This is a genomic window from Phaeocystidibacter marisrubri (assembly GCF_008933165.1).
In the GTDB taxonomy this organism is placed as follows: domain Bacteria; phylum Bacteroidota; class Bacteroidia; order Flavobacteriales; family Schleiferiaceae; genus Phaeocystidibacter; species Phaeocystidibacter marisrubri.
This window is the reverse complement of record NZ_WBVQ01000001.1, coordinates 576,714-634,384: the sequence shown is the minus strand read 5'-3', so window position 1 is coordinate 634,384 and position 57,671 is coordinate 576,714. Positions and strand designations below refer to the sequence as shown.

The 57,671-nt window shown below is 44.7% G+C and carries 56 protein-coding genes (2 of these 56 cut by a window edge); 29 read left to right on the top strand and 27 right to left on the bottom strand.

Annotated features, from left to right (window positions below; all coding sequences use genetic code 11):
• The 5 genes from F8C82_RS02795 to F8C82_RS02775 form a co-directional block, all read left to right on the top strand.
• Positions 1 to 146, top strand: the 3' portion of a protein-coding gene (locus F8C82_RS02795) for a hypothetical protein (RefSeq protein ID WP_151691908.1). The gene continues 253 nt to the left of window position 1, outside the view; 146 of the gene's 399 nt are visible here — the last part of the coding sequence; the start codon falls outside the window, past its left edge; the stop codon is at positions 144 to 146.
• Between the two features lie 106 nt (positions 147 to 252).
• On the top strand, positions 253 to 798 hold the full coding sequence (locus tag F8C82_RS02790) for an outer membrane beta-barrel protein (RefSeq protein ID WP_151691907.1): 546 nt from the start codon (positions 253 to 255) through the stop codon (positions 796 to 798).
• Between the two features lie 105 nt (positions 799 to 903).
• Positions 904 to 3,519 carry a PAS domain S-box protein gene (locus F8C82_RS02785; protein ID WP_151691906.1) on the top strand — a complete coding sequence of 872 codons (2,616 nt, stop codon included), beginning with the start codon at positions 904 to 906 and terminating at the stop codon, positions 3,517 to 3,519.
• 84 nt (positions 3,520 to 3,603) lie between these two features.
• Positions 3,604 to 3,882: a hypothetical protein gene (locus tag F8C82_RS02780; RefSeq protein WP_151691905.1), complete on the top strand. Its 279-nt coding sequence runs from the start codon at positions 3,604 to 3,606 to the stop codon at positions 3,880 to 3,882.
• Between the two features lie 38 nt (positions 3,883 to 3,920).
• Entirely contained in the window at positions 3,921 to 4,445 is a 525-nt protein-coding gene (locus F8C82_RS02775) for a DUF3347 domain-containing protein (RefSeq protein WP_151691904.1), read from the top strand.
• A gap of 72 nt (positions 4,446 to 4,517) precedes the next feature.
• Here F8C82_RS02775 and F8C82_RS02770 read toward each other — a convergent pair whose 3' ends face one another.
• The 7 genes from F8C82_RS02770 to F8C82_RS02740 form a co-directional block, all read right to left on the bottom strand.
• Positions 4,518 to 5,873: a UDP-N-acetylmuramate--L-alanine ligase gene (locus F8C82_RS02770; RefSeq protein WP_151691903.1), complete on the bottom strand. Its 1,356-nt coding sequence runs from the start codon at positions 5,871 to 5,873 to the stop codon at positions 4,518 to 4,520.
• A gap of 46 nt (positions 5,874 to 5,919) precedes the next feature.
• Positions 5,920 to 6,900: a cytochrome-c peroxidase gene (locus tag F8C82_RS02765; RefSeq protein WP_151691902.1), complete on the bottom strand. Its 981-nt coding sequence runs from the start codon at positions 6,898 to 6,900 to the stop codon at positions 5,920 to 5,922.
• Entirely contained in the window at positions 6,897 to 7,637 is a 741-nt protein-coding gene (locus tag F8C82_RS02760; protein ID WP_151691901.1) for an MbnP family protein, read from the bottom strand. The genes F8C82_RS02765 and F8C82_RS02760 overlap by 4 nt, the downstream gene beginning before the upstream one ends.
• Before the next feature lie 2 nt (positions 7,638 to 7,639).
• Positions 7,640 to 8,401 (bottom strand): hypothetical protein, encoded by a 762-nt coding sequence (locus tag F8C82_RS02755; protein ID WP_151691900.1) that lies wholly within the window; start codon positions 8,399 to 8,401, stop codon positions 7,640 to 7,642.
• A 110-nt stretch (positions 8,402 to 8,511) separates the two neighbouring features.
• The gene (locus tag F8C82_RS02750) at positions 8,512 to 9,288 is read right to left on the bottom strand and encodes a lysophospholipid acyltransferase family protein (protein ID WP_151691899.1); all 777 of its coding nucleotides are present in this window, start codon (positions 9,286 to 9,288) and stop codon (positions 8,512 to 8,514) included.
• 57 nt (positions 9,289 to 9,345) lie between these two features.
• Entirely contained in the window at positions 9,346 to 10,014 is a 669-nt protein-coding gene (locus F8C82_RS02745) for an NUDIX hydrolase (protein ID WP_151691898.1), read from the bottom strand.
• A complete protein-coding gene (locus tag F8C82_RS02740; RefSeq protein WP_151691897.1) occupies positions 10,015 to 10,503 on the bottom strand; it encodes a Dps family protein in 489 nt (162 codons plus the stop codon).
• A 90-nt stretch (positions 10,504 to 10,593) separates the two neighbouring features.
• On the opposite strand from F8C82_RS02740, the gene F8C82_RS02735 reads away from it, so the two are divergent.
• The 6 genes from F8C82_RS02735 to F8C82_RS02710 all read left to right on the top strand — a co-directional run bounded on the left by F8C82_RS02735 (position 10,594) and on the right by F8C82_RS02710 (position 14,496).
• Positions 10,594 to 11,151, top strand: a complete 558-nt coding sequence (locus tag F8C82_RS02735) for a 1-acyl-sn-glycerol-3-phosphate acyltransferase (RefSeq protein ID WP_151691896.1) — start codon at positions 10,594 to 10,596, stop codon at positions 11,149 to 11,151.
• Positions 11,148 to 11,603: a type I restriction enzyme HsdR N-terminal domain-containing protein gene (locus tag F8C82_RS02730; protein ID WP_151691895.1), complete on the top strand. Its 456-nt coding sequence runs from the start codon at positions 11,148 to 11,150 to the stop codon at positions 11,601 to 11,603. Before F8C82_RS02735 ends, F8C82_RS02730 begins: the two co-directional genes overlap by 4 nt.
• 79 nt (positions 11,604 to 11,682) lie before the next feature.
• The gene (locus tag F8C82_RS02725; RefSeq protein WP_151691894.1) at positions 11,683 to 12,075 is read left to right on the top strand and encodes a hypothetical protein; all 393 of its coding nucleotides are present in this window, start codon (positions 11,683 to 11,685) and stop codon (positions 12,073 to 12,075) included.
• Between the two features lie 31 nt (positions 12,076 to 12,106).
• Positions 12,107 to 13,015: a transporter gene (locus F8C82_RS02720; protein WP_151691893.1), complete on the top strand. Its 909-nt coding sequence runs from the start codon at positions 12,107 to 12,109 to the stop codon at positions 13,013 to 13,015.
• Between the two features lie 9 nt (positions 13,016 to 13,024).
• Positions 13,025 to 13,432, top strand: a complete 408-nt coding sequence (locus F8C82_RS02715; protein WP_151691892.1) for a hypothetical protein — start codon at positions 13,025 to 13,027, stop codon at positions 13,430 to 13,432.
• Between the two features lie 254 nt (positions 13,433 to 13,686).
• On the top strand, positions 13,687 to 14,496 hold the full coding sequence (locus F8C82_RS02710) for a hypothetical protein (RefSeq protein WP_151691891.1): 810 nt from the start codon (positions 13,687 to 13,689) through the stop codon (positions 14,494 to 14,496).
• Between the two features lie 62 nt (positions 14,497 to 14,558).
• On the opposite strand, the gene F8C82_RS02705 is transcribed toward F8C82_RS02710, so the two are convergent.
• Positions 14,559 to 15,200: a hypothetical protein gene (locus tag F8C82_RS02705; RefSeq protein ID WP_151691890.1), complete on the bottom strand. Its 642-nt coding sequence runs from the start codon at positions 15,198 to 15,200 to the stop codon at positions 14,559 to 14,561.
• A 22-nt stretch (positions 15,201 to 15,222) separates the two neighbouring features.
• Complete coding sequence (locus tag F8C82_RS02700) at positions 15,223 to 15,813, bottom strand: hypothetical protein (RefSeq protein WP_151691889.1); 591 nt, start codon at positions 15,811 to 15,813, stop codon at positions 15,223 to 15,225.
• Between the two features lie 140 nt (positions 15,814 to 15,953).
• On the opposite strand from F8C82_RS02700, the gene F8C82_RS02695 reads away from it, so the two are divergent.
• From F8C82_RS02695 to F8C82_RS02685, 3 genes are all read left to right on the top strand, one after another.
• Complete coding sequence (locus F8C82_RS02695; protein ID WP_151691888.1) at positions 15,954 to 16,883, top strand: lytic transglycosylase domain-containing protein; 930 nt, start codon at positions 15,954 to 15,956, stop codon at positions 16,881 to 16,883.
• Positions 16,884 to 16,958: 75 nt separating this feature from the next.
• On the top strand, positions 16,959 to 19,814 hold the full coding sequence (uvrA, locus tag F8C82_RS02690; protein WP_151691887.1) for an excinuclease ABC subunit UvrA: 2,856 nt from the start codon (positions 16,959 to 16,961) through the stop codon (positions 19,812 to 19,814).
• 81 nt (positions 19,815 to 19,895) lie between these two features.
• Positions 19,896 to 20,603, top strand: coding sequence for an LOG family protein (locus F8C82_RS02685; protein ID WP_151691886.1), 708 nt, complete (start codon positions 19,896 to 19,898; stop codon positions 20,601 to 20,603).
• Between the two features lie 67 nt (positions 20,604 to 20,670).
• On the opposite strand, the gene F8C82_RS02680 is transcribed toward F8C82_RS02685, so the two are convergent.
• The 5 genes from F8C82_RS02680 to ychF all read right to left on the bottom strand — a co-directional run bounded on the left by F8C82_RS02680 (position 20,671) and on the right by ychF (position 28,522).
• Positions 20,671 to 22,266 carry a choice-of-anchor B family protein gene (locus F8C82_RS02680; RefSeq protein ID WP_151691885.1) on the bottom strand — a complete coding sequence of 532 codons (1,596 nt, stop codon included), beginning with the start codon at positions 22,264 to 22,266 and terminating at the stop codon, positions 20,671 to 20,673.
• A gap of 2 nt (positions 22,267 to 22,268) precedes the next feature.
• Entirely contained in the window at positions 22,269 to 24,947 is a 2,679-nt protein-coding gene (locus F8C82_RS02675; RefSeq protein WP_151691884.1) for a DNA gyrase/topoisomerase IV subunit A, read from the bottom strand.
• Positions 24,937 to 25,425: a hypothetical protein gene (locus tag F8C82_RS02670; protein ID WP_151691883.1), complete on the bottom strand. Its 489-nt coding sequence runs from the start codon at positions 25,423 to 25,425 to the stop codon at positions 24,937 to 24,939. The genes F8C82_RS02675 and F8C82_RS02670 overlap by 11 nt, the downstream gene beginning before the upstream one ends.
• Before the next feature lie 2 nt (positions 25,426 to 25,427).
• Complete coding sequence (locus F8C82_RS02665; protein WP_151691882.1) at positions 25,428 to 27,278, bottom strand: DNA topoisomerase IV subunit B; 1,851 nt, start codon at positions 27,276 to 27,278, stop codon at positions 25,428 to 25,430.
• 152 nt (positions 27,279 to 27,430) lie between these two features.
• Positions 27,431 to 28,522, bottom strand: coding sequence for a redox-regulated ATPase YchF (gene ychF, locus F8C82_RS02660; protein ID WP_151691881.1), 1,092 nt, complete (start codon positions 28,520 to 28,522; stop codon positions 27,431 to 27,433).
• Between the two features lie 60 nt (positions 28,523 to 28,582).
• On the opposite strand from ychF, the gene F8C82_RS02655 reads away from it, so the two are divergent.
• From F8C82_RS02655 to F8C82_RS02605, 11 genes are all read left to right on the top strand, one after another.
• Positions 28,583 to 29,140, top strand: coding sequence for a YfiT family bacillithiol transferase (locus tag F8C82_RS02655; protein ID WP_223279421.1), 558 nt, complete (start codon positions 28,583 to 28,585; stop codon positions 29,138 to 29,140).
• A 27-nt stretch (positions 29,141 to 29,167) separates the two neighbouring features.
• Entirely contained in the window at positions 29,168 to 30,058 is an 891-nt protein-coding gene (locus tag F8C82_RS02650; protein WP_151691880.1) for a transketolase, read from the top strand.
• The gene (locus F8C82_RS02645) at positions 30,058 to 31,443 is read left to right on the top strand and encodes a vWA domain-containing protein (RefSeq protein WP_151691879.1); all 1,386 of its coding nucleotides are present in this window, start codon (positions 30,058 to 30,060) and stop codon (positions 31,441 to 31,443) included. Before F8C82_RS02650 ends, F8C82_RS02645 begins: the two co-directional genes overlap by 1 nt.
• Position 31,444: 1 nt before the next feature.
• Positions 31,445 to 32,395, top strand: a complete 951-nt coding sequence (locus F8C82_RS02640) for a transketolase family protein (protein ID WP_151691878.1) — start codon at positions 31,445 to 31,447, stop codon at positions 32,393 to 32,395.
• An 82-nt stretch (positions 32,396 to 32,477) separates the two neighbouring features.
• Positions 32,478 to 33,053, top strand: coding sequence for an RNA polymerase sigma factor (locus F8C82_RS02635; RefSeq protein WP_223279419.1), 576 nt, complete (start codon positions 32,478 to 32,480; stop codon positions 33,051 to 33,053).
• Positions 33,050 to 33,472: a hypothetical protein gene (locus F8C82_RS02630; protein WP_151691877.1), complete on the top strand. Its 423-nt coding sequence runs from the start codon at positions 33,050 to 33,052 to the stop codon at positions 33,470 to 33,472. Before F8C82_RS02635 ends, F8C82_RS02630 begins: the two co-directional genes overlap by 4 nt.
• Positions 33,469 to 33,963: a hypothetical protein gene (locus tag F8C82_RS02625; RefSeq protein WP_151691876.1), complete on the top strand. Its 495-nt coding sequence runs from the start codon at positions 33,469 to 33,471 to the stop codon at positions 33,961 to 33,963. Before F8C82_RS02630 ends, F8C82_RS02625 begins: the two co-directional genes overlap by 4 nt.
• A 27-nt stretch (positions 33,964 to 33,990) precedes the next feature.
• Positions 33,991 to 35,181, top strand: a complete 1,191-nt coding sequence (locus tag F8C82_RS02620; protein WP_151691875.1) for an aspartate aminotransferase family protein — start codon at positions 33,991 to 33,993, stop codon at positions 35,179 to 35,181.
• 120 nt (positions 35,182 to 35,301) lie between these two features.
• On the top strand, positions 35,302 to 35,964 hold the full coding sequence (locus F8C82_RS02615; protein ID WP_151691874.1) for a hypothetical protein: 663 nt from the start codon (positions 35,302 to 35,304) through the stop codon (positions 35,962 to 35,964).
• A 33-nt stretch (positions 35,965 to 35,997) separates the two neighbouring features.
• Positions 35,998 to 36,273, top strand: coding sequence for a DUF6095 family protein (locus F8C82_RS02610; protein WP_151691873.1), 276 nt, complete (start codon positions 35,998 to 36,000; stop codon positions 36,271 to 36,273).
• 90 nt (positions 36,274 to 36,363) lie between these two features.
• The gene (locus F8C82_RS02605) at positions 36,364 to 37,209 is read left to right on the top strand and encodes a hypothetical protein (protein ID WP_151691872.1); all 846 of its coding nucleotides are present in this window, start codon (positions 36,364 to 36,366) and stop codon (positions 37,207 to 37,209) included.
• Positions 37,210 to 37,312: 103 nt separating this feature from the next.
• Here the strand turns inward: F8C82_RS02605 and F8C82_RS02600 are convergent, their stop codons facing one another.
• From F8C82_RS02600 to fabG, 13 genes are all read right to left on the bottom strand, one after another.
• Complete coding sequence (locus F8C82_RS02600; RefSeq protein WP_151691871.1) at positions 37,313 to 39,583, bottom strand: aconitate hydratase; 2,271 nt, start codon at positions 39,581 to 39,583, stop codon at positions 37,313 to 37,315.
• Positions 39,584 to 39,704: 121 nt separating this feature from the next.
• Entirely contained in the window at positions 39,705 to 40,541 is an 837-nt protein-coding gene (locus F8C82_RS02595; RefSeq protein WP_170266128.1) for a T9SS type A sorting domain-containing protein, read from the bottom strand.
• A gap of 53 nt (positions 40,542 to 40,594) precedes the next feature.
• Entirely contained in the window at positions 40,595 to 43,090 is a 2,496-nt protein-coding gene (locus tag F8C82_RS02590; RefSeq protein WP_170266127.1) for an alkaline phosphatase family protein, read from the bottom strand.
• Positions 43,080 to 43,211, bottom strand: coding sequence for a hypothetical protein (locus F8C82_RS14935; RefSeq protein WP_262714038.1), 132 nt, complete (start codon positions 43,209 to 43,211; stop codon positions 43,080 to 43,082). Before F8C82_RS14935 ends, F8C82_RS02590 begins: the two co-directional genes overlap by 11 nt.
• A gap of 312 nt (positions 43,212 to 43,523) precedes the next feature.
• Positions 43,524 to 44,483 (bottom strand): alpha/beta fold hydrolase, encoded by a 960-nt coding sequence (locus tag F8C82_RS02585; protein WP_170266126.1) that lies wholly within the window; start codon positions 44,481 to 44,483, stop codon positions 43,524 to 43,526.
• A gap of 2 nt (positions 44,484 to 44,485) precedes the next feature.
• Positions 44,486 to 46,051: a hypothetical protein gene (locus F8C82_RS02580; protein WP_151691867.1), complete on the bottom strand. Its 1,566-nt coding sequence runs from the start codon at positions 46,049 to 46,051 to the stop codon at positions 44,486 to 44,488.
• A 105-nt stretch (positions 46,052 to 46,156) separates the two neighbouring features.
• Complete coding sequence (locus tag F8C82_RS02575; RefSeq protein ID WP_151691866.1) at positions 46,157 to 46,663, bottom strand: hypothetical protein; 507 nt, start codon at positions 46,661 to 46,663, stop codon at positions 46,157 to 46,159.
• 152 nt (positions 46,664 to 46,815) lie between these two features.
• Positions 46,816 to 48,252, bottom strand: coding sequence for a tetratricopeptide repeat protein (locus tag F8C82_RS02570; RefSeq protein ID WP_151691865.1), 1,437 nt, complete (start codon positions 48,250 to 48,252; stop codon positions 46,816 to 46,818).
• 57 nt (positions 48,253 to 48,309) lie between these two features.
• Complete coding sequence (locus F8C82_RS02565; RefSeq protein WP_151691864.1) at positions 48,310 to 49,788, bottom strand: AMP-binding protein; 1,479 nt, start codon at positions 49,786 to 49,788, stop codon at positions 48,310 to 48,312.
• Positions 49,781 to 51,301, bottom strand: a complete 1,521-nt coding sequence (locus F8C82_RS02560) for a sodium:solute symporter family transporter (RefSeq protein ID WP_151691863.1) — start codon at positions 51,299 to 51,301, stop codon at positions 49,781 to 49,783. The genes F8C82_RS02565 and F8C82_RS02560 overlap by 8 nt, the downstream gene beginning before the upstream one ends.
• A gap of 14 nt (positions 51,302 to 51,315) precedes the next feature.
• Positions 51,316 to 52,362 (bottom strand): alpha/beta hydrolase, encoded by a 1,047-nt coding sequence (locus F8C82_RS02555; RefSeq protein WP_151691862.1) that lies wholly within the window; start codon positions 52,360 to 52,362, stop codon positions 51,316 to 51,318.
• Positions 52,363 to 52,380: 18 nt separating this feature from the next.
• Positions 52,381 to 53,370 (bottom strand): 3-oxoacyl-ACP synthase III family protein, encoded by a 990-nt coding sequence (locus tag F8C82_RS02550; protein ID WP_151691861.1) that lies wholly within the window; start codon positions 53,368 to 53,370, stop codon positions 52,381 to 52,383.
• A gap of 9 nt (positions 53,371 to 53,379) precedes the next feature.
• Positions 53,380 to 54,114 carry a 3-oxoacyl-ACP reductase FabG gene (gene fabG, locus F8C82_RS02545; protein WP_151691860.1) on the bottom strand — a complete coding sequence of 245 codons (735 nt, stop codon included), beginning with the start codon at positions 54,112 to 54,114 and terminating at the stop codon, positions 53,380 to 53,382.
• A gap of 366 nt (positions 54,115 to 54,480) precedes the next feature.
• On the opposite strand from fabG, the gene F8C82_RS02540 reads away from it, so the two are divergent.
• From F8C82_RS02540 to F8C82_RS02525, 4 genes are all read left to right on the top strand, one after another.
• Positions 54,481 to 54,867, top strand: coding sequence for an SRPBCC domain-containing protein (locus F8C82_RS02540; RefSeq protein ID WP_151691859.1), 387 nt, complete (start codon positions 54,481 to 54,483; stop codon positions 54,865 to 54,867).
• Between the two features lie 18 nt (positions 54,868 to 54,885).
• Positions 54,886 to 55,998, top strand: coding sequence for a DUF6688 domain-containing protein (locus F8C82_RS02535; protein WP_151691858.1), 1,113 nt, complete (start codon positions 54,886 to 54,888; stop codon positions 55,996 to 55,998).
• Entirely contained in the window at positions 55,995 to 56,513 is a 519-nt protein-coding gene (locus F8C82_RS02530) for a M23 family metallopeptidase (RefSeq protein ID WP_223279416.1), read from the top strand. The genes F8C82_RS02535 and F8C82_RS02530 overlap by 4 nt, the downstream gene beginning before the upstream one ends.
• 558 nt (positions 56,514 to 57,071) lie before the next feature.
• On the top strand, positions 57,072 to 57,671 hold the start of the coding sequence (locus F8C82_RS02525) for an ABC transporter permease (RefSeq protein ID WP_151691857.1). Its footprint extends 645 nt past the window's final position; only the first 600 of its 1,245 coding nucleotides appear in the window; its start codon is at positions 57,072 to 57,074; its stop codon lies off the right edge, out of view.

The window sequence follows — 57,671 nt, the reverse complement described above, 5'->3', positions numbered from 1 at the left end:
CTGGTCAAGGTGGACACCTTACCCAAGCGTCAAAAGGAGGTAGAACGCACGAAACCATTCAAAAGGAAGTAGAAACAGAAACAGAGGCCCTTTCCACTGAAGGCACTCGTCAAATGCAAGAAACAGAGACGGCTGTACGAAAGTAAGTTGTCCTGCGTTCGTATATCTAGGCCTGATCATCCTTGATGGTTAGGCTTTTTTTTGGCATCAAAAAACGCGTTACTTTCGTCCCATCAATGAAACCCAAACATCATGCGTAAGTCAATTCTAATCGCACTTCTGTTCTCTTCTGTTCTTTCTTTTGCGCAGAACTACGAACCTTCTCGCCAAACGATTCGATTGGATATCGGTGGATTGATTTTTGGCGATATTGAAAACAAGTTTGGCCCCTACATGAACACCTCGTATGAATATGCGTTCATGGATAATTTTGCTGCGGAGGCCACCCTCAGTGCTTCTGCTCATCACGCCAATACATATGAAGGTTATCACGCTTCGCGATACGGCATAGGATTAAATTTGATCGGACGTCTATACGGATTAAAATCACCTTATGACGTAAAGGTTCTTGCTGGTGTTCGCTACGGTTCCAACATGTCCACGCACATTGAACCGGATGGCAACGGTGGCTTCACTGCAAACGATGGAACGTCTAGAAGTGGCTTCAGTCCTGTACTTGGACTCGGTTATGAACAACGGCTTGGAGATTGGCTTGTAACCTTCGAATTCAAGTCATCCATCGAGACGAACACGCAAACATTCAATTCTTTAGCCATCGGGTTCGGGTACCGATTCTAATCACCAGACACTTCCTTCACCTTCATACTTTTTGTAAGACAATTCTTAATCCCGCATAAAAAGGCGTACTTTTCTGTATCATTGGTCTACCTAGAGAACCCGTACATGAAACCCGCCGCTAAAACCGCTCTAATCACCTTGCTTATTGGTTGGGCTTGGATTTGGGGTAGTGATTACTACCTACACATTCAAAGTCACGCTGATAGGCCCTTTGAATGGGCTGCTTCATTGAAGGGTAGTTTTTTTATAGCTGTTATTTCTCTCGTTGTTTACCTACTCATTCGCAGAAGCGAAAGGAACTTATTACAAGCCGAAACAAGCTACAAGGCGCTGTACGTAGGTAATCCTGAAGCCATGTTGATCTGCGACCCCGCTACCCTTTCCATTCTAGATAGTAATTCAGCCGCAATAGACCAATATGGGTTTACACGAGAGTCGTTATTAAAAATGACGCTCAACGACCTGCGAATATCTCCTTTCGAGCACTTATCGGACCAAACAGAAGAACACCGAACAGCTAAGGATACAACCATTTTTGTGGATACCAAAGCAGGGCCAATTTCCTTCAAAGGAAGAAAAGCCACTCTCGTGAGTCTGCGCGACATCACAGAAAAAGAAGAGCTTCACAACGCCTTGCGACAAAGAGAACGACTTCTCGACGCTCTTACCATTTCAGATTCAACCTTTCTGATTCGGGTTACTTTTGATGGCATCTACGCTTTTACCAATAAGGCGTTCAACAAGCGATTTAGCCATATAGCCTCTAGTTTTGAAGGCGTTCACATTTCAAAAACCCTCCATCCAGAAGATATTGAAAAGTGTATCAAAGCGGTAGAATTTTGTATCGAACATCCCGGATCCATTAAGGCCATCGACCTACGCAGTCCGAGTTTAGTTGAAAACGAGTGGATTCACACTTCGTGGGAATTAATGACCACACTAGACGAAAAGGGTAACATTTCAGGAGTTCAAGGAGTGGGAATGGATAGCTCGGCCATTGAAAAATTCCGTGGTGAAGGACAAAAGAGTAGAGCACAATTGGAAGTAATCCTCGATTCGGTAATTGATGGCTTTTTTATGGTGGATCAAAACCTACATGTTGAGCTCGCCAATTCCGTGTTTGCAAAACTGGTGGGTAAAAAAATTGAGGATATCCAAAATCAGCACTTATCGGAAGTCCTTCCCAATTTCAATCATACGCGTTCTTCTGTGGAGCTACCTAAAGCTATTAAGGAACAAAGGAGTAACTCGTTTGAGGCCTATAATCCCTATTTTGACAAATGGTTCTTTGTCAGTGCGTATCCTTATCCAAATGGATTGACCGTCTTCTACAGAGATATCACTGAAAACAAAAAACAGGAACTAGAAATCAAAAAGAATGAAGCCAATCTTCGTTCTGTCATCAACACAACTCGAGATTTTATCTGGTCCATTGATAACCATTACAGAATTCTCGTTGCCAACAACTCCATCATAGATTTATTGGCTAAATACTTAGACCGACCTGGAAAAGCAGGAGATCATGCATTCCCCGAAAGTGTAGAACCTGAAATCAGGGAATTGTTCGCCCCTCTCTATGCTCGAGCGCTACGAGGTGAAAACATCCAGACAGTACTGGATCTTTCGAACTCAAACACCGTAGCCAACCGACTAGACATTCGCATGTCGCCCATTCGCGATGAAACGAATTCCATTCTAGGTGCAGCGTGCTTTGCTCGAGATATCTCCAAGTCTGAAGAACAACGTGTGGCTCTGGAAAAGGCCGTTGAACGCTATACCATTCTTTCTGAAGTCACTATGGATGCGATATGGGACTTAGACTTAAAAACCAATCAAATCGAATGGAGTGAGGGCATCCAGAAAACGTTTGGATACGATGTAACCACTACGGATCTCGACTGGTGGTCAGATCGAGTTCATAAGGATGACCGCACGAAGACGGTGAACAGTTTAGATGAGTCTATCAAGCGTGGAAATCGAAGCTGGCATTGTGAGTACCGCTTCAGACATGCTGAAGGTCATTATCTACGGGTGATTGATCGAGGGATCGTTAATCGAGATGAAAACAATGCTCCAACGCGAATGCTAGGTTCCCTTCAAGATATCAACTTGTTAAAAGAGACCCGAGACGAAATTGAAAATCTCTCACACATTGCCAAGCACACCTCTACAGGAGTGATCGTTACAAATGTAGAGGGCAGAGTTGAATGGTGTAATGAAGCTTTCGAGAAGCTTTCGGGTTACAAGCTTGATGAAATGGAAGGTAAAAAGCCTGGAACCATTCTTCAAGGCCCTGAATCTGATCCCGCAACCATTAGCCGACTGTCAGAAGCCATTAAAGCACATAAAGACATTACGGTTGAATTGATCAATTATCATAAAAACGGCAAGAAGTACTGGGTTCGGATGACCATTTCCCCAATTTGGGAAGGAGATCAAGTGAAGCGTTTTATCGCCATTGAAACAGACATCACAAAGGATAAGCAAGTTGCGAATCGCCTCCAATTACAAAACGAAAACCTCAGAAAGATCGCCTTCATCCTGTCACACGACCTTCGCAAACCGGTTAGTTCTATATTAGGACTACTCGCTTTGTACGACAAAGACAATCCTGAGTCGACCATGAACGGGGACATCATTAAATACCTTCATACAGCCACAAGTGAGTTGGACGACATGATCCACGAAATTATCAAGCAATCGTCCCTCATCGACGAATAACCACCTCATCGCTTTTACACATTTTAACAGGGTTTTAAATATTCTATAACACCTTGACTCACAAGCAATCATTAAACTTGTGACATGCAATCTCAAACCATCCGCTACCCGATCTTGGCTTTCTTCCTTCTAGCGATTGTTTTCGGAATATGGAATTTCAATCGTGCGGAAGATGACTATAGCCCAACCAACTTCCAACCACCTTCCATTGACTCAAATGGAAGTGAATGTGTAGAAATCCCAACCCCTTCTCAAGACTCTACCCCTGAACTGCACGAGAGCTTTCCCAGTGTAAGTCCTGCTTCAGGTCACCGACTGGTATATGTGGGAGGATTACAGTCAACTTCACCTCGTGGCGTGTAATCTGATCTTTCACCTTATATTTGATTAAAATATTCGCCATGAAACCCTATATCACCCTTTCCATTGCTTCTTTAATCATGTTCGCTTGTACGCCATCTGGAGAGGATACCTCTACAGAATCAACAACTGAGGTAACCAGCACGGAATCGGTAAACTCGCAGGATAATCACGCTACTGCAGGTGCAGTGGATGCCTATCTAAGCTTAAAAGACGCTCTGTTCAATTCCAATGCTGAACAAAGCGCACAAGCTGCCAGTAAGCTCAAGGAAGAATTATCTGGATTAGAAGAAACCGACACTCTACTTTCAGTGATTATAGTGGCCTCTGATTCGCTTTCAGCATCAAAGAATCTAGATCTTCAGCGCTCTGCTTTTGAAGTTATTTCTGATAACATGTACTTGTACCTCAAGCAAAGTGGAACGGGAAGAAGCCTTTATCGCCAATTCTGTCCAATGGCCTTTGATTTTAAAGGAGCCTATTGGATTTCAGATCAAGAAGCGATTGCAAATCCTTATTTCGGCGATGAAATGCCAACCTGTGGCGCCGTGAAAGAAACGCTGTAAGCATACGTTTATCTTCATAAAAGAAAAGCCTGACGAAATCGTCAGGCTTTTCTTTTATAGGTCGGATTCAACTTACACAAGCGCGTTGGCCCACTCCTGTAAATCTGCTCCATCGAAATTACCCGAACTCATAATCAAGTAAACGGTCTTATCGGATTTTTCAGATTTAAGTGTATCTAACATCAGTTCAGTTTGTGTAATCACACGCAGATCAGATCTGCCAAAGGAGTTTGCTACAATATCCTCATCCAATGGTGGTAGCTTCTTATGGGCTACCGCTTTTGGACTGAAGTAAACGATAGCTTCATCCGCATCTTCCATTGCTCCGCTATAGGCTGGCAAAAAGTCTGGATTCAAACTGGAAAACGTGTGGAGTTCCAAACAAGCTACCACCTTATAATCAGGGTAAGTTTCCTTCACTGCAGAAACCGTTGCTTTCACCTTACTAGGCGCATGAGCAAAGTCTTTATAGACTACAGTATTATCAGATTCGGACAATCTTTCCAGGCGCTTACTAGCCCCAGAGAATGAAGCAATGGCTTCGTAGAACTCATCTTCTTGAATGCCCATTTCAAGACAAATCCATCGAGCTCCTTCCAAATTTAGAAGGTTGTGCTCTCCGATTATTTGAAGTGGAACCTCACCATAAGGAGTCAAGAGAATAGTTCTTCCTCCCTCTACTCTATACTCTGGCTTGTGATATGGGAATTTCTTAATCTCAGTTTGATCGGCTTCCACAAGGCGACGAACTTCAGGATCATCGGCATTGTAAACCAATGCGCCTCCTCTTTCCATGGTTTGCAAGAAGATCTTGAACTGTTCAAGGTAGTCCTCAAAAGTTGGGAATACGTTGATATGATCCCAGGCTATGCCGCTGATAAGAGCAATATTTGGATGATACAGGTGAAACTTTGGTCGGCGGTCAATGGGTGAACTTAAATACTCATCACCTTCCAAAACTGCAAAATAGGTATCGTCCTCAAGCGACACCATGGTATCATATCCATCCAATTGTGCGCCCACCATGAAATCTTCTACTCTCTCATGATAGTGGAGAACATGTAGAATCATGCTGGTGATCGTCGTCTTGCCATGACTCCCAGCGATCACCACACGTGTTTTGTCTTTGGTGCGCTCGTACAAGTACTCTGGATAGCTGTAAATCGACAAACCCAATTCCTTTGCCCTTAGCAATTCTGGGTTATCTTCTCTCGCATGCATGCCCAAAATCACGGCATCTAAATCGTCCGTTATTCGATTGGCATCCCATCCCATCGTTTCAGGAAGTAAGCCAGACTTGGCCAGCCTTGACTTAGAAGGTTCGAAGATTTCATCATCGGAACCGGTTACCACATCACCTCTTTGATGAAGTGCCAAGGCTAAATTGTGCATGGCAGAGCCTCCAATGGCAATGAAATGGATACGCATACTGGAAAAATTAGTCGTTTGTGCGAAGATAAGAGACGCCGTTCACTTATTCCTTATAAGCCCGCTTTGCTTCTCGTCCAGATAGGCTTTTCAAGAAAGAGATCAATGCCGATCGATGTTCATCCTGTAATGTAAACGCAGAGATTTCAGATTCTCGCACACCACCTGCCTCGTAAAAGCGAATCACACTGTCTAGTGTAGAAATACTCCCATCGTGCATGTAAGGTGCTGTAAGCTCTACATTTCGAAGGGATGGTGTACTAAAGCTGTAGTAATCGGTAGTGTCAAAAGTGAATCGTCCTCTTCCAAAATCGGGGTCTTCCCCTATTGGCATTCCCACATCATGAAAATCTCCGTCCTTAAAGAATGGAGGCTTATGACAAGAACTACAAGCCAAAGAATCCGATTCAAATAAAGCCAGCCCCAAGGCTTCATCATCCAAAAACTCTTCAATTCCCTCTTGAACCGCATCCCACTTAGAGTCTACACTAATCGCGCTCCGCTGAAAGGCAGAGAGGGCATCAACGACATTGGCATAATCATAAGATTCGCCATATACCGCCACGAATTTTTCATGAAAGACGATATCCTCGCGCAATCTTTTCATCAATTCAGGCGCTTGCAAACTCATCTCCTCTTCCACCAACATGGGGCCTAAGGTGGCACGCTCCAGTCGATCCACGCCTCCTTCCATGAAAAAATGCTCTTTCCAAGCCACATTGAAAATAGAGGGAGTGTTTCTAAAACCCGACTGACGGTGGATTCCAAGACTTACTGATGACGTATCTGAAAAAGCATGGGATGGAAGATGACAGGATGCACAGGATATCTCCCGATTCAAACTCAATTGAGTAGAATGAAAGAGTGCTTCACCTAATTCAACCTCTGCAACCGTTGGCGCGCTTTCAGGCCATGGAACAGGCGGAATATGAGTTGGAAGTGAAACTTGAAACGCGTCTGGTGTAGGTTCTGAACAACCGATTATCAAGAGCGCGCTTCCGAATGCAGTGAAGAGTAAACGCTTCATTTTGCCGACATAGCCGCAGCGAAATTCACCATGAACTTCTCTGCAATGTCCTTATCTGCGGGGGTGGTATGCGATGTATTCTCCAGTCGCAAATCCATGAATCCAGCCGGACCATTGAACATGTCGTCAACATCAATTTGAACCGTCAATGAGGTGGTTCTTCCTTCTTTGATAACGATGTCATCCGACAAATTCACCGCACGATTCCATCCGTCCATTCCGGGATGAATCACGAGATTAAAATCATCTGGACTCGCATCGAAGGTACCGTCAGGAGCCCCTCTCCCCTCAATGATCACGAAGCGGTATTTCATCGCCCAACTCCAGTACATCGCCCAAGAAGCGCTTAGTGGAGTTCCCGTTTCAAAGTCAGGGGGATACGATGCATTTTGATCGTTGTCCAAGCCTACATCAAAGGAAAGACCAGAATAGGTTTTTGCATCAATGTCATCAAAGGTGAACGCTATTCTACCTTGAACAAAGTCAACAATCTCTACATCGCGTAACTCGCCTTTATCTTCTAGAATGATATGCGACAAATAGAACTTCAAATTTTCAATTCGCACAGCTGCAACGCTATCGTTTGCAAAAGTTTCATTCAAATTCACTGTCTGGCCATCCTTGGCCATTTCGAAAGTGATTTGAAGTTTCCCTGGGTCGGGATCATCCTCCTTACAGCTCACGAAGACTGTGGCTGCAGTTATGATGAAAATCGAAAAAATGAATGCTCTTTTCATGGCTAATCGAGTGACAATGCTTGATCTAAATTGTTAAAGAGCAGAGTAGCAGCGGTGTAGTCGTCGTTATCGTTAGGATCGGAAACAATCAATGGAATGTTTGGAGGAGTTAGTCCCCCTTGGAACAACATATCCACTTGAAGATTGAAGAAAATAGAAACAGGGTTGTTGGCTGTAACCGAGAAGCTCATCGGGCGTTCGAAGTGAACATTAAACTCGGTTCCACCTAGGCGATATTCAAAAGGAATGGTTGGAAGCCAATTAATCGTATCTCCCTCCACTCTGTACTTACCGCGAATCAACAAGTGGTTGTATCCTACGTCGGAACGCAAGAGTCCGTCTGCCTTAATTTCGCTCGGAGCCATACTAGGAGGTGTATTGAACATAGACTCTGTATAGCCAATAGTAACCTGATGTTCCCCTGTGTATGTACCGGCTGGCAGAAGACCAATTTTCGTTGGTAATTTGCGCAGGTTAGCCACCCCAAAAGAGGTATCGGCATCTACCGTATCGGCCGTTGAAAGTGAAAACTCGTAATCCGAGAATACCATCGTGATGTCAGAGATTTGGATCTCTCCTCCAGCTACAGCATATACCGAATCGAAATAGAACGAGCCTCCATTCCAGTAATTGAAGACATAGGCTTCAATATTTCTTCTATCCGGGTGTTTCTGATCATCCGGAATCAAGCTTTTCTCTTCACATGAAGTGAGTGAAAGAAGCATAAGTGATGCGAGCGTAAAGAATAGTGCGTTCTTCTTCATGATGGCGTTTTTATCCAAGCAGCAAGATATTAAATCCTACGTGCACTTGTTGTGACCCTAATCACAACGATGAATATGAATGAGTGAGTACGTTGTTTCGGCTATTTAGCTCAAATATCTTCTGGCACCCAGCTCAACTGATTCACAATGTTGAACTGTTCGCTTTGCTCAATAGCCTCCATAATTTGCATGAGGATCTGTTGAGAGGAAGCGTCGTAGTCAATATCTAGAGGAGCCTTAAACCGAACATTAAGTGTTACGCCTTTCTTCTTCAAGAAGAGGCCTTTTTTATCGAATGCCCTTCTAAAACCATCCACAACAACGGGAATAACAATGGGCTGAATTTCTTTGATCAAATGTGCGGTTCCCCTACGTCCCTTCACGAAAGGTCGCGTAGTCCCCTGTGGAAAAGTAATCACCCACCCACTGTTCATGGCCATTCGAATCTTGTCGATGTCTTTGGGATCTACACCTCTGTCCACCGACTTTCCAGCCGCTCTCCAGCTGCGTTTGATGGATACCGATCCAGCGTAGGCCATTAAGCGAGGCAGAATACCCGCTCGCATAGTCTCTAGCGCCGCAATGAAGTACACATTAACCTTGGGTGCGAAAACGGTCCAATAGCTATTGATCCTATTCTTTTTCTTCCATCTTACATGGTTGAAAGTCTGATACATAGCCGACACATCCGCAAAATACGTCTGGTGATTGCTTACAAACAGAACCCGTGTATCTGGAAGTTCCATCAGGTGTTCTGTTCCTTCAACATTGGTTTTATTGGCAATGTTAAATCGGTACCAAGTAATAGATCCAAAAATGAAAATGACCAACCTCTTCAATAAAAGGTTATTTCCAAAGGGGTCTCTTGCAAAAGGGTTCAAACTCATGGATTCCGTATAAACAGGGCAAAGATACACTTCTTACCTCAGTGCGTTGTACCTCGATTACCCCCTGTCTAAGATCCGATCAATAAGAACCATTAACTCACTGATCATCATGGCGGTTGCCCCCCAAATAACATGGTCATCAATGGGGAAAGTAGGAACGTCGGCGGTAAAATCGCCAAACTGCATCTTTCGTTTTTCCATGGCATTGCGACCGTACAATCGCTGCAGAGGAACTTGAAGAATCTCCACTACTTCTCGAGCCTCTGGAACAAACTGCAGGGGCTTTTCGGCAATCCCCACATAGGGTTGAACGAGAAACTGACTCGGGGGAATATACACCTCGGTAAGCGGGAGCCATACTTTGTAATAATGCTTGGGCACACCTATTTCTTCTACAGTTTCACGATAGGCGGTTTGCAATAAATCGGAATCTGACCGCTCTTCTTTTCCTCCTGGAAAGGAAATTTGTCCGCTGTGAACTCCTGGATATTCGTTGCGCTTTATCAGCGCAATATGAGTGATGTTTTCTTTGGGATAAAGAAGCGCCATCACAGCCGCTCTGCGCGTATTGGCGTTTGCTTTTGCCTCTTGTATGTTGGTTCTTTCTCTATTAGGAGGAACGGCTAAATACTGAGCTTCCTGTCCGGGTAAGGAAGGAGAAATCGCCTTGCGCAACTCGTGTACAAGGCGATTATGATCATTGAAAATGTCGGTAATGACGTCCAATTACTTTTTCGGTTTGCCCAACCAGGCGTTTAACATCCAAACGTGCTTCTCTTGACCAGAAACCATTGGAGTAAGAAGGTCAATTGTACCTTCATCTCCCATTTGTCCTGCTACTTCAACAACTTCACGCTCTAATTTAATGAGCGACTGAAATCCATCTACTACAGCGTTAACCGTTCCTTCTGCGTCGAAAACATTCTTCACAACCGGAATGGAACTGTTGTCGATGTAATCTTGGAAGGTGTGAAGAGGAACTGTCCCTAGTGTCAAGATGCGTTCTGCAATTTCGTCAATATTAACCTGTGCTTCGGTATAATACTCTTCGAATTTAACGTGCAACTGGAAGAAATCTTTACCACGAATATTCCAGTGTACCGATCTTAAATTTTGATAGTGAATCTGGTAATTTGCCAAAAGGGTATTGAGCTTTTCAGTAAGTTGATTCACTCCACTTTCGTTCAAACCAATCATATTTGTCGCTGTTGTCATACTTTGTAGTTAATTTGTGATATAAAGGTCGTGAATACTCTATAAAATGCCTTTATAAACTCATAGCCTTTATACATAGCCAACGACATTATGAAGAGATTGTTCGGAAAATTTGTCTATTTCATTTTTGGATGGAAGCTGGTGACTTCAGCAGACATGCAAAAGGTGAAAAAGTCAGTGATGTTGGCTGCTCCCCACACTAGTAACTGGGATTTTCTATTTGCCATTGCAGGCTTTTGGATCATGGGGCTCGACGTTCGTTATTTCATCAAAGACACCTATACGAAGTCACTCTTTGGTTTCCTGTTCAAATGGACGGGAGCAATGGGAGTAGACCGATCGGCGCGCAACAACCTTGTTGAACACTCCATCCAAACCCTGAATCAACACGAACAAATGGTGATTCTCGTTCCCGCTGAAGGAACGCGCAAATATGTCGATAAATGGAAAAAAGGGTTCTATCACATTGCTTTAGGTGCGAATGTGCCCGTTTCTTTGGGCTATCTCGATTACAAAGAAAAAATTGGTGGTGTGCTAGATGTATTTGACCTTTCTGGTAATGAAGAACGCGATTTCAACTTCATTCAAGAGAAATATCGCCCTATTCATCCAAAGCATCCTGAGAACTACAATCCGCAGATCCATTGAGTTCCTACCCTCCTACTCTTTATCCCTCTGACCAAATTCGTCTGAAGAAGGAAAGAGGTACCGATTACATTTACGATTCTCTTCGAAAGAAGTGGCTGGTTCTAACACCCGAAGAATGGGTCAGACAACACCTCTTGCTTCATGTACACCATGTCTTAAACTATGCCGTCAGCAGCATTGCTATTGAGAAGGTGATTGAGATAAACGGAATGCCCAAGCGATTCGACGCATTGGTATATGTCCAATCAAAACCCGCTATCCTTATTGAATGCAAGGCTCCCAATGTGGCGTTAACCGAAGAGGTGTTCCATCAGGCCTGTAGATACAATACGGAAATCAATGCCCCTTTAACGGTGCTCTTTAACGGACTTCAAGTGATTGTTGCTTCGGTAGACATTACAACAGGTAAGGTTGGTTTTCTAAAAGAAATTCCGACGAGGTCGCAATGGTAGAGTGTATAAAGGACGGGAGCGAATAGAAATGTGACTCAAATTGCATTCGTTTCATTGAAGCGACATTTATCTTTGCGGTGTGAAACGCATAGCTGCTTCATTCTTGATCATCACCTTAGTTCTCCCACAACTCCTGCAAATGGGGACTATGATGAACTATGTCCTTCAGATGAAAACCATCGAAGAGCAATTCTGTGTAAACAAGGACAAACCTGAATTGGAATGTCATGGCACCTGTCACCTCAAGAGTGAGCTTACCCAACTAGAGACTTCTGCGCAGCCTGATCCCGCTAAAAAGACTCCTCAAAAACCGGCTTACCGCTCATTGGAGTTCATCGCGAATATTCGTTCTACCGAATTGTCATTTCCCCTCATACCCGTGGCAGAACAGCAACGAATTCCACTCAACTGTGGTTCCCTTCAACGCATTTACCTCACCCCTCCTCACGCCCCCCCGCAATTGACCTGTTGATTTTATTGTTCAACACGTCAATTTCCAAAACATGAAAAAAGTAATTGCGCTTACCGTAGGCCTTGGTCTATCGGTGGGCAGCATGGCTTGTGATGTTTGTGGATGTAGACCTGGAATGCTATCTGGAGATCCACTTTATTTTAGTCGGACTTCCATTGGTTTGTCATTCCAGCAAAACGTCTTTCACAGCAAACACCTAAGCCTTTTTAATCCGAGTGAATACGAAGTATCTCGGGAAGTATTTAGAACGCTTGCCCTTTCCGGCAAGTACAGCATTGATGATCGATGGAGTTTGTATGCCGCTCTTCCGATGGCCCTAAACACTTACGAATTATCAGACAATAAGAGTGTTCAAACGGCCATAGGAGATGTTGCTCTTTCCAGCGCTTACATCTGGAAAGTAGCCACTGATGAATCTCCGTGGGTTGCCGATGTCAGCCTAACCGTGAAGCTACCTACAGGACCTTGGTCGAACGATCAGGCTACCTCTATTCCAGCAAACATGCTTCCGGGCACGGGGTCAACCGACTTCCTTTTAGGCTCGAGGTTTACCTACCGACATTCTCCCGCTTTTGCCACTCGACTGGCTATTGCCTACCGAATGAACACCTCCAATGGTGACTCATACCACTTTGGCAACCAAGTGAATGCAGAAGCGAGTGAACTCATTCGACTATGGAGCAGTGCTTCGGAAATGTCGGGGTTCTGGTTTGAAGGAGGATATGGCTTCGCCTATGATGCACCCGATTCTGACGGGACGTCCATCAACATGAAGGAGGAAACCAGTGGGACTTTCCACATGGCAAAGGCGGGACTGATTTTCCAATGGAATGAGTATTCCCTAGCCGCATACACGCAAATTCCACTAGCTCAAAATTTTGGTGGCGGCTTGGTGGAAGCCAGCGCAACGGCCTTCGTACAATTTCAAGTTTACTTTTAAAGACACAAGATGAAATTCAATTTCGCAACACTGTTTCTGCTATCGGGTCTTATCTCCCTTAATTCTTGTGAGGTAGATGATCCCAAACCTGCATCGCCTTCTGAGACAGCAAAAATCACTTTTGACGAACCAAGTACTGGAGATACCTACATGCTCAACGACACCGTATTCGTCCGTGGGGCTATTGAGTACCCTGATGGACTTCACGGCTATCGTGTTGTCATCACCAATCTCACCACAGACTCAGTGGTTTTCTCCACAGATGTTCACGCGCACGACGCACTCATTTATTTCGATGAATACTGGGTTAACCATGTGGCCGATCACAGCGATATGAAAGTGAGAGTTACGGCCGCGTTCAGCCATACTGGTGAAATGCAGTCCGACTCTGTACTGTTCCATTGCCATCCGATGTGATCAATCGTCAACGAAGACTTGAAAGCCCCTGAAGAAGTTTCAGGGGCTTTAATTTTCGCGCAATACGTATAGGCTTACATCAATCTCAGGCTTTGCCTACAAATGGATGTTTCTCTTATTCTACGAAATCAACCCGTGATAAAATCACTGTTTTCTCTCTCCCTCTGAACATGTACAAAGTTTTCTCTCTCATTACAGGTCTACTTATTTCAGCGTCCACATTGGGCCAGCAATTCCTTCACAACCCTTGGAAGATGAATATCTCCACGGGAATTCATACGTCGTTTTTAGGGGATGATCCAAGAGAACCCAATTGGGAGCATTTTATTATAGTCCCCTATCGATTGAACAACCCAAGTTCTTTCCCTTCACCTGTCAGGTTAGGAAATCAGGGATACCGAATTCAAACAGGTCCGTTTATTTCTATGGATGGGCTTCATGAAAAGGGATACTTTGTGGGCCTTAGGGGCAGATACAGCACTACGATCGATCCCTCTCCAGATTGGATTTATTACGGTCTCATCAACGGTGAATACCAATTAGCGGAAAAAATCTCCTACAGTTTGTGGCACACGAATGCTACTATCGGATATAACCTTTTACGAGAGAAATGGAATGCTCGAAAAAATAGCAATTTAATCTTCGTGGTTGGCGCTGGTTTCACTTCAGGAACAAAGTCCAGAGGCTATCACTATAAAACGTATCCGAATAGTCCAGACACAGCATCTGCATACGAACAGTTTGTGGTAGATTATTCAGGATGGAACTGGGCTATTGGTCTAAAATACCGATGGTATGCCCATCCAAATCGACGTGGATTGGGCTTTGGAATTGACTTTATTCGGAATGCTCACCGACTGTACGGAAACTCCATGAGAAGGACTTCTTTCTTTAGAGACGGGCAAGAGCGATTAAATCAATTGCCTACACGAGATCGCGAATATGTACTAGACGGGAGAGAAAATGACGATCCCAATGCACCCAATGAGCCCATGCACCTCAATCGCGAGCGAAACGAAGCGTGGGAATGGACCTTGTCGTTCTACGTCAGCTATAGGTTCTAAAAACGAAAAAGGAGAGCTGCACGATTCAGCTCTCCTCTTCCACTTTCTGTATGTGTTTCTACTTACTCCGCAATAATATTGTTTCTGAGTAATTGCATGACCAAGATCTCCGCATAACCAGTGCTAAAACTCTCCAAGTCGCTTGGATTGTAGGTCTTAGATTGCCCGGACCACTGTAAGGATTCTGAGGCCACGTCATACACGTTGGCTTCGAGAAAATAAATCTTGTCTTCTACGTAGTATCCTGGGTCGTACACCATTCCATAACGGTAACCGTAATACGTTCCAAAACCGCCATAATAACCATACGCACCAGCCGGATAGGTGTTACCTTGAACGTGCCGCGTTTCCGTTTGTGAATCGAGAAGCGACATCACTAAAACTGCATCACAACCCAATTCTTTCATCTTGGCCACCAAGTTTAATCGATCCTGTGCTGAACTTGCTACAAACTCTGGAGGATAATGTGTGGAGCTCAATTCCGTGTCCACTCCACTGCGCTTCAATTGCTCAGCAACTGAATTCTCGAAAGCTGCTTTAGCTCGTATATTCTCGGTCATTGGAAGAATGAACACCTTCTTGTAAGGAAGATTCTCAGATGCTGTTTCAGGTTTCCAAGTGCCCACCATCTTTGTGCTAGGTCCACATGAAGCTACCATCAAGAGTAGCGCAGCTCCCATTGAACTCAGTTTTAGTAATCGCATAGGTATTTTGATGTGTTAGAATTTAATCGAGAGTAATGTCTAATCCGGCGGAAACGTTCATCTGTATCAGTGTAGATCCGGCACTTAAGCCCACATCACAACCTCCAGTTCCACACCACAAAGCAGCTCCTACATTGGTGAGAGGAGCCAAAATCTGTCCTCTAAAGTTCAAGCCCAAAACAGGGGTAAGTTTTACCTGAACACCTCCTTGTGCTCCAATGGCAAAAAAGACTTCAGAATTTCGGGAACGCTCTAAGGGATCCATAATGGACAATCCAAACAAAACACCTCCATACGGTGTTAACTTGCTTTCCGTCTTATGGAAATACGAAGATCCGAGCATGACATAATGTACGTCCATTTCGAAGAGGCGCTCCTCGTAGAAGTTGGCACTCCTCTCTAAATTGACATCCGTATTCTGATAGGAGTACATGATATTGAAGCCCACGTCTCGTCTTACTTTGAACGTAACCGCAGCTCCAAGTACATTGCTGGGTTGAATGCGCAACTGACCTTGATAGGTGTAGGCAGAACCAAAAAATTGATAGCCTGTAAAAGCTTGAAGACTCAACTGAGAATACGACGCTGTTGAGTAGCCAATAATGGCCATCATGAGCAATATGTATCGGTATTTCACGTGATAGGTTGTGTTGGTGTAGTTAGTTATCCGAATATAGACATTAATTACCTAAACACGAGCGCATCAAGTTCTTTCGTACTTTTGAAGTTACCTCTAAATAAGCAGAAACAATCATGAATATTCGCTTTTCACATCTATTGGCAGCTGTCCTTTTCCTCTCCTTAACTGCAGGTAACAATCGGTATGATGGTCAGGGAGATGAGGAACAAAAAGCGCGAATTGCGAAAGATTACAACATTCATTCACTCCCGCTTCCCGAAGACCTTACGCTTGGGGGCGAAAGTGTGCCTATGGATGATCCGGATGTTAGAGAGCGCTTAGATAGAGAGCTTCTCGTGAACACCTATTGGCAAAGCAATACCATCCTTCTTATTAAGCGCGCAGCCCGCTACATGCCCGACATGAAAAAGACTTTTGCCGAAGAAGGGGTTCCAACCGATCTCACATATGTGGGACTTATTGAAAGTGGATTTCAGAATGTCGTTTCTCCAGCTGGTGCTACTGGCTTTTGGCAATTCATGGAATCTACGGGCAAAGAATACGGCCTGGAAGTTCAGGGTGAAATTGACGAGAGATATCACGTGATGAAATCCACCAGAGCCGCAGCCCAATACTTGAAGGCAGCTCGCGAAAAATTTGGCTCATGGACTTTGGCCGTTGCCAGCTACAATATGGGTATGGCCGGAGTTGAACGCCAACTCGAACGACAAAAAGCAAGCAATTACTACGACCTACTTCTAAATTCGGAGACTTCTCGATACGTTTTCCGCGTTCTTGCCGTCAAAGAAATCATTGAAAACCCAGATGAGTACGGTTTTCATGTCCGTGAATCAGACCTCTACCCCATTCTTAAAACCCAAGCGGTAACAGTAGATTCAGCCATTGCAGATTTAGCACAGTTTTCACTCGATCTAGGAATCAACTACAAGACGCTGAAATACCATAACCCTTGGTTGCGCGACTCCTTCCTCAAGAACAAAGACAACCGCACGTATACGTTTGACATTCCCGTAGATAAGTCATTTATCCAATCGGAAGAATAAACGTACTTAACCTTTTTATCGACCCCATTTTCCCGTCGCAGGGTTGTACCTTTGCAAATCTGAATGAATCGGTATATGTCGGACTCTGAAGTTACTTCCCCAGTACAGACTTTTAAACACGGACAAATTGATGTTCACGGAGCACGTGTTCACAATTTGAAGAACGTTGATGTCTCCATCCCAAGACGAGAATTGGTAGTCATTACAGGATTGAGCGGGAGTGGTAAATCATCCCTCGCATTCGACACGCTTTATGCGGAAGGTCAGCGTCGTTATATCGAAACCTTTTCTGCTTACGCCCGCCAGTTTTTGGGTGGAATGGAACGTCCTGATGTAGACAAAGTAGATGGACTTAGTCCGGTTATTGCAATCGAACAAAAAACGACCAGCAAAAATCCGAGATCGACCGTAGGAACGGTAACGGAGATTTACGACTTCCTTCGACTCCTTTTTGCGCGAGCAAGTACGGCCTACTCGTACAATACGGGAGAGCAAATGGTGAGTTACACCGACGAACAAATTCGCGACAGTCTCTATGAGCGATTTGAAGGTAAGCGAATTGCACTTCTTTCCCCTCTGGTTCGTTCGAGAAAAGGCCATTACCGAGAATTGTTTGAACAGACAGCGAAGCAAGGTTTCATCCGTGCACGTGTAGATGGCGAATTGGTCGAAATAACCAAAGGCATGCGCCTGGATCGATACAAGACCCACGACATTGAAGTGGTGATTGATCGAATGCAACTGGACGAAGAGGCCGATAAGAGGTTGAGAAGTTCCATTGGCACCGCCATGTTCCACGGTAAGGGAATTATGATGGTGATGGACCTCGACACCGAGGAAATTGCCTATTTCAGTAGACACTTGATGTGTCCAACCTCCGGTATTGCCTACCCAGATCCTGAACCAAACACCTTCTCCTTTAACAGTCCAAAAGGCGCTTGTCCTTCTTGTAACGGTTTGGGTACGGTGAAGAAAGTGGATTTGGCCAAAGTGATTCCCGATTCTTCAAAAAGCATAAAAGGAGGTGGGTTTGCTCCCATTGGTGAACAGAAAAAGAGCTGGATTTTCAATCAGATTGAAATGATTGGAGAGAAGTTCGGATTTGATCTGTCTACTCCCATTAATAAAATCTCTGAAGAAGCCATGGAGGCCTTGCTCTATGGAATTGAAACGACCTTTGAAATTCAAAGTAAAACACTAGGTGTTACGCGTAAATACCGCGTCGATTTTGAAGGAATCGTGAACTTCATCGAAAGTCAGCATATCGACTCTAAAAGCAAATCCATTCAACGTTGGGCCGATGGCTTTATGGAAGCTTCCGACTGTTCAGAATGTGGAGGAGCTCGACTCAAAGTGGAAAGCTTACACTTCAAGGTAGGAGATTACAATATCGCCGACCTCACTCGTATGCCGATCACTGAATTCGGAAAATGGTTGGAATCAGCAACCGATCAAATGACGCCGAACCAACGCATTATTGGTTCAGAAATCATTAAAGAATTGCGAGATCGCGCAGGTTTTCTACTCGAAGTAGGATTGGGATACCTCTCATTGGATCGCCCGGCAAAGAGCTTGAGCGGTGGAGAAGCACAACGCATCCGTCTCGCTACGCAGATCGGTTCTCAGCTTGTCAACGTTCTATACATTCTCGATGAGCCGAGTATTGGACTGCACCAACGCGACAATCACAAGTTGATAGACTCTCTCAAACGCCTGAGAGACGTGGGAAACTCCGTACTGGTTGTGGAGCACGACAAGGATATGATTGAAACGGCCGACTACATCCTAGATATTGGTCCAGGTGCGGGTGTTCATGGTGGTCATATCGTCGCTCATGGAGGATTGCAGGACATCCTCGCCTCTGGAAGTCTTACTTCTCAATACCTAACTGGAGAAAAAGAAGTTCCTGTGCCGAGTGAGCGCAGAACTGGAAATGGACATTCACTCGTACTAAAGGGTGCAAAGGGCAATAACTTAAAAGGTGTGGACATCTCCATTCCTTTGGGCACTCTTACTGTGGTAACGGGCGTTTCAGGCTCTGGGAAATCGACACTCATCAACGAAACGCTGTACCCTATCTTGAGTCAGCATTTCTACAAATCAGTGAAAAACCCACTGGCATACGATAGCCTTGAAGGCATAGGGAACTTGGACAAAGTTATTGATATCGATCAAAGTCCAATTGGAAGAACCCCACGTTCTAACCCTTCTACCTATACCGGAGTATTCAGTGATATACGAAACCTCTTTGCTCAATTGCCAGAGGCAAAAATCCGTGCGTACAAACCGGGACGCTTTAGCTTCAACGTAAAAGGTGGAAGATGTGAGACCTGTGAAGGTGCAGGTGTACGTGTGATCGAAATGAACTTCTTGCCGGACGTTTACGTACCATGTGAGACTTGTCAGGGCAAGCGTTTTAACCGCGAAACCTTAGAAGTTCGCTACAAGGGGAAATCGATTTCCGATGTACTCGATATGTCGGTTGAAGATGCCCTTAACTTCTTCGAAGCCATTCCAAAAATCAAGAACAAACTCAAGACCCTGAACGATGTTGGATTGGGTTATATCACTTTAGGACAACAGTCCACTACCCTCTCTGGCGGTGAAGCACAACGGGTAAAGCTCGCTACCGAATTAGCCAAACGCGACACAGGCAACACCATGTACATCTTAGATGAGCCCACCACAGGGCTTCACTTTGAAGACGTTCGTGTTCTGATGGAAGTACTCCAAAAACTGGTGAAGCGCGGCAATACAATTCTTGTAATTGAACACAACATGGATGTGATCAAACAAGCTGATTACATTATCGATATCGGTCCTGAAGGTGGTAAAGCCGGAGGTACAGTTGTAGCTGAAGGAACTCCAGAGGAAATCATCCGTGTTGAAGAGAGTTTAACAGGCCAATTCCTCGCTCTAGAATTGAAGTAAGGCGATTTTTTTGTGGTCCGTTCTGAACTAAATAGCGGTGTTTAGCGTACATTATAGTACTGAACCACAGAAAATCCCTATATGACAGAAGAGGAAAAAATCAAACGCGCGTTTAAGCGCAAGAATTGGAACGAAACTAAAACCAACGACAGTTGGGCTATTTTCAAAATCATGAGTGAGTTCGTGAATGGATACGAACATCTCTCTAGAATTGGTCCCTGCGTTAGCATCTTTGGTTCAGCCCGAACCCAGTCCGATGATCCCTACTACAAACTGGCTTCCGATATCGCCGAACGCTTAGCGCGCAAGGGATATGGAGTTATCACAGGAGGTGGTCCGGGTATCATGGAAGCTGGTAACAAAGGCGCCAAAGCAGGCATGGGTGCCTCCGTTGGTCTCAATATCGACTTGCCATTTGAGCAAAATCACAATCCTTTTATTGATGAAGACAAGAACTTAATGTTCGATTACTTCTTCGTGAGGAAGGTGATGTTCGTAAAATACAGTCAAGGATTTGTGGTCATGCCCGGTGGATTTGGAACCTTGGATGAGTTTTTCGAATCTATGACGCTCATTCAAACACATAAAATCGGGAAGTTCCCAGTTGTACTTGTAGGTACTGAATTTTGGGGAGGATTGATCGACTGGATTAAAACAACCGTTCTAACCAAGTACCACAATATTTCAGAAAATGACCTCGACCTTTTTAAAGTCGTAGATACTGCAGAAGATGCCGTAGCACATATCGACGAATTCTACACCAAGTATCTTCTCAAGCCGAACTTCTAATATTTCTTCCACACAAAAAAAAGAGCTCCACATTGGGAGCTCTCTATATTTGTACGAGTTGATGTTCTTATCGGATTACCAGACGTTCAGTCCAGTTTACCTTAGAGCCACTCACTTTGATCAGGTAAACACCAGAAGCCAAATCGAGATTCAATTTCATTTCGGTACTTCCCGAGTTCCAAGCTTTGGAATAAACAACTTTACCCGTTAGGTCAATCACACTCACCTCTGCTCCTTTGAGGCCTTCCTCCGACTGAATGGTCACAGCATCAATCGCTGGATTGGGAGCCATAACCAATTGAGATGAATTCTCTTCGGAAACTGAGAAATCAATGGGCAGCATCTTGAATACAACCGTATCCAAACCACCTTCGAGATAAGAAACAGGAAGTTTCAAATCGCGATATCCCGCCATTTTAATCTCAATAGTATCGATGAAACTCCCAACATGATGACGTTTAAAGCTGGCGTCTAAAGGATTTAGTGCTACTGAGTCTGCATTCGCCTTCAAGTATACTTTTGCATTCGGCAACAAAGTACCCGATACGCTGTCTTCTACAGATCCATAAAGACGAGCCGCCGCGGTATAGGATGGAGAAACCACGAATAACCCTTCTTGAATATCTGTAATTAAGGCATTGCCACTAGGCAGGAAAGGGTAAGCTCCCCAAGCTCCGTCGTAGCCATCACCAGACAAAGGGGAACTGTCGTACTGGCCCACTTCAATCAACCAAGAAGGATCTTTCGCATCCAAGATCTGAAGTCCGTACGTGTAGTAGCTTGTCACAACGAATTCATTCAACACATGTGCATTGTGTGGAATAGTCTGATTGTTTGGCGTTACACGGAAACGATCCGTTTCTCCAATGTTAGAAAAATTAGAGATATCATAGGCCGCGATATAACCGCTGCTGATTTCGTCTGTTGTGAAAATGGTCTTTCCGTCATCGCTCAACCAACAGTTATGTGCAAAGTTTCCTGGAGTTTGAAAAGAGGCTAGATATTGTGGTTGGCTCTTGTTTGAAACATTGGAAATCACCATTCCATTGGTAAGAGCAGCCCCATAAAGCGTATCGTTTCTAACGTATCCATCGTGGAGGTATGCCGAATTGAAAATCCCCACATATTCTGGATGCCACGGATCTGTTGCGATATCATAAATAAGCGCTCCACCTAGGGCAACATCAGCACCAAAGATGTACAAGAAACCGTTTTCATCTATCCACAAGTTGTGCGAACGAGTTGCAGAATCGGCAACAATACTATCATTCGCAATGTACTTTGGATACATAAACTCATAGGTAGGATTGGTCATGCTGTCCAAATCGACAATCAACAAACCATTGTTTGGCGATGCGCCTCCGGCGTAATCGTGCATCACGTAAGCAAAGTGATCCCAGGTCTTGATATCTCTCCATGTACTGGGTTTTCCTGGAATGAAAAACTGCTCTACCAAGTTCGAAGGATCGGTGACGTCTACAACGCTAAATCCATTTCGAACACCAACGAGGGCGTATTCATTACTATCGGCATCCACATAACCCCACACATCATTAAGATTGGCAGAGTATGTTTTTTGATTCAAGAACGTAACATTCGTTTGGGCATGTGCGACCATTCCCATCACAACGAACGCAACGAGTGCGAGTATGTGCTTCTTCATAATTAGAACTCCAGAGTAATCTGGGCTGGACCATCATCATCCGCAGAGGAATTGGAATGAGACGGTTCATTTGTATTTGTGTTCTCGTCAGCTTCATCTACTTCTTCTTCCTCAACCTCCTCAGGTTCAGGATCTGGAAGCAAGTTAATCACTTTTACCGGATGTGGCGTAAGTTGATTACCTAATGCCTTCCATCCTTTAACGGAAATAAACTCTGCTAAGTTGGTTGTTTCTGGATCACGCTCTTTGCCCTTCACTTTCTTGAAGATCACTTCAATAGAAGGCTCATCCGAAGTGGATACCAACTCTAATCGAGATCCATCTGCGTCAGAAATGAAGAGGTTCTTCTCTCCGTTCACCACCTCTATGAGGAAGCGCTTCACATAGTATCTATCCTTTGCTCCGTCATAGTAAACCGCTGTAATCGGCTGGTCTGGGCGCCACTTCTCCATAAGGATCATATCCTCATCAAAGTGGGTACTCACATCAAAACTAGTAAGGCGATAGTGTCCTGATGAAAGTATGGTAAGTATCTTATTATCACCCCTAAAGGCACCTAACAACTGACCTCGTCCGTCGTAGTTAAGTCGTTGCACGGTGTCATCGTACCACACTCTTCGTGGAGCAAGTGTACTTACACCTTCCTCTTTCAATTCGATCTTACGAACGGGATATTTAGAAGCGATATTTCCCTTTGCATTTCGTCCCTTAATGGCCAAGTCAGAGAAATCAAGATCAAACTTGAGCTTCTTTAAACGTTGAAGAGCCTTCAAGTGAACCGTAACTACCTCAGCCTCACCATTGGGATTTGCGGTAAAGTACATCACTTCAGAACCTTTTGTGCCCGCTGTTAAGTCATATTCTTTATCGCGCGTCACGCTGGTCACGTTAAAGCGCTTCATCATCGCCTTACCCTTTGGACCTCCATCGCGGTATATCATGTTGTACACCGTGCGCTTATCGCCTTTCTTAAATACGGCCACATGGATAATGTCCTTACCCACATAGGTTTTCGTATCTACCTTGGTCACCGACATCACACCGTCTCTTCTGAAAATGATGATATCGTCAATGTCCGAGCAATCACAAACGTACTCGTCCTTCTTCAAAGAAGTTCCAATAAAGCCCTCTTCGCGGTTCACGTAGAGTTTCTCATTGGCAATAGCCACCTTCGTCGCAACAATCTCGTCGAATACACGAATTTCCGTTTTACGCTCTCTGCCTTCTGAATATTTCTTCTTGAGATTCTTGAAGTAATCTACCGCATAGTCAACCAAGTTGGCCAACTTGTTCTTGATTTCTTCAATCCTACCTTCAAGAATCACGATATGTTCATCGGCCTTGGTAGAGTCAAACTTCGAAATACGCTTGATTCGAATTTCCGTTAAACGAACGATATCCTCTTCTGTAACTGGACGCAAGAGGTGCTTGATAAACGGCTCTAATCCTCTCCGAATATTGCCAATCACTTCTTCCCAAGTCTCGGCTTCTTCAATTTCGCGGTAAATCTTATTCTCGATAAATATCTTCTCCAACGAAGCAAAGTGCCAGCTCTCTTGAAGTTCTTTGAGGTTGATTTCGAGTTCAGCCTTGAGCAACTCGAGTGTGTGTTCTGTGCTTCTTCTCAACAATTCAGACACGCCAATAAAAAGCGGTCTGTCGTTCTCGATGATACAACAAAGTGGCGACACACTGTTTTCACAACTGGTGAAAGCATAAAGTGCATCGATGGTCTTATCTGGAGAAATGTTGGCCGGAAGATGAATGACAATCTCTACGTGCTCAGCCGTATTATCTTCAATCTTCTTGATCTTGATCTTCCCTTTCTCGTTGGCTTTAACGATGGAATCAATCAAGCTTTGAGTGGTGGTACCGAATGGAATTTCGGTAATCACCAATGTCTTTTTATCGAGCTGAGAAATCTTTGCACGAATGCGAACCTTACCTCCTCGAATACCGTCGTTGTACTGCGTGAAATCAGCAATACCTCCCGTTGGAAAATCGGGAAGGACTTCTACCTTTTTACCTCTTAGGATTTTGATAGAAGCATCGATCAATTCCACAAAATTGTGGGGAAGAACACGTGTGCTCAAACCCACAGCAATCCCTTCAACGCCTTGAGCTAGGAGCAATGGGAATTTAACAGGAAGGTGAATCGGCTCCTTAGCTCTACCGTCGTAGGAAAGTTGCCAATCTGTAATTTTAGGGTTGAAGACCACCTCAAGAGCGAACTTACTGAGGCGTGCTTCAATGTAACGAGGAGCTGCAGCATTATCCCCGGTAAGGATATTACCCCAGTTTCCCTGCGTATCAACTAGAATGTCTTTTTGTCCCAACTGAACCAAAGCGTCACCGATGGAGGCATCACCGTGTGGGTGATACTTCATGGTATGACCAATCACGTTTGCCACTTTGTGGAAACGTCCATCATCCAACTCGCGAAGGGCATGGAGTAATCGGCGTTGAACCGGCTTAAAACCGTCTTCCAACGAAGGTACGGCACGCTCCAAAATAACGTACGAAGCGTAGTCTAGGAAGTAATCTTCATACATCCCAGAAACCTTACTAACTGTCACTTTATCCGATGAATCCTCGTCTTGGAGTTCTTCTTGATTCTCCAATTCGCCTCCACCATTCAACTCTTCGTTCAAATCACGACCATCTTCATTCTCAATTGTCATGTTGGTCCTCTTCGTTGTGGTTCTTATATGTTTTGGCTACTGATTCTAGGGATCTCGACAAATCCTTGACTTCAGAACGAGTGAGATAAGATATCGTCACTCGCATTGTTTTAAACTTTGATTCCTTGCTTTTCACGCGAAGAATCAACACCCTTCTAAGTGGGTACTTCTTGATTTTATATCCTACAAATTTGCGCTTGGGAAATTCATACATGCGATTGGAACGGAAAACACCACCTAAGAAAGGTTCCTTGCTATCCACAATCAACACCTCTCCATCGCTGTCGTAACGAAAAACTGGATTTCCCCGATAAATCAGAATGATCACGAGAAGAATAACAAATGGGGTCACATACAAATCGCCAATTCCATACGAGCCATCAATGTTATAGAGGAGCACATCAAAGCCGATGAATATGGCAAGAACGAGGTACAGGTACTTTTGATACGTATACCTCTTTATCGTATTCAATCTCATGTCTACTGGTTTTCTACAGGATCCTTTTCAACACGCAAATTACTGATAATGAACTCCTGACGTTCAGGTGTGTTCTTACCCATGTAGAATTCCAAAATGTCTTCGATTTTCTGCCCAGGTCCCAAAAGCACAGGTTCCAAGCGAATCTCATCCCCAATGAAGTACTTAAACTCATCTGGGGAGATTTCACCCAAACCCTTAAATCGAGTAATTTCCGGTTTACTACCTAATTTGAGCATTGCTGCTCTCCTCTCTTCCTCGCTGTAACAATAAATCGTCTCCTTTTTATTGCGCACTCGGAAGAGCGGGGTTTGCAAAATATATAAATGTCTTTCTTGAACGAGTTCTGGGAAGAACTGCAAGAAGAAGGTAATCAATAAAAGGCGGATATGCATACCATCCACGTCGGCATCGGTTGCAATCACCACGTTGTTATAACGCAAGTTTTCCAAGCCATCTTCAATGTTCAAGGCCGCTTGGAGGAGGTTAAACTCTTCGTTTTCGTACACCACCTTCTTGGTCAAGCTGTAACAGTTCAGCGGTTTCCCTTTTAAACTGAATACGGCCTGAGTTTTCACATCCCGACTTTTCGTAATCGATCCCGATGCTGAATCACCCTCGGTAATAAAGAGGGTGGTTTCACCGTGACGTTCGTCCTTGTTATCCACGTAGTGAATCTTACAATCGCGAAGTTTGCGGTTGTGTAAACTGGCTTTCTTAGCGCGTTCGCGAGCCAATTTCTGAATACCACTCAACTCTTTTCTCTCGCGCTCTGCGCGGATGATCTTCTTCTGGATGGTATCGGCTACATCCGAATTTCGGTGAAGGAAGTTATCGAGACTATTCTTGAGGAAATCGTTTACAAACGTTCGAAGTGATGGTCCATCTGGACCGATATCGTTTGAACCGAGCTTGGTCTTAGTCTGACTCTCGAACACGGGTTCAATCACTTTTACACTGATGGCTACAATCACACTCTGACGAATGTCTGAAGCGTCGTAGTTCTTGCCGTAAAAATCGCGAATCGTTTTCACCAAGGCCTCTCGCAAAGCAGATTGGTGCGTACCTCCTTGCGTGGTATGCTGACCGTTTACAAACGAGTAATACTGTTCACTTTGAGAGCGCTCTGCGTGGGTCAATGCAATTTCGATATCCTCACCTTTAAGGTGAATGATATCGTGCATGATCTCTCCTGTGAGGTTATCTGCCAATAGATCTTTCAGACCATTTTCAGAGTAGTACTTCTCACCGTTGAAATAAATCGTCAGACCCGGATTGAGATAAACGTAATTCCAAAGCATTTTGGAAACGTACTCATCGCGATAGCGGTAATTTAAGAAGATAGATGGATCTGGAGTAAACTGAACTTTTGTCCCCTTTCTCTGCGAGGTGGGTTCTACGCTCGACTCCTCAACGAGGTTCCCCTTTTCAAAGTCGGCGTATTTCGTTTCTCCATCTCGAACTGCTTGAACGCGGAAAGTACTCGACAATGCGTTAACCGCTTTGGTACCCACACCGTTCAAACCCACCGACTTCTTAAACGCTTTGGAATCGTACTTGGCACCAGTGTTCATCTTTGAAACCACGTCCACCACTTTTCCCAACGGAATACCTCTACCGTAATCTCGTACGGTCACCACTCCGTCGCGAATAGAAACTTCAATGGTTTTACCAGCGCCCATGACGAACTCATCAATCGAGTTGTCAATCACCTCTTTCAGAAGAATGTAGATACCATCATCTGGTGAAGTACCATCGCCGAGTTTCCCGATATACATACCAGGACGAAGGCGGATGTGTTCCTTCCAATCTAGACTCCGAATATTATCTTCTGTATACTGTGTTCCTGACATAGGATAGAGGTAGCTTAAAAGAGTGTAATTTCTCCAATAATGGCTAAAAATAAGCATTTAGCCGACCTACCCCGAGGTGTCGGAAAGCAACTTTTTAACAGTATTTCTCCACAAATTGTGGAATACTCGTATTCAGATGATTAGACGTGGTTTTACACGTTAAAACGGAAGTGCATCACATCGCCGTCTTGAACGATGTACTCCTTCCCTTCTACACGTAATCGACCAGCCTCACGGGCAGCAGCTTCAGTCTTATACTTCTCGTAATCGCTGTAAGAGATTACTTCTGCACGGATGAAACCCTTTTCAAAATCGCTGTGAATTACTCCAGCAGCTTGTGGTGCGGTACATCCTTGAGGAATTGTCCATGCCCTTACTTCTTTCACTCCGGCGGTGAAGTAGGTTTGCAATTTCAACAAGCTGTATGCAGCGCGAATAACGCGATTCACACCTGGCTCGGACAATCCCGCCTCTTCCAAGAACATCTCGCGTTCCTCGTAAGATTCCAATTCAGCAATATCGGCTTCGGTTGCAGCTGCGATAAAAATCACCTCAGCATTCTCGTCTGCCACCGCCTTGCGAACGGCTTCTACATGATCGTTTCCAGTAGCGGCATTCGACTCTTCAACGTTACACAAGTAAAGAACCGGCTTATCTGTAAGTAGTTGATAATCTTCCAACCACTCGGCTTCTTCATCGTTTCGCTCAAATCCACGCACCGACTTTCCCTCTTCCACAAAAGCGGTAAGACGTTGAATCATATCCACCTCGCGAAATGCCTCCTTGTTGGATCCTTTGGCGTTCTTCTTTGCTTTCTCCAAACGCTTTTCCAACGTTTCAAGATCCTTAAGCTGAAGTTCCGTGTCGATCGTCTCTTTGTCGCGAACAGGGTTGATACTTCCATCAACATGTGTGATGTTCCCGTTTTCGAAACAACGCAATACGTGAATGATTGCATTACACTCGCGAATATTACCGAGGAACTTGTTTCCCAATCCTTCGCCTTTACTCGCACCTTTCACCAATCCGGCAATGTCAACAATCTCAACCGTTGCAGGCATCACACGCTCTGGATTCACCAACTCCTCGAGCTTGTAAATCCTCGGATCAGGTACGTTCACCGTTCCCATATTGGGTTCGATTGTACAGAAAGGATAATTTGCCGCTTGAGCCTTTGCATTGCTCAAACAGTTGAATAGAGTTGATTTACCTACATTCGGTAAGCCTACGATGCCACATTTCATACTGCGTGATTTGAGGCGGCAAAAGTAGGAAATGAGATTGACTCCACAGCTGTAAAACCCATGACAAAGACGAAATTAGATCCAAACCAGATGGACTTGAAATATCCAATTGGCACCTTCAGCATGCCCAATGATTTTTCAACCGACCTCCTCGACCACTGGATTCAACGCATTGAACGTCTCCCCTTTGAATTGGGACAAACACTGTACAACGTTGAGCCTTCAAAGTTGGATGCAACTTATCGCGACGGAAGTTGGAACGTACGACAATTGGTTCATCACCTCGCTGACAGCCACATGCATGGGCTTACAAGAATAAAGTGGGCACTGACTGAAGACCAGCCAGAAATCAAAACGTACAATGAGGTAAAATGGTCGTCTCTACCCGACGCTTCTGACTTACCTATCAACATCAGTTTAAAATGGATAGAGGGGATACATACGCGATGGACTTACTTGTTAAGAACCCTATCAGAAGATGAGTTAAGTCGAACGTTTTATCATCCTCAAAACAAAGTCAACGTTAGTGTTTACGAGCAATGCGGCTTATACGCATGGCATGGAGATCATCATCTAGCTCATATTCGCATAGCGTTGAAAAATGGTGGAAAGCACTAAAAATTTGCTCCTCTATATAGGTCGGTAATGTGTACCTTTGCCCGCGATATTCAATCTACAACTGATACTCAGATGGCCAACACTGAATTAAAAGAACTTTGTACACAAGTTCGCAGAGATATTGTACGAATGGTACACGCCGTGAATAGCGGTCACCCAGGTGGATCTTTGGGCTGTACAGAATTCTTTGTAGCCCTTTACGGCGAAATGATGGAATACGACGCTGCCAACTTCACTATGGACGGCATCAATGAGGATTTGTTCTTCCTATCCAATGGTCACATTTCCCCAGTTTACTATAGTGTTCTTGCACGCAACGGCTTCTTTGCAGTTGACGAATTGAATACTTTCCGGAAAATCAACTCTCGTCTCCAAGGTCACCCTACTACTCACGAAGGTCTTGAAGGAATCCGCATCGCTAGTGGTTCCCTTGGACAAGGTATGTCGGTTGCCATTGGTGCAGCGGAAGCAAAAAAATTGAACAACGACTCTCACCTAGTATACAGTCTACATGGCGACGGTGAGCTTCAAGAAGGTCAGATTTGGGAAGCAGCGCTTTATGCAGCTGGTAAGAAAATTGACAACTTGATCTGTACCATCGATGCCAATGGTCAGCAAATTGACGGTTCTACAGATGACGTTCTTCCTATGGGCGACATCGGTAGCAAGTTTGCAGCCTTTGGTTGGGATGTGATGACTATTGAGAAAGGAAACGATCTCGATGCAGTAATCGCAGGTCTAAATGAAGCAAAATCGAGAACTGGAAAAGGAAAACCAGTTTGTATCGTTATGAAAACAGAGATGGGTGCCGGTATCGACTTTATGGAAGGTACACACAAATGGCACGGAATTGCTCCAAACGACGAGCAACTCGAAGCGGCACTTGCCCAGCTTCCATCTACACTGGCTGACTATTAATGCATAGAGCTCAATTCAGACATATCTTCTTAACCCTCCTCTTTTTGGGGATGGGCTTTGGGGTGCATGCTCAAAATGACAATCCCCCAACTACGCGTATTCTCTTTATTTTCGATGGCTCTGGATCCATGCATGGACGATGGGAATCGGATAAAAAGATTACGGTTGCTCAACGTTTGATGACACAAATGTTGGATAGTCTGAATTCACTCCGCATTGAAAATTTCCAGTTAGGGCTTCGCGTGTATGGTCATACGAAGCCTTCTCCGCCTCAAGATTGTAACGATACACATCTGGAGGTGCCGTTTGCCGATAACAATTTCAATCGAATTAAGCGAACGCTTCGAAGCATCATCCCAAAGGGCACTACGCCCATTGCACGGTCGCTGGAGCGCGCCGCTTCGGATTTTCCTCCATGCGACAATTGTAGAGACATTATCATCTTGATTACCGACGGTATTGAAGAGTGTGATGGTGATCCTTGTGCAGTTTCTAGAATGCTCCAAAGCAGAGGCATCATTTTGAAGCCTTTTGTAATTGGAATTGGATTGGATATGGAGTTCCGCGAAACGTTTGAATGCGTGGGGAATTATTATGATGCAGCCGATGAAAACACCTTCCGAGAAGTTCTTGGGGTAGTGATTAGTCAGGCGCTCAACAACACCACCGCGCAAATCAATTTGATAGATGACAACGGATCGGCATCGGAGACAGATGTTCCAATCACGCTCTACAATCACACCTCTGGAAAATTGGAAGAGTCCTTTGTTCACACGATGAATTTTAGAGGCTATCCAGATACAATCTACCTAGATCCGTTAGTAACCTACGACATGGTGGTTCACACCATTCCACCCGTTAGAACGGATTCCATTCGAATTGTAGCCGGAAGACACAATCATGTGGGTGCAAAAGCGGGACAAGGTTCGCTAGAGTTGAGAATGGGCTCTCCGCGCAACAACGACATGCCAATTACCATTGTGCGAAAACACAACACAATGGCCACCGTTAACACACAACGGTTCAACACAGAGCAGAAATACCTCACGGGCATATATGACCTAGAGATTTTAACGCTGCCTAGAATTTATCAAAATGGCGTGCGAATAGATCAAAGCACTTCTACTCGCGTAGCCATTCCAACGCCGGGTACTGTTACGTTTCAAACCATTGCCCCTGGACCGGGAGCCATCTTCGTAATGAGAGGCGATGAACTTGAATGGGTAGTGGATTTAGATCCAACCAGTAGCCGACAATCCTTTGCGTTGCAACCGGGAAATTACAAGGTGATCTTCCGTGTGCAATCAGCGCAAAACACTTCGTACAGTAAGACAGAATCATTTACCGTATCCACGGGCAATTCAACCATAGTCAAAATTCAGTGAGATGAAATATACGGACAGCGGAAGCAAGGACACTCGTTCCGGATTTGGAGCAGGCCTTCACGAACTTGGCAAAAACAACCCTGATGTTGTAGCACTTTGTGCAGACCTCACCGGCTCCCTTAAAATGGATGCCTTTAAAAACGATTTTCCAGATCGCTTCTTCCAAACCGGTATTGCGGAAGCAAACATGATGGGCATTGCCGCAGGTATGACCATCGGTGGTAAGATTCCTTTCACAGGTACTTTTGCCAACTTCTCTACAGGTCGCGTTTACGATCAAATTCGTCAGTCCATTGCCTACTCTGGCAAGAACGTGAAGATTTGTGCTTCACACGCGGGTCTTACTCTTGGAGAAGACGGAGCAACTCACCAAATTTTGGAAGACATCGGATTGATGAAAATGCTTCCTGGCATGACCGTCATTTCTCCATGTGACTACAATCAAACCAAGGCAGCTACCATTGCTATTGCTGAACACAATGGTCCGGTTTATCTCCGTTTTGGTCGCCCGAAGGTAGCCAACTTCACCGATCCTAACGAGAAGTTTGAAATTGGCAAGGCACAAATGCTCAAGGAAGGAAAAGATGTTACCATCATTGCCAATGGTCACTTGGTATGGAAAGCTCTTCAAGCAGCAGATGCATTAGAGGCAAAAGGTATTGATGCGGAAGTCATCAACATTCATACAATTAAGCCCCTCGACGATGCAGCCATCTTAGCTTCGGTTCGCAAAACGGGATGTGTAGTTACGGCAGAAGAGCACCAAATGAACGGTGGATTGGGCGATAGCGTTGCTCAACTTCTCGCTACTTCTACTCCTACTCCACAAGAATTCGTGGCTGTAAACGACAGCTTCGGAGAATCTGGAACTCCAGATCAACTTATGATCAAGTATGGTCTCAGCGAAGAAAACATTGTGGCTGCTGCTGAAAAGGTAATGAAGCGCAAGTAAGAACATCTTCGAAATGAATACGAAAGTCCTGCCTACCCGGCGGGACTTTTTTTGTACCTACCTTTAAACGAAACACTCTAGCTTGCATCAAAGCAACGTGACCGAAGCAAACATCACTCAACTCTACGAAGCGCACAACTTTAAAGGCGCCTTCAATGCTCTTGTTGAAACTCAACAAGAACAATTACTGCGTGTTATCTTGAGGATTGTTGGTGATCACGATGAAGCCCTCGATTTACTGCAAGACACCTTTATCAAGATCTGGCAGAACTTGGAGAAATTTGAAGGCAAGAGTAAATGGAGTACTTGGACTTACCGGATTGCATCCAATGAAGCCCTGATGTATTTGAGAAAAAAGAAGAAATGGATGACCACTTCTGACCCTTTGGTAACGGAGCAGCTGGAGGCCAGTTCTTTTTTTGATGGAGATGAAGCTATGGTAGCACTCTACAGGGCGCTTGACACGCTTCCAGCCAAGCAGCGATTGGTTTTTCAAATGCGCTATTTCGATGAACTCCCTTATTCAGAAATCGCGGAAATCACGTCAACCAGTGAAGGCGCTTTGAAGGCGAGTTACCATCATGCCGTAAAAAAGATTGAGTCTGAAGTGATTCGTTTTAAACAATTTGAAGATTTAAGCATCAAAGAAGCATCATGAGTAATCACAAAAAGAAGGACGGTATTCACATTCCTCAAGACTTCCTTGAGAAGAATGCGACGCGCTTGAAATCCATTTCGGATGTTTCGGTAGAAAGGCGCACAAAGATCAAGCGTATCCCCGTTTGGATTCCCGTTGCCTCGGCCGCTTGTGTTGCCGCACTCTTGTACTTTGCCATCCCCGGTTCTACCCCAGCTGCAATAGATCCATTCAACGAAATAGCGAAAGTTGATTTAATGGATGTGTACCGTGCGGGATACATCGACCTTGATGGGGACTTGCTTTATTCAGCCTTTGGCGAGGATCAAACTCTTTTTGACACCGAGGAAATCGAAAATATAGACGACGAACAACTCAACGTAGAACAACTACTCAACGAATTCAGCGACGAAGAAATTTATAATCTATTGAACGGATGAAAGCACTAGTAAAACTCACGTTACTCGCATTTTTACTCCCTCTTTACGGACATGCCCAAGAACCAGATGATCGCGGTAGAGAGAGAATTGATGCAATGAGAATTGCATACATCACCGAACAGGTAGACTTCTCCACCGAAGAAGCCCAAAAGTTTTGGCCCTTGCACAATGAGTTCGAAGCTAAAATGGAAGTGATCCGACGGGAGCGCCATGCCATTATGGAACGACGAATGCGTAATCCAGAATTGACCAACGCAGACGAAGAGGAGTTAGCCGAGGAAATGCTAACCATGTTTGAACTCGATCAACGTGAGCTCAATTTGAAGAAAGAATACCACACGAAATACCTCAGTGTATTATCTCCTAAAAAGGTCGCCTTACTCTATATGGCCCAGGAAAAATTCAAAAGAGAGTTGATCCGTCGAATCTCCAATCGAGGTCGCCCTGAAAGAGATTATCCTCAAAGAGGACGTGGCTCTCGCCCGGAATAATCACTGCCCCTTTCGTACCTTCGCCGCATGGCGAGTACAAAACAACTTTTCTTTGCCAATCTGGCACAGACTACAGATTTCCCATTGGCACTCGAAATGGAAAAAGCCGAAGGCTGCACCATTTGGGATGTAAATGGGAAACCTTATATAGACCTCATCTCAGGAATCTCTGTTAGTAATATTGGCCATCGCCATCCTGATGTTGTGGACGCGATTATCAAGCAAGTGAATAAACACATGCACTTGCTGGTTTACGGCGAGTTCATCCAAAGTCCACAAGCGGAATTGGCACATGCTCTTACCGAGGCTTTGGGATACGATCTCGATAATGTATTCCTAGTAAACAGTGGTTCTGAAGCCATAGAAGGCGCCATGAAATTGGCAAAGCGTTTTACGGGGAAACGCAAACTTGTCGCCTTCAATAAAGCCTACCACGGGAGCACACAGGGAGCCTTATCCATTATAGGGGATGAGGAGTTTCGGAGAGGATATCGCCCCCTCCTTCCTGGCATTGTTCACCTTGAATTTAACGATGTAAATGAATTCGACCACATTGATTCTAATACAGCAGCTGTAATTGTAGAGACCGTTCAAGGTGAAGCGGGTTACATTCCTCCCCATCCAGGATATTTAGCTGCTCTTCGCGAGAAGTGTGATGAAGTTGGTGCACTTTTAATCTTCGATGAAATTCAAGCTGGTTTTGGTAGAACCGGATCACTGTTCGCCTTCCAAAGAGAAAATGTTCGACCTGATATCGTAACCCTCGCTAAAGGAATGGGAGGCGGAATGCCTATTGGAGCATTTGTATCCAGAAAGGAAATCATGGATGCTTTAAAGGAAAACCCAATACTCGGACATATCACCACCTTTGGTGGTCACCCAGTTTCGAGTGCAGCCGCGCTAGCCAGCTTAAAAGTCATTCGCGATGGCGAACTCTGGAAAAATGCATTGGAGGGAGAAAAACGCTTCCGAAAACTGCTGGTGCATGACCTCATTCGTGAAGTTCGTGGTATGGGATATATGCTAGCCATTCAACTTGACACTTTTGAGCGCGTTCAGAAAGTAATCGAGTACTGTTTGGAGAAGGGAGTAATTACAGATTGGTTCCTATTCAATGAAACGGCATTGCGAATTGCACCTCCACTTACCCTATCAAATGAAGAGATTGATCGCTCTTGCAAAATTATCTTAGAGGGAATCGAAAAAACACGGAACTAGAGTTATTTACATACGATGTAGATAAACTACCTTCAGAAAGTGAGTTCGAAAAGATCTTGGCACGGAATTTTACATGCTGATATCGTATATTCGAAGAGTCCTAACTTAATCCTCTTACTGATGAAAACTCTACTCACCCGGTGGATCAAATTCTTTTTTGTTCCCCTATCCTTTCTATTTGTTGCGGCGGAAAACGATCTGGTAACATTCACCATTCACAACGACTCTGATTACAGCATTTTCTACTTGTATCTATCCAATTCCGATAGTCAAGATTGGGGAGAAGATCGATTAGGAGATGACGTACTCGAAAGTGGAGGTAGTTATTCCACCTTGGTTTATCCTTCCAACTACGACATCAAGATGATTGATGAAGATGACGATGTTTGTGTGACGAACAACGTAAACATTCGCAACGACATCGATTGGAGATTTGGCAACGAAGAATTACTTGATTGCCAAGGCTATAATTCTAGCAGTAATGCGAGCACCTCGGGAACAAGAGAAGCTGGGGCTGTAAAGTTCACCATCCGCAATAATTCAGACTGGACGATTTATCACGTTTACATGTCGGCCCCAGAGGAAGATTGGGGTTCTGATCAATTGGGGTCAGATGTGATTACATCTAATGGAGGTACCTTCTCATTGTATCTTCAACCGGGTACATACGACCTCAAATTGGAAGATGAAGATGGCGATGTTTGTACCAGTTTTGGAATTAACATCAACTCTGATCTAACTTGGAGTTATGGCAATGCCGAATGGCTCGATTGCATTGAATAACGATTGACCATACAGAAATTAGAACGCGGGCAAATGCTCGCGTTTTTTTATGCAGCACTCTTTCTAGATAATTCCGACATTTGTAAAATGGCTACAGACAAGAACAAGTTGATGAAAGGGATCAATATCATGGCAATCGCCTTCCCTTTTTATTTCTTCGGACCTGCATTCTATTATTGGAAAGGAGCACCTGAGCTGCAGCAAGGAAACTGGTGGTGGGCTGGAGTTGCTATTGTCCTCATGTTTGTCGCAGTAGGACTGACTATCAGAGCCTTGTCCATCATCTTAGACGCTTTCTTCGATAAATAGCCGAAAGGATATTTTCAATCGTTCGGGAGGCAAGTCTTAAATTCTTATTCTAATTTGAGGTATATTTGATCAAACCAATATCCTTAAATTATGAAAAAATCTCTCCTATTCTCTCTTGTGGGAATGCTATTCCTGAGTATTTCCAGCTATGCGCAAGACGTCTTGCACATGCGCAACGGAGATGTCCTCGATGTTTACATTACAGAAATTGGCGTTGAGGAAATCTCATACAAAGAGACAGAAACCAGTCGCGTTCAAATTAGTGTTGCCAAGAGCGAAGTAGCCATGATTATCATGGAGAATGGCAGACGTTATGAATTTGAACTAGATCAGCGAATTGTATCAGCGCCTGACTACAACTTGCAGCGTCACAGAGCTCTGAAAGTTGGATTCTTTACTCCTCTTTACGGATCTTTCCGTGTGGAGTATGAACACAACCTAAAGCCCGGTCAATCTCTCCTCGCCTCAACCAATATCATCGGTTTGGGTAAAGACTTGTACGAAGAAAATCCCGGAGGTATTGGGTTTAGCGTAGGCTATAAGTTTATGACGAGTCCGGAATACTACTTGGAACGCCAGAAAAGATCACATCGAATGATGGGATCCTACTTCATGATTGAAGGTGCATTCAGCGCTTATGGTCATGATGTAGAATACTACAACAACAACACCTATGCCTACGAAAGTGGTAGAGGATCATCTGTAGGTGCCGCTCTAATTCTGAGCTATGGTAAGCAGTATGTGATGGGTAACAGCTTTGTGCTCGACTACAGTTTTGGAATGGGCTACGGATCAACATCCACTACTCTTCCAAGTGCCGCTAAAGGAAATATTGACTACTACGAAGTAATGCCTTCGTCGTACAACTTTATAGGTGGCTTTGAAGAGTTCCCGTTGGTATTTAAGACACGCTTGAGTATCGGTCTACTACTATAAATTAGACCTCAACGCTATCGGTTGCGATAGAGTTGATATCAAAAAGAAATCCCCGCTCATCATCAGACGAGCGGGGATTTTTTATGCTTGAACTTCTCGTGAATTACGAGTTGTTCTGCTTCTTAATCAAGTTAAGGGCTGAACCTGCCTTGAACCAACCAATCTGTTGTTCATTGTAGGTGTGATTCAACTTCACATCGTCTTTAGAACCGTCAGCGTGAACAATTTCAAGAGTCAACTGCACACCTGGAGCAAACGATTCAAGATCTACAAAGTTGAAGGTATCGTCTTCTCTTACCTTGTCGTAATCCTCTTCGTTCGCAAACGTCAAGCCCAACATACCTTGCTTTTTCAAGTTGGTTTCGTGGATACGAGCAAACGATTTCACGATTACCGCTCTTACACCTAGGTGACGAGGCTCCATAGCAGCGTGCTCTCTGGAAGAACCTTCACCGTAGTTGTGATCACCCACAACAATCGTAGGAATACCGGCAGCTTTGTAAGCTCTTGCTGCTGCAGGAACTTCTGACTTCTCACCTGTCAATTGATTCACAACTTCGTTGGTTGCTCCGCCAAATGCGTTAACAGCACCGATCAAACAGTTATTGGAAATATTGTCAAGGTGACCTCTGTATCTCAACCATGGACCTGCCATAGAGATGTGGTCAGTTGTACACTTACCTTCTGCTTTAATCAACAACTTCGCACCTGTGATGTTCTTGCCATCCCAAGGTTCAAAAGGAGTCAACAATTGCAAGCGGCTAGATTCTGGGTTCACGATAACTTCAACCTTAGAACCATCTTCTGCTGGAGCTTGGTATCCGTTGTCTTCAACCGCAAAACCTTTTGTAGGAAGCTCTTCACCATGTGGTGGATCAAGCTTAACCTCTATCCCGTCTTTGTTAACGAGGGTATCGGTAATTGGGTTAAAGTCCAATCTACCTGAAATTGCAATGGCAGCCACCATTTCAGGAGAGGCTACGAAAGCATGTGTATTTGGGTTACCATCCGCTCTCTTCGCAAAGTTTCTGTTGAAAGAGTGAACGATGGAGTTTTTAGGAGCATTTTTAGGATCACTGTAACGACCCCACTGACCGATACAAGGTCCACATGCATTGGTGAAGATAGTAGCGTCGAGATCTTCGAAATGCTTCAAAAGACCATCTCTTTCTGCGGTGTATCTCACTTGCTCAGAACCCGGGTTGATACCGAATTGTGCTTTAGTCTTCAAACCTTTATCAACGGCTTGCTTAGCGATAGAAGCAGCTCTGGACAAATCCTCGTAAGAAGAGTTCGTACAAGAACCAATCAATCCCCATTCTACGTCCAATGGCCAATCGTTAGCCTCAGCTTTCTCTGTCATTGAACCTACTTCTGTAGCCAAATCTGGAGTAAACGGACCGTTCAAGTGTGGCATCAAAGTATCGAGATCAATTTCGATGACTTGATCGAAGTACTTTTCAGGGTTAGAGTAAACCTCATTATCGCCTGTAAGGTGCTCAGCAACTTGATCGGCCAACTCAACCACTTCAGATCTACCTGTAGCGTTCAAGTAACGTCTCATGGAGTCGTCGTAACCAAAGGTTGAAGTGGTGGCACCAATTTCAGCACCCATGTTACAGATGGTACCCTTACCGGTACATGACATAGATTCAGCTCCTTCTCCGAAGTACTCAACGATACAACCTGTACCGCCTTTAACCGTTAGGATTTCAGCCACCTTTAGGATCACATCCTTCGGCGCTGTCCAACCGTTCAACTTCCCGGTCAATTTTACACCGATGAGTTTAGGGAACTTCAATTCCCAAGCCATTCCGGCCATTACGTCTACGGCGTCAGCACCACCTACACCAACAGCAACCATACCCAAACCGCCTGCATTCACAGTGTGAGAATCGGTACCGATCATCATACCTCCAGGGAAGGCATAGTTCTCTAATACTACTTGGTGAATGATACCTGCACCTGGCTTCCAGAAGCCAATTCCGTATTTATCACAAACAGAACTCAAGAAGTTGAATACTTCATTGTTCTTGTTGATACCTTCTTGTAAGTCTTTAGTTGCGCCTAATCTCGCTTGAATAAGGTGATCAGCGTGAGCTGTAGAAGGAACTGCTACTTTCGTTTTACCCGCCTGCATGAACTGCAACAATGCCATCTGGGCGGTCGCATCCTGCATGGCAACACGGTCTGGAGCAAACTCTACATAAGAGTTACCTCTCTCAAAGGCTTCTGTAGCTTCTCCGCTCCATAAGTGGGTATACAATATCTTTTCAGCCAGGGTCATAGGGCGACCAAGGACTTTGCGCGCTGCTTCAATCTTTGCAGGCATACCTGCATAATAAGCGCGGATCATGTCTAGATCAAATACCATGTTTGATGTCTTTACGTTAGAGTTCCTCGTGAGGTTCGCGAAGATAGCGAAAAGACAAGCCTTGAACAAGGTTTATAGAGACCTTGAATCGACAGATTTGCGAAATTGATATAGATGTAGTCTACTGAGCGTGAACTACTTTACGGGTGTTGCGTACTCCGTTGTATGTGAACTCCACTAAATAAACTCCTGAAGGCGCATTGGAAAGATCTATTTGAGCCTGCTCACCTTCCCACGCCATTCGAGTGATTTCTGTTCCAGACACGTTGTAAACTCGAACATCTACCACCTTGTACTCGGATGGTTTTGTGAGATACAAGACTCCTTCACCTTGACCAATCACCAATTGCTCTAACATGCGCTCAATGACCGAAAGATGAGGTGCACCAGCTAGAATAGAACCTTCCAAAGTTTCTTCGTATGCAAAATCCTTCACCGTAAAACTGCGATTATCAGCAGCAACGTCTATACGAGCCCATCCAAAGTGGAAGCCATCATCTTTCATGATGCGAAGTCCCAGATAACCGTTGGAAACGGGACCTTTCCAATAGGAGTTTGGATAAGGTGTTCCATCGAACTGAAAGACCAAATAACCCGGTGATGTCTGGGTATTCCCCGACCACTTGGTATCCAACTGAATACTGTCGCCCGGAAGTAATTTAAACGGATAGTTGAATCCGTTCTCAAGTTCTCCAGCAACTCTACTGTACAAACTATCAAACGGAGTGATGAGAATTCCATCCAACATACCGGTGGCTCCGGTATCGAGGTATTGAGTAATTCGGAAATCCGGTGAACTGTCACTGTCTAAGTCGATATCGTAATACCCGCCATTGGTATCTACGGTAGTATCATTGATATTGACATAATTGATCTGTGCTTGTACAGCACTGGTTCCTAATACAGCACCCGCCATTGCGGTATACTGGGTAAGCTTACTCTTCTTCTGGTCTTTCATCGTGCGCAAAGATGCTAAATGCGAGGCAAATATTCGATAATCCGCGGGAGAAACTAAGTCAATCGAGACCGGTACAAGGCGGAATCGACTGCGTTTTCCATGGCCTCGAAATTCCATGTACGATGTACTCCTCCCTTTTCTAAAAAGTCAACAACGCTTTGAACCACTTCCTTCGTGTGCAGTAGACAATGATTGTGGCTAACCCTTAACATCTGCATATTTCCAGCAGATTCCGCCCAACTCAAAGTGGCGTCCATCTCAACTTGCATCTGCATGGCTTTTCCAAATGGAAAGTGATTCATGACGGTTTCCTTCTCTTTGCCAAGCATCACTTCCTGGCTTAACACCACTTCTGTAAGAGGACGATCCATCCAGATTACAAGATAGCTTCGGTCGCCCGGAAGTTGACGAAACTGAGGGTGCAACACTTTAGCCACTTTGCCCTTGGCAAGATCTAACCATGAAGCATCCACGTGTGTTCGGGTAATCGCTTCATGTTCAAAATAACCATATGGATTCGAATCGTCGGCCTCACGATGGGTGTCACGAAACAATTCCAATCCCGTTGCTTCCAACATGAGCATCATCATTGAAGAACCTGAACGCGGCCAGCCGGTTACGATTATTTGAGGCGACTGTTCTTCTCTATGCAAAGAATTCGCTTCTTCACTTCTACCTGAATCCTTTAAAATCTGTTGCAAGGCCTTTCTACTCACCTCATCACTAGGTCGCATATGCAAGAGGAGACGATAGGCGGCCTCGGCAGATTCCACATCCCCTAAATTCAAAGAGTTTTTTGCAACAAGTGCATGAGCTTCTGGAAGGTAGAATGTGCGCTCTATGGCAGTAATTGCATAAATGATCACTTTGGAAGAATCACCGATTTGGTCGTAAATCACCGCCAAAGCCAAGGGCGCGAATGGTAGTCTGGAGTGTGCTTCACTTGCCTTTTTCAATATCTCAATTGCCTCGTTTGTTGCTCCGGAGGAGTGTAATGCTTTGGCGATGGAAACCTCAATATTCGGCTGACTTCCAACATTGACTAGAACCTCGTTAAAATACTGCACCGCTTTTCCTGGAAACCCACTTCGAAGCGCTTCCATACCGTGAAAGTACTGTGCGGATATCGAAGGGAAACGCGCTGAAATTCGAGTCAACTCACTCGAGAAACGCACGTCATTCGTCATAAGTAAGATGCCCAAATACTGATATGCAAATCGCGATTCATTCGGAAAATCCATGAACAACCGCTCTGATTCGTTCTCTGCGGATTGAAGCAGGCGCCCATCCAAAAGCGAAGTGACTTTATTGTATCGCGAATCACCTTCAACTGCGCGCTTGGCGAGTGCATCGTCATCTGGAAGTGATATATAACCCAAAGCTTGCAAATCCGAAAGGAGTCGCCTTTCATCTTGTGAGCTGCCTGCTAACGCTTCAGATTCTATAGGATAAGAAGCAACACTCTTTGAAGAATACGGGTGTTTCCACCATTCTCTCGGCAATCGACCTTCAAAATTCTCGGCCAGTGGGGCTCGGAACAAATGTAAAATTGCCGGACAAATATCGAGCAACGAATGACCATAGACTTCTCCCGTTTTCCATTCTGGGCCCTTCCCTACCAAAATCCCAAATGGGTGATGTTCTGCGGCAGGGCCACCGGGAATATCAGGAGTATTACTCAACCGTTCTTCGCCTGTTGTAAATCCATGATCCGACAACAAGAGAACATGGCAATCATCTCCAGCCAAATCAAGTAGACGATCTAGCATCATGTCGTGAAAGCGATAGCCCGCTTCAACAACACCGCTATACTTCTTAAAATCTTCCTCAGAAACATCCTTTGCACGTGGAGGATGGTACTTCATGGCCACGTGCTTAAAGTGATCTAATGCATCCCAATAAACGGAAGTCACATCCCACTCTGTTGTAGCCATCGCTTCTGTCACAGCTGCTTGAATACTCGACGCATCCGCTATGATTTTGGCACAAGAACTCAAGAGACCATCGCTGCCATCTAAAGTGTCAGCATGAGGGAAAAATGGAGCTAAAATGCGAGACGTCATTTCTGTAGCATGAACGCGAAGTGATGCATACTCATCTGACTTCTTCGGAGGAAACACGGTCCCCTCTAAAAGAGGATCCAGCTCCACATCTCCTGATCTGTTGTAGAAATTTGAAACCTGAACTCCTCCTGAGTTACCCGCAGGATGTGAAGGCCACCAACCAATCACGTTAGACTTCACTCCTCTTTCATAGAGAATCTCCCAGTACGTCTTCACCTTCCTCGAGCTTCCTCGAACAGCGCGAACCGAATCACCCTGAGGATCTACCTCTACAAAGTTCAATACTCCATGTTGATGAGGACGCACTCCCGTTGCGATAGACGTCCATAGCAAGGGAGACAACATGGGCTGTAAGCTAGCCAATTTCCCATGAAAACCACCGCTCATCAGGCGTGCAAGAGCAGGCATCTTCCCCGATTGTAACAAAGGATTCAAAACCGACCAATCGGCTGCATCCCAACCGATGACTAGAAGTTTATTCTTCATCCTTTTCCGCCTTTTGCTTTGCTTCCCGCCATGCTCGGATTCCAACCGCTCCAAGAGCCAACAAGGCCAAAGATCCCTCCTTAGGCACGGTATAGGAAATCGGTTTTGGTTTTTTGTGCATGACGCAAAGATAGGGGAAATGGAGGGCGGTATTGGGCAGAACACTAGGCTCCAATCTTCCAGCATCCAGCACCTGTCATCCAACACCCATCACCAAGCATCCCTACACCTGGATACCCACGCGATAGGATTCTCGCGGTAGTAGAGAGTTGTAGGTTGTCATCCTACACCTGTCACCTGTCACCTGTCACCTGTCACCTGTCATCCGTCATCCGTCATCCAACACCCGTCATCCAACACCCGTCACCAAACATCCGCCATCCAACTCCTAAAACTCCTTAAACCCCTTAAACTCCTTAAACCCATCAAACCTCTACAACCCCATAAACTCCTTCACCTTCTCATTGTAAAACTCCGATTGTTCAAAGTGTACAAAGTGCCCAGCCTTTGGAACCATGTGAAGGGTGCAGTTGGGAATTTGAGCACTTCCGCTTTCGGCGATTTTTTGAGTTTCACCTCCAGTTAAGTAACGATTGGGAATCAATTGATCACCTTCACCAAAAAAGACAAGTGTAGGTTGATGGATCTGATTGAGGTAATCAAAAACTGGTCGGTCTACCATGGCAACGATGGACTTTGAAATGATGTAGGCATAGCCTTCAAAATCAGCTGCAGAACGCATGGCAATTCTATCGCGGATCATAAACTCTGCATCGTCTGGCATGCTATAGAAGTTGATTTCTACGTTCTCCTGAATGGTTTTAGGCTTTGCTAGACGAGTTAAGCTGCGGGTTGCAACGGATCGAAACCACTCCTTTTCTCCGTCGTGAAAAGTTTCGAAACCCGCTGGTGCAGCAAGAATCAATTTTGTTACTCGTTCTGGGTGTTCCAATGCTGTGACGATGGTAATTTGCCCCCCCATTGAATGTCCGCCCAAAACGAATTGATCAATACCAAGACTATCGGCTAATTCAATAACCGACTCAGAAAAGAACTCTAAACTTCCTTCCCAAGCTCCTTTGGACGACTTCCCATACCCTGGGAGATCGAGGGCTATCACACGGTAGTTCTCAGCCAATGCAGGAATGTTCTTTTTCCATGCAGGCAAATAGCTACCTAGCCCGTGAATTAAAATAATGGTTTGATCACCAGAACCTTCATCTACATAGGCTACCTCTCCACCAAAACTGAGAGCTTGACGTTTCACTTCAAATGGATATTGAAGGTCGTTCTCCATCGAACCAAGGCCTTCAATCTCGGCGTACGGAGTTGCACACGCCGCCATCAGCGCTGTGACTCCAATGGCGAGAAAATATTTTATACCTCTTTTCATGATCAGAACATTAGCCATTTATATCCGAGAAATACGGTCCAAGGATTAACCGGACGTTCGGCATTTCCGCCATTCACACGTCCGCTATCGTAAAAGTCACCCAGCCACATATATGCCGCATGGAGTTCTAGGTTCATGTATACCTTCGGAGCCCAGCTCAACCTGCCATTGGCCTCAACTCCCATTAAGAATCCACCGTTGGGCGGCGCAACATTACTAATGGCAGATGCCGCACCAATCTTCGCGTTTAACTTGTTCGGAATGATGTCATGATAAAGATTAACAGTACCTCCCGTAAGTCCGTACCCCAAGTTGGATACATCATTAACAGCCGCTACAAAACGGTTTACAACATTCCCATGTGGGAACAGGATATAGGCACCATGGCTAATCCAAACACTTACAGGAGAACCCCAGTTATTCCCTGTCATCACTCCGCTGTAGTGGTTGTCATTGATACCATTCCCATCTCCAGCTGTATAGAGGAAATCCACCGTCAAGACATCCCCTTTCGTTATACCGTAGCGATACCCACCGTGCAAATTCACTGCTAGACCTCCAATGGAAGCGCGTTGAGCGTAATTTTCGTTAGCGACTAAAGTGTCTACCGAACCAAGGTTGTACTTAACGAAACCTGTTGTCATAAAGCGATCACTGGTGTAATTCACGTTTCTACTCCAAAAGCTCCCCAACCAGAAGATATCAGCTCTATAGGGATTACCTCCTAAAGGAAAGCGGAATGTACCGTTGTATTCACTGAGGGTAGAGTTCAAACCCTGACCAAGAATGGAGGGTCCTCCCTCACCATTGGCACGGTCGCGTACGTAATTCACACTTCCACCCCAGCGCCAGTTCTGGGTAATGTCACGTTCGTACATCACCTCGTACATACTCACGTCATCATTCTCCTGAACTTGATTTTCATAGAACTTCCATGCTCCAAACTTCCAACGGTTGTAATCGCCTTGGTAACGAGCCGTAATACCAGAAGCATCGGTCCCCCAATACATTAAACGATAGCCCGTTTGTGTTTGGTAATCAAACAAGGTACGGTAAGGGTTGTACGGATTGTCAAACATGCGTTGAAGCCCCAGATTAATGGTCCAATTCTTAAATGGAATAAACTCCAATTCAACGTTTTGAGTCTGAATGTTTACTTGATCTGCTGAAACCGCTCCCCCAAAGTTACCCCCTGTTCCATATGCCACATCTCCCCAGGTAAAATCGATTTCAAAAGAAGCGCGCAAAACGGCCCTCCCGTTGAATAATTTAGGTTGATAGATAAAGAATGGAAGAAGACGCTGTTCCACATATAGCGATGTATTCTCCGCCGAAGTTTGCGTAGTATTTTGACCGAACAATCGACCAATCACCTGACCTTTGAGAAAGTCGTTAGTGGGATAGTAGTTTGACGAAACCGCCTGGCTATACCAATACGCGATAAACTGAAATTCGCGTTCGCTATCCTGTGGAAGTTCCTTGTCAAAAACACTCGTCCCACCTGCTGGCTCAACTTGGCCAAAAGCCACACCAGTAGACAAGCAAATGGCAAGTAGTAATTTCTTCATGGCTGTTGGATAAAGGGCATGAAAAAAGCGGATTCCCCGATCATTCGACCGGTTTGATTTCGGTCAATCGGAAAGTCCGCCTTTTCCAATACTCAAAAGTTTTGGTTACTCAATCTTTTGATATGTCTGAACATTCATCATTCCCAGAGCACCTCCATTGGTACTACCGAATCCGCCTGCAGCTGTAGGAGGAACAGCACCTATATCTGGGTTGGTTTGAACAATTTCGTACAACATCGTTGAATTGGTGACTTCAAAAATACCTTCGCTATCCAAAGCCGCAGGAGAAGATTGGTTCACGGTGATGGTCCAGATATCACCAACTCCTGATTTGGTTTGAGTATACACACCTGAAAGTGTCAATTTTGCACCAGTTGAATCATACTGCTCTACAGTATAGCTCATATCCATAGCGAAATTCGCATAGATGGAATCGGTTCCGAACAATGCTGCGAGAAGAGGGGCAACATCGTCACCAGATGATTGCCATTCGCCTTGTATACCCTGCGCCGTGTTGTTGTTATTGTCGTCGTTCGTTTCGTCTTTCTTACAGGACGTCGCGATCACTGCAAAACCTACGAGTGCGAGCGATAGGTTGATTAATTTCTTCATTTTGACTAGTAATTATGGGTTGTTATGGGTTACACTCAAGTAACTTCACACTAAGTTAATATTGTCTCTATCCCACATCACCTCACTCTATCGTTCGTCTAGATTGACCAAAGAGTAACATCTGGGCCATCTTGAAAATAACATTCTGTGAATCAAACCTCTAGAACTTCATCAAAGATGGCTGACTTTCCTTTTTTCAACACTTGTGGAGCTACTTCTATCAGCTCATCATAGATGCGCTTTACGCGTTCTGCACGCTTCCCAGAAAGCTCCACACCTCGCAAGGCCGACTTCATATCTGCTATCAGTGAATCCGGATCACCTCCATGCTCAACAAATCGAGCAATACTGATATACCAGCTTATTGTGGGGAGATATGAATGACTACTTCGGTTTGCTCTATCTAAACTCTCAATCTTAAAATGGTGATCGAGATATAGCAAACGACCGTATTTCTCTTGTATCATAAGAGATCGGAAGTAGGCCACAAAGAACAAATGCCATCTTCCGTTCATCACTTGTTTAGGATATGCCTTTAAGTACGAATCGGCAAATGCCTCTGCTTCCTTCACCCTTCCTATATCAACCATACACTTGATGTAAAAGGCGATAAAACCAACCTTGTTGTGCAAGCTGTTGGTTTGTCGCATCTCGGGAAAAGCCTCTCGAAGCAAACCCAAGGCACGTTCGGACTTACCTTGGCGAATGAGTACGGCTGCCAGATTCGTCAAATAGAAGAGATAGTCGGCATTCTTATACTTGATGCTCAAATAGCCAAACTGCTCCGCTTCATCGAGACTATTGAATCGGCTGGTATACAAAAGACGATTGGCGTAATAATTTGCCAAAATCCGCTTGGAGTAATAGCGACCTTCCACAAAACGGTCATCAATATAATTGTACAACCCTTCTAGCTTGTGGTAATCACCGCGGTTGGAGTAAAGCAGGGACAATCGAATAAAGGCAGAATACTGATTCATTCCATCTATATTCTCACTGTAAACCACTCGCGTTAGAAAATCTTCCCAACCCAAATGCGTTTCCGAACGGTTTCGATATTCGCTGATGATATCCGAAGTAGCCTGCTGTAATTTATTGAACACCTCTTGGGCATATTCAAAGTTGGCTCTGTACTGATCGAGGTAAGCACCCACTTTAGCTCCCGCATTTTCTCTGAGGCGAATCAAGAGGAAATGCTCATAATGCTGGGCTAATTCATAGATCTTGCGGAAGTAATAATGAGAAGGAACACCGCGCTGTAGCCACTTTTGAATTTCGTTCTCTGTGCGTTTATCTACTTGATCGAGCAGCACTTTAGCCTCAAGCTCTTGAATCACTCTAAGTTGATGATCGACGTCTGCTTCATTCAGCTTCTCATCTATCCATTTCTTCAAGTTGGAATACTTGCGCTTGTCTATGGATTCATCAAAGGCCCGTGGATCTGCGCGATGGTCTAAATTGTAGAGAATCACTTCAAAAATCCCCTTGTTCTCTGGGGTTTGAAAATTCTCAATACGCGATAGGTAGTAAACTTCGTGCGGAAAGAGGTTCTCTGCAAACTCGGTGAATTTGGCCAACTTCTGCTTCATTCACTAAAGATAACAAACGTGAGGATTGACTTATCAAGAGGTCAGACAGAAAAGTGATTATGCTTCCGCTAACCCCTTCTTGTCGATTTTCCCCGAATCCGTTTGAGGTAATTTGTCGGTGAACACAAAATGTTTAGGAACCTTGAACTTAGCCAATCCCTTCACACAAAAAGCCTTCACTTCCTCTACTGTCATTTCGGCGTTTACCACCAAAACCGCTTTACCTACTTCACCCCATTTCTCATCGGGAACGCCTACAACAGCCACTTCCACCACATTGGGATGCGTCACTAAATATTTTTCAATCTCCGCTGGATAAACATTTTCACCGCCTGAAATAAACATGTTCTTGATGCGATCTACTACATACAAATAGCCTTCTTCATCTTTGCGAAGAAGGTCGCCTGTTTTAAACCACCCATCCACAATGCTCTTCTTGGTTGCCTCCGGATTCTTCCAATACCCTGGTGTCACCACTGGGCCTCGCAACCAAAACTCTCCAAGTTCATTCGGCCCTGCCTCACTACCATCCTCCTTCACCAATTTGCTCTCAATGTAGAAATTCGGAAATCCGATGGAGCCCCTCTTGCGAATAGCGTCCTCTGCCGGTAACGAAGTGACGTTTGTTCCCACTTCTGTCAAGCCGTACCCTTGACGAATCATCACATTTTTCGACGCCCATTTTTCAATCATGGGAATTGGCAGGGCTTCTCCCCCCACAATAAAATAGCGGAGCTTTTCAAGCGTTACGTGGTTAAAAACGGGACTATCTGCCAACATCTTAACCATCGTTGGCACCGCCATAAACAGCGTAGTTCCTTCTTGCTCCAACAGTTCCAATACACGATCTGCCTCAAACTTGGGTAATAGAGTGACTGAAGCGCCAAAGTGCAAAAAAGGAGTGGTCAACACGTTCCAGCCCCCAGTGTGAAAAGGTGGCATCACCATTAACGTATGATCAAAGGCCGTGATGTGAAGTCGAAGGGCCGTATTGAGACTATTCCACATCATCATTTTGTGCGTGTACAGAGCTCCTTTGGGAAATCCTGTAGTCCCAGAGGTATACAAGATGAAGATAGGATCGTCCATATCCGGACCACCTGGCAAATCCCCATCAATTTGAGTTAACGAAAAACGGTGAATATCCTCATTGGTCAACGAAAGAATGCCGAGACTTTGGTTAGCATGGTTGGCGAGGCTAGCATATTTGTCTTCGTATACCAGAAGGATGGGTTCACTATTGTTGAGCAAGTATTCAATTTCTCTTGGAGCCAAGCGCTGGTTAAGAGGAACCAGTACAAAGCCCAGCTTTTGCGCCGCGGCGAAAAGAATAAAATACGGCATACCGAAATCCGACACCACTGCAATGCGGTCACCTTTCTTCAAGCCGTGATTTCTGTGCAGGTACAAGGCGAGTGCTTCGCCCTCTTTATTCAACTCTGCATAGGTGCGGGTTTCTCCGGTTGAAGCGTCTTTCAGCGCCACCTTATCGGGACTGTACACACTCCATTTCGAAAACCAGTCGGTGCTATACATTACTTGTATTTTTAGACTTTGTAAGTTGATGAAAAACAACGGCAATTACCACTGCTGAGAGAATTGCAAAGGTTGCTGGAATAGCTGGATTTCGAGTTTCCATTTGCATATAACTACCCAATCTCAAATAGTAAATGCCAAAGTGAACCACAACGGCTGCTACCGCTGATAAAAACACAGTCTTGCCACTAACCGATGGGAAAAATAGACCCATACAAACTGGAATAGAGGCTGCTGCGAAATACGCATAAACTCCGTTTTGAGCGAAGATGGCAACACTCAAATTTGGGTGCACAATTTGCTGATAGGAAAAAGCAAAAGCCACAACGGCTAGCAGTACGATCACCCATCGATTCAACACGACCTGTTTCTTCATTTCCTCCATATTCTCGGCTTTCTTTCGACCCGATAACGGAAGTATGATATCCGCTGTAATGGTTGTGCTTAGAGATTGAATCAATCCTTCAAGCGTAGAGATACCGGCAGATATCAATCCCAAAACAACCAAAAGTCCGAGATATACGGGAAACTCATTTACCACGTATGTAGAGACCACTTCATCCACCTTGATAGGCGCCCCCCCCATGGTTAGGTCTGGAAATTCAAGTCTTGCGTACAGTCCAACAAGCACAACGAGGAAGAAGAGAATCTCCACCGTTATGCCTGTGAACAAGTACTTATTGACATCTCTCTCATCCTTGAGGAGAAGCGATTTGGTAATGATGTGAGGCTGGAATATCACCGCTATCCCGATGATAATCTGACAAAAAACAATCTCAAAATAGTCGCGGAATAGCGGACTAGAAGCATCTGTGGTTTGAATTAACTTCGAATCGATCGCGCCCAACTTATCGATGAAGCCATGAACCCCATTGCTGAAGTGTTCATAGCCAGAACCCAATAAGATAAAGGCTACTACCAACATAAGAAGGGCTTGAATAGTATTGGTGTAAACCATAGAATTCGCACCTCCAAACATCATGTACCCAAAGACGAAAACCACAACGCCCAGTAAGACATAAACAGGATCAGCATCCAAACTCTTCGAAATCACTTGCGTGAGTCCCACGCAAATCAGCACAATGAAAGTGATTAATAACATCGACAAAAACGCAAAAAAGCGTTCCATTCCCTCGTGCTTAAACTTCGACCCCATCCACTGCGCCATTGTGAGGGCTTTGGCTGTACTTCCGTGCTTGCGAAATCTCTTAGTTAGAATTACCAAGGAAGCGAGAGCGGCCACAGGCATTACAAGGGCGTACGACAAAACGCCAGGAATGCCGAAATAAGCAATGATTCCTGGATTGATGATAAACGTTGCCGCACTGGTCATCGACGCTGCCAACGCCAAGCCTATGGCCACGGGAGAGAAAGCAATACTTCCTAAAGCATAGTCATCCATATTCTTGGTCCGCAGTGCTCCGCGGATCACAAAAAACAGAATGACTCCCATATAGAGAACAAGCAAGGCTGCCGTTGCCCATACCATCGATGATGACGCAGATTCTGTCATAATTCAAACTGGAATTAGGCGGTTTCCTTCAGATGTGTATGAAATACGGCAGCAAACTCGGATGGTTTTTCAATGTAAGGGGTATGTCCTGTTTCTTCAATAACTACCTCTTTGTAAGTAGCTCCTCCCTCTTTCAACTTTTCAAGTACATAGCGAGTTTGAGCAATCATGGGTTGTGAAGGATAGACTTCCTCACCTGGATAACCTGGAATCAAACCCAATTTCCCCAAAGTTCCCATCTCGAAGAAAGAGTTGTCTGATACAATTTGATCATCGCTACCTCTCACCCATAAAATGGGAGTCTGGATTCCCGACTTCATCAATTTCTCAGCAGCAGGAATTGCGTATTTAGGAGAGCTCGCATTCACAGGACCATAAATCCCAGGAGCCACATTCGGCCAATTTTCTGATGCCACAAAATCTCCAGGGTAAGCATCCTCACCTACGCGTTCTGAAATCATGGAAAGCAGAAGCTTTTCTTCACGCGCCGGACGGAACGGTGGTTTCCAATAAAAACTGTTCATCACTACCCGTGGACTCGCATTTGGATCTTCTTCCGAAGTGTCACCTTCTTTCATTCTACGCGCGAATTCTGCATTCACCGTTCCTCCTCCACTTCCCGCAAAATCTGAATAACACGGGGTACCGATTTCATCCTTTGTTCCTCCAAAACCAAAAGGTGATGCAGGAGCAACCAGAGTTGCACTTACAATGCGATCTGGAGCGATGGTTAAGAGGTTATATACGGCTGAACCTCCCATGGAATGACCAACAACATGGCACTTTTCCACTTTCAGTTCATCCATGAGTTCAAGAATATCAGTCGCCCATTGAAGGCATCCCTGAGTGGCATCGTGAACGACAGGTTCTGTTTCACCATACCCTCTTAAATCTACCGCGATGGAACGATAATTTGGTGGAAGCATCTCCATTTGTTCTTCCCAAAAAACGCTGCTACTTGCATTTCCGTGAATGAATAGAACCACCTCATCTGAAGATACATCGTTGGTAATGATATGCTGAGTGAGGGAGGGCGTTTTGATCTTCTTTGTGTGCAACATCCGTTTTCTTTTTGAGCATTAATACTGAACGAGGCTACCAGCAAAGGCTAGTCCGCCGCCCGAACCGATCAAGGTGATCAAATCACCTCTTTCAATTTCTCCAGCTTCTACTGCTTGGTTGAGTGCCATTGGAATCGCCGCCGAGCCAGTGTATCCATTCTTGTGCATGATGTAAATAGCGCGATCATGTGGCAACCCCAGAATGTCTAACATCTCATAAATACTGTTGATGTTGATTTGAGTCATGAAGAACATCTTTACATCCTTCACTTCTTTTCCTGCCTTCTTGGCCATCTCTTTGGCCATACTCGACCACATGGTTGGATTGAGCTCTTTCGGGAATTTCTTTACGAATTGCAGCTTGTGTTCACCCCGCTCCACCACATCCGCAGTAATTGGCGTATTCGAACCTCCTGCATAGATCCCCATCCATTCATTATACTGACCTTGGGTCATTTGAAGAGATGCCAATTGTCCCACATTCTCTTCTTCAGTAGCCGACAAGACGACTGCACCAGCCCCATCGGCAAAAAGCGTCACCGTCTTCTTGTCGTGAAGGTTTAAGTACTTGCTCATGGCATAGGCGCCAATCACCAAAATATGCTGATACTGACCATCCGCCTGGATGTACTTAAAAGCAGTATCCATGGCAGAAACAAATCCTGCACAAGCTGTATTCACATCGAAACTTCCCGCATTCTTTGCTCCCAATCTATCTTGTAGAACAGATGCGGTTGAAGGAGAAATATATTCAGGAGTATCGGTAGCAATGATTATCAAGTCGAGATCTTCTGCTGAAATGCCTGCACGCTCTATGGCCATACATGCGGCCTTTTCGCACAAATCAGCCACCGACTCATCTTCCGCGAGCCATCTCCTTTCGAAAATCTGAACATTCTCACGTAACCAAGTATCTACATCTTCCCCTAATAATTCGTTGAAATAAGCATTGGGAACCACACGATCTGGGGATGCTGAACCTGTTCCTGTTATTCTAGCATTTCTCATAGAGGAAGGTTAAATAGTTACTGCGCCATCAACACTCAACACGGTTCCTGAGATGAAAGAAGCTTCATCGGAAGCTAAGAAAGCGTATGCATTTGCGATATCTTCTGGCTGTCCTAGACGCTTGAGCGGTGCCTTGTCCTTCATCATATCTAACACTTTCTCTGGCATGGATTTCACCATATCTGTAGCAATGAAACCCGGTGCTACTGCATTGGACGTAATTCCATATTTGCCAAACTCCTTCGCCCATGTTTTGGTCATTCCAATCACCCCGGCTTTCGTTGCCACGTAATTGGATTGTCCGAAGTTTCCATAAAGTCCAACCACAGATGAAGTATTCACAATTCTCCCGTAGCCGTTGTCCTTAAAATGTCCGGCCAATGCACGAGTGCAGTTGAACACCCCTTTCAAGTTTACGTTGATCACGGCATCCCATTGCTCGTCGGTCATTTTCAAAAGAGTGGCATCCCGAGTAATCCCAGCATTGTTCACCAAGATATCTACCTTTCCAAAGTCGGCAATCACCTTCTCGGCTGCAGCATTCACCTCATCCGAATTTGCTGTATTCACTTTGTAGAAAGATGCTTTACCATCCATGGCTGCAACGAGAGCATTGCCATGCTCCTCATTCATATCCCAGATAGCAACACGAGCGCCTTCTGCTACAAATTTTTCGACGGCTGCTTTACCTATACCGGAGGCGCCACCAGTGATGATAGCCACCCTATTATCGAGTCTTTTCATGATGCACAATATTTTACTACTAAGTAATTAAAGTGTGAAGAGGACTGCGGTGAGTCAAGGTGACACAGCAAGGCTGACTAAATTCTAATATAAGCCTTCTAAACATTCTTATCTCTTGATAATGAACACAAAAGAATCCCACTCCATCATACTGACTCACCGAAATTTCGTCCACTTTAATGCGAAGAAGTGTACATCACACCATTCTTCACGATCACCTTTCTTCAGGTGATTGAATATTCAACTCAACTTTACAAGTCATTAATATCAGATAAACGTGAATATGACATCTTGCACAGGAATGTAACAAGACATTCCAGATTTTAGGACAGTTATTGTATCTTAACCTCACCTACAAACAACTACATGGAATTTACGATAGAGACTAAACTTCCTGCATCTCCTGATGATGTTTTTGACGCATGGTTAAGCAGCGAAAAGCACAGCGCCATGACGGGTTCTCCTGCACATGTTAGTGCGGAAGTTGGTGGTAGATTTCATGCTTGGAATCAATACATTTCTGGCACTAATTTGGAGATTGATAGAAAGACGAGAATTCTTCAGGCTTGGAGGACTACAGATTTCAAGCAAAAAACAGAGGATTCTTTAGTTGAAATTACCTTTCAAAAATCTGGAGAAGGATGCTTGGTCACTATTCATCATAGTCACTTATCTTCAGATGGCGCGAAGTACAAAAAAGGATGGGAAGATTACTATTTTGATCCAATGGAGCGTTACTTTTTAAGTCTCTAATCATAAAACCGCTCTTTCTTGTTCGTACTTACTATCACAGCCTTTTGTTTGCCTAGTCTAGTACTACTCATCAAAACAGCCAAAAGGTTTAGTCGGCCAACTTATCAATTCCACCCAATACTTGAAGTATTGATAGAGTTGGTCATTTTCATTTTCAATCCTATCGTCTTCTTCGCCGCATTCGTCGTGGATAATCATGATTGTTGTGCATCCTCTGCATTCAATACGGAGTATCTACCGGAGTTTTACATCCTCTGCATTCCCGTACTTTCTATCTCATTAGCTTACAAATACAGCAGGTCACCATGGCCTCCTTTCATGGAGTTGCTGGGGGGAGGTAGTGTACTTCTCTTATTTCTACTAAACACCGCCATTGGGATTCAAATTATTTCCAGTGATCAATCGGGAGGTTGGATTCCTATCCTCATTGGCAATTCCCCTATCTACCTTTGGTTATGGCACGTCATGCAAGCCCGTCTCAATATGAATGGAGGGAAACAAGAATCCTATGAAGACGAAGAATACTTGGATCTTCCCGAGAATCCCAAAGGACGTTACTCGTTTGAACGATTTGCGAATCAAATCCTGAAGTATTTTATCGGTCTCCTGCCTGTGAGCTTTCTAATTTACCTTGTTCAATACATCTTCACCCAACGTCCGGATGGTATGATCAAGTTGTTCACAGAAACATACTATCACACCTTCTCTACACTCACCCCACTCTGTGAAAATGTGGATTGTGGCGGCCATTACCTCTGTAGTGTGGCAGCCAACGGAAACCCAAGGTTTGTCGGTTCGAAGCGAGTGGGCATCCGCAATAGTAAATTGATTGCCTGTAACCGACAATTACTCGTCTGTAATGCATTCGAGCAGTGGCTTTCCGAAGTATCTCCAAAAACTCATCAATGGATTCGCAGGCACTACGACAAAGTCGGCGACCACATTCACAAAAACTACGATGTATACAAAGACCGACGAATTTCGCACCTAGTTTACCTTCTCATGAAGCCACTCGAATGGACATTCACACTGATATTGTATTCAGTTGATATTCAGCCGGAAAATAGGATAGAATTGCAATACACGAGTAAAACTCCTCTTTCGGAACTAACCCAATCATCATCCAAATGAGAGGAATTCGCTTTATCAAAAAGAAGCGAGGTATTCTTCTTCTCACTCTATTCATCGTTGGCTACTTGACACCAGATGGAGCGCACATGCCCGTGGATGGCGCTACATCTTCAGACTATCATCCCGATTCCTTTTGGTATTATCCATGGGGGAAATCTGTCACACACAAAGGAGTGGACATTTTCGCTAAAGCGGGAACTGTTGTAGAATCTTGTACACGCGGAATTGTTCTTTACACAGGCACATTAGAATCGGGAGGGAAAGTTGTTATTGTTTTGGGACCCAAGTGGAGGATTCATTACTACGCCCACCTTGATAGTATAGAAACAAGTCCACTTACTCTTGTGGGTTCTTCAACCTCCATCGGAACCGTTGGCAGCACTGGAAATGCTCGCGGAAAAAGTCCCCATCTGCATTATTCTGTGTTCTCACTAATGCCACGACCTTGGAAAATAGATGGAGAGAAACAGAGATGGAAGAAAATGTTTTTCTTAGATCCTATCGGGCAATTCTAGCCAATGAACCTGAGATTTGTTCAGGGGCCACCCATCCTCCTCCCGCAATTAAGTTACGAATCACCTCATTCATCACCTAGGGATAGACGTTTACAATCAACTAGTTTTCAACATGATAATATTGCAGACTGAGATCAGTATGGTTATCCATTTCAAAGTGTAACTTAAGACTGGGGCGGGACGGTAGTCCCCTTACTCACCCAAGACCTCTGTGTCCTGAAAGAAATTGTTGCAACTCTAGCCAAAAACTTGGTAGTTCGATCAGGGGCCACCCATCCTCCTCCCGCAATTAAGTTACGAATCACCCAATTCATCACCTAGGGATAAACGTTTACAATCGACTAGTTTTCAACGAGATAATATTGCAGACTGAGATCAGTACGGTTATCTATTTCAAAGTGTAACTTGAGACTGGGGCGGGACGGTAGTCCCCACATTCTTCTATCAAATCACACCTGTCCTAAGTTTTGAAATATTGAGTTTTCTTTAACCTGATCCTAACCGAAGCCACATTTTTCTGTCGCAAAAAAACGTAGCTTTGAATAGACAAAACCAAGCATGCGCCGCCTTCAAATCCTAGAGAACATACGAATTGCCATAGATGCATTAATGACGCAAAAACTGCGAGCCATCCTAACGGCTTCTGTCATTGCGATTGGTATTATGGCTATGATGGGAATGCTTACAAGCGTTCGATCTCTTGAACAAGCAGTCACGGATAATTTCTCTTCACTCGGTGCCAACACGTTCACCATTCAAAGCCGTGGTATGAACATACAAATTGGCCGACGAGGCTCTCGCCCGAAGACGCACCCGCCCATTACTTGGGACCAAGCCAATGATTTTGTTAATCGATTCCAGTATAATGGCGCCACTTCTTCTCTGTCTTACCGCGTAACAGGAGCCATGGAAGTCAAACATGGTTCTAAGGCGACTGATCCCAATGTATTGGTCTGGGCTATCGATGAAAACTACCTGCAAACGAGCGGTTACTCGATCAATGAAGGTCGCGGTTTTACAAGACAAGACATTTCAGATTCTCGCCCCATTGTGCTCTTAGGTAAGGACGTTTATGAAAAACTATTTGGAACGGATGAAGCAATTGACACATCTATCTCCATGCGCGGACAGCGCTATCGCGTGGTAGGTATTCTAAAC

Coding starts and splice junctions, on each gene's coding strand:
- ychF (WP_151691881.1), bottom strand. CDS start 28,522: ATGAAATGTGGCATCGTAGGCTTACCGAATGTAGGTAAATCAACTCTA.
- F8C82_RS02625 (WP_151691876.1), top strand. CDS start 33,469: ATGAAAGCACTAGTAAAACTCACGTTACTCGCATTTTTACTCCCTCTT.
- F8C82_RS02740 (WP_151691897.1), bottom strand. CDS start 10,503: ATGACAACAGCGACAAATATGATTGGTTTGAACGAAAGTGGAGTGAAT.
- F8C82_RS02655 (WP_223279421.1), top strand. CDS start 28,583: ATGACAAAGACGAAATTAGATCCAAACCAGATGGACTTGAAATATCCA.
- F8C82_RS02735 (WP_151691896.1), top strand. CDS start 10,594: ATGAAGAGATTGTTCGGAAAATTTGTCTATTTCATTTTTGGATGGAAG.
- F8C82_RS02710 (WP_151691891.1), top strand. CDS start 13,687: ATGAATATCTCCACGGGAATTCATACGTCGTTTTTAGGGGATGATCCA.
- F8C82_RS02750 (WP_151691899.1), bottom strand. CDS start 9,288: ATGAGTTTGAACCCTTTTGCAAGAGACCCCTTTGGAAATAACCTTTTA.
- F8C82_RS02630 (WP_151691877.1), top strand. CDS start 33,050: ATGAGTAATCACAAAAAGAAGGACGGTATTCACATTCCTCAAGACTTC.
- F8C82_RS02675 (WP_151691884.1), bottom strand. CDS start 24,947: ATGACAATTGAGAATGAAGATGGTCGTGATTTGAACGAAGAGTTGAAT.
- F8C82_RS02600 (WP_151691871.1), bottom strand. CDS start 39,583: ATGGTATTTGATCTAGACATGATCCGCGCTTATTATGCAGGTATGCCT.
- F8C82_RS02560 (WP_151691863.1), bottom strand. CDS start 51,301: ATGACAGAATCTGCGTCATCATCGATGGTATGGGCAACGGCAGCCTTG.
- F8C82_RS02540 (WP_151691859.1), top strand. CDS start 54,481: ATGGAATTTACGATAGAGACTAAACTTCCTGCATCTCCTGATGATGTT.
- F8C82_RS02680 (WP_151691885.1), bottom strand. CDS start 22,266: ATGAAGAAGCACATACTCGCACTCGTTGCGTTCGTTGTGATGGGAATG.
- F8C82_RS02555 (WP_151691862.1), bottom strand. CDS start 52,362: ATGTTGCACACAAAGAAGATCAAAACGCCCTCCCTCACTCAGCATATC.
- F8C82_RS02575 (WP_151691866.1), bottom strand. CDS start 46,663: ATGAAGAAATTAATCAACCTATCGCTCGCACTCGTAGGTTTTGCAGTG.
- uvrA (WP_151691887.1), top strand. CDS start 16,959: ATGTCGGACTCTGAAGTTACTTCCCCAGTACAGACTTTTAAACACGGA.
- F8C82_RS02715 (WP_151691892.1), top strand. CDS start 13,025: ATGAAATTCAATTTCGCAACACTGTTTCTGCTATCGGGTCTTATCTCC.
- F8C82_RS02585 (WP_170266126.1), bottom strand. CDS start 44,483: ATGAAAAGAGGTATAAAATATTTTCTCGCCATTGGAGTCACAGCGCTG.
- F8C82_RS02670 (WP_151691883.1), bottom strand. CDS start 25,425: ATGAGATTGAATACGATAAAGAGGTATACGTATCAAAAGTACCTGTAC.
- F8C82_RS02580 (WP_151691867.1), bottom strand. CDS start 46,051: ATGAAGAAATTACTACTTGCCATTTGCTTGTCTACTGGTGTGGCTTTT.
- F8C82_RS02700 (WP_151691889.1), bottom strand. CDS start 15,813: ATGATGGCCATTATTGGCTACTCAACAGCGTCGTATTCTCAGTTGAGT.
- F8C82_RS02605 (WP_151691872.1), top strand. CDS start 36,364: ATGAAAAAATCTCTCCTATTCTCTCTTGTGGGAATGCTATTCCTGAGT.
- F8C82_RS02650 (WP_151691880.1), top strand. CDS start 29,168: ATGTGTACCTTTGCCCGCGATATTCAATCTACAACTGATACTCAGATG.
- F8C82_RS02755 (WP_151691900.1), bottom strand. CDS start 8,401: ATGAAGAAGAACGCACTATTCTTTACGCTCGCATCACTTATGCTTCTT.
- F8C82_RS02705 (WP_151691890.1), bottom strand. CDS start 15,200: ATGCGATTACTAAAACTGAGTTCAATGGGAGCTGCGCTACTCTTGATG.
- F8C82_RS02595 (WP_170266128.1), bottom strand. CDS start 40,541: ATGAAAGACCAGAAGAAGAGTAAGCTTACCCAGTATACCGCAATGGCG.
- F8C82_RS02695 (WP_151691888.1), top strand. CDS start 15,954: ATGAATATTCGCTTTTCACATCTATTGGCAGCTGTCCTTTTCCTCTCC.
- F8C82_RS02685 (WP_151691886.1), top strand. CDS start 19,896: ATGACAGAAGAGGAAAAAATCAAACGCGCGTTTAAGCGCAAGAATTGG.
- F8C82_RS02550 (WP_151691861.1), bottom strand. CDS start 53,370: ATGAGAAATGCTAGAATAACAGGAACAGGTTCAGCATCCCCAGATCGT.
- F8C82_RS02590 (WP_170266127.1), bottom strand. CDS start 43,090: ATGAAGAATAAACTTCTAGTCATCGGTTGGGATGCAGCCGATTGGTCG.
- F8C82_RS02785 (WP_151691906.1), top strand. CDS start 904: ATGAAACCCGCCGCTAAAACCGCTCTAATCACCTTGCTTATTGGTTGG.
- F8C82_RS02615 (WP_151691874.1), top strand. CDS start 35,302: ATGAAAACTCTACTCACCCGGTGGATCAAATTCTTTTTTGTTCCCCTA.
- F8C82_RS02790 (WP_151691907.1), top strand. CDS start 253: ATGCGTAAGTCAATTCTAATCGCACTTCTGTTCTCTTCTGTTCTTTCT.
- F8C82_RS02780 (WP_151691905.1), top strand. CDS start 3,604: ATGCAATCTCAAACCATCCGCTACCCGATCTTGGCTTTCTTCCTTCTA.
- F8C82_RS02530 (WP_223279416.1), top strand. CDS start 55,995: ATGAGAGGAATTCGCTTTATCAAAAAGAAGCGAGGTATTCTTCTTCTC.
- F8C82_RS02770 (WP_151691903.1), bottom strand. CDS start 5,873: ATGCGTATCCATTTCATTGCCATTGGAGGCTCTGCCATGCACAATTTA.
- F8C82_RS02570 (WP_151691865.1), bottom strand. CDS start 48,252: ATGAAGCAGAAGTTGGCCAAATTCACCGAGTTTGCAGAGAACCTCTTT.
- fabG (WP_151691860.1), bottom strand. CDS start 54,114: ATGAAAAGACTCGATAATAGGGTGGCTATCATCACTGGTGGCGCCTCC.
- F8C82_RS02720 (WP_151691893.1), top strand. CDS start 12,107: ATGAAAAAAGTAATTGCGCTTACCGTAGGCCTTGGTCTATCGGTGGGC.
- F8C82_RS02620 (WP_151691875.1), top strand. CDS start 33,991: ATGGCGAGTACAAAACAACTTTTCTTTGCCAATCTGGCACAGACTACA.
- F8C82_RS02645 (WP_151691879.1), top strand. CDS start 30,058: ATGCATAGAGCTCAATTCAGACATATCTTCTTAACCCTCCTCTTTTTG.
- F8C82_RS02610 (WP_151691873.1), top strand. CDS start 35,998: ATGCTCGCGTTTTTTTATGCAGCACTCTTTCTAGATAATTCCGACATT.
- F8C82_RS02665 (WP_151691882.1), bottom strand. CDS start 27,278: ATGTCAGGAACACAGTATACAGAAGATAATATTCGGAGTCTAGATTGG.
- F8C82_RS02775 (WP_151691904.1), top strand. CDS start 3,921: ATGAAACCCTATATCACCCTTTCCATTGCTTCTTTAATCATGTTCGCT.
- F8C82_RS02760 (WP_151691901.1), bottom strand. CDS start 7,637: ATGAAAAGAGCATTCATTTTTTCGATTTTCATCATAACTGCAGCCACA.
- F8C82_RS14935 (WP_262714038.1), bottom strand. CDS start 43,211: ATGCACAAAAAACCAAAACCGATTTCCTATACCGTGCCTAAGGAGGGA.
- F8C82_RS02765 (WP_151691902.1), bottom strand. CDS start 6,900: ATGAAGCGTTTACTCTTCACTGCATTCGGAAGCGCGCTCTTGATAATC.
- F8C82_RS02640 (WP_151691878.1), top strand. CDS start 31,445: ATGAAATATACGGACAGCGGAAGCAAGGACACTCGTTCCGGATTTGGA.
- F8C82_RS02565 (WP_151691864.1), bottom strand. CDS start 49,788: ATGTATAGCACCGACTGGTTTTCGAAATGGAGTGTGTACAGTCCCGAT.